This window comes from Streptomyces sp. WM6386, assembly GCF_000972385.1.
In the GTDB taxonomy this organism is placed as follows: Bacteria; Actinomycetota; Actinomycetes; order Streptomycetales; family Streptomycetaceae; genus Streptomyces.
In genome coordinates this window covers 55,767-113,359 of the sequence record NZ_JXTE01000022.1, presented here as the reverse complement: position 1 = coordinate 113,359, position 57,593 = coordinate 55,767, and the positions used below count along the sequence as shown (strand labels likewise).

At 69.5% G+C, this 57,593-nt stretch carries 47 protein-coding genes and 2 pseudogenes (1 of these 49 only partly in view); 23 read left to right on the top strand and 26 right to left on the bottom strand.

All coding sequences use genetic code 11. From position 1 onward, the window contains the following. The 5 genes and pseudogenes from TN53_RS16325 to TN53_RS16305 form a co-directional block, all read right to left on the bottom strand. Window positions 1-355, bottom strand: a pseudogene (locus TN53_RS16325) (condensation protein); the annotation flags it as partial. Then, the gene (locus TN53_RS16320) at window positions 352-4,554 is read right to left on the bottom strand and encodes an alpha-(1->3)-arabinofuranosyltransferase domain-containing protein (protein ID WP_046259204.1); all 4,203 of its coding nucleotides are present in this window, start codon (window positions 4,552-4,554) and stop codon (window positions 352-354) included. The gene TN53_RS16320 and the pseudogene TN53_RS16325, both read right to left, overlap by 4 nt. Beyond that, on the bottom strand, window positions 4,551-5,366 hold the full coding sequence (locus tag TN53_RS16315; RefSeq protein ID WP_095046519.1) for a class I SAM-dependent methyltransferase: 816 nt from the start codon (window positions 5,364-5,366) through the stop codon (window positions 4,551-4,553). Before TN53_RS16315 ends, TN53_RS16320 begins: the two co-directional genes overlap by 4 nt. Further along, window positions 5,363-6,550 carry a glycosyltransferase family 4 protein gene (locus TN53_RS16310; protein WP_046259203.1) on the bottom strand — a complete coding sequence of 396 codons (1,188 nt, stop codon included), beginning with the start codon at window positions 6,548-6,550 and terminating at the stop codon, window positions 5,363-5,365. Before TN53_RS16310 ends, TN53_RS16315 begins: the two co-directional genes overlap by 4 nt. Window positions 6,551-6,749: 199 nt before the next feature. Beyond that, window positions 6,750-7,727 carry a DUF3068 domain-containing protein gene (locus TN53_RS16305; RefSeq protein WP_046259202.1) on the bottom strand — a complete coding sequence of 326 codons (978 nt, stop codon included), beginning with the start codon at window positions 7,725-7,727 and terminating at the stop codon, window positions 6,750-6,752. A gap of 368 nt (window positions 7,728-8,095) precedes the next feature. On the opposite strand from TN53_RS16305, the gene TN53_RS47830 reads away from it, so the two are divergent. After that, window positions 8,096-8,248, top strand: coding sequence for a hypothetical protein (locus TN53_RS47830; RefSeq protein WP_199924585.1), 153 nt, complete (start codon window positions 8,096-8,098; stop codon window positions 8,246-8,248). Window positions 8,249-8,260: 12 nt separating this feature from the next. Continuing rightward, window positions 8,261-9,484: a helix-turn-helix domain-containing protein gene (locus tag TN53_RS16300; protein ID WP_199924587.1), complete on the top strand. Its 1,224-nt coding sequence runs from the start codon at window positions 8,261-8,263 to the stop codon at window positions 9,482-9,484. A gap of 7 nt (window positions 9,485-9,491) precedes the next feature. Here TN53_RS16300 and TN53_RS16295 read toward each other — a convergent pair whose 3' ends face one another. Continuing rightward, the gene (locus tag TN53_RS16295) at window positions 9,492-10,772 is read right to left on the bottom strand and encodes a TerD family protein (RefSeq protein WP_234441607.1); all 1,281 of its coding nucleotides are present in this window, start codon (window positions 10,770-10,772) and stop codon (window positions 9,492-9,494) included. Between the two features lie 82 nt (window positions 10,773-10,854). Continuing rightward, window positions 10,855-11,745 (bottom strand): annotated as a pseudogene (locus TN53_RS16290) (TerD family protein); the annotation flags it as partial. A gap of 279 nt (window positions 11,746-12,024) precedes the next feature. On the opposite strand from TN53_RS16290, the gene TN53_RS16285 reads away from it, so the two are divergent. Together TN53_RS16285 and TN53_RS16280 are read left to right on the top strand one after the other, a co-directional pair. Continuing rightward, on the top strand, window positions 12,025-12,798 hold the full coding sequence (locus TN53_RS16285; protein ID WP_046259200.1) for an IclR family transcriptional regulator: 774 nt from the start codon (window positions 12,025-12,027) through the stop codon (window positions 12,796-12,798). After that, window positions 12,795-13,652, top strand: coding sequence for an SMP-30/gluconolactonase/LRE family protein (locus tag TN53_RS16280; protein ID WP_046259199.1), 858 nt, complete (start codon window positions 12,795-12,797; stop codon window positions 13,650-13,652). Before TN53_RS16285 ends, TN53_RS16280 begins: the two co-directional genes overlap by 4 nt. Before the next feature lie 88 nt (window positions 13,653-13,740). On the opposite strand, the gene TN53_RS16275 is transcribed toward TN53_RS16280, so the two are convergent. The 3 genes from TN53_RS16275 to TN53_RS16265 are packed head-to-tail and all read right to left on the bottom strand — an operon-like array spanning window position 13,741 to window position 16,953. Further along, window positions 13,741-15,144 carry an NAD(P)/FAD-dependent oxidoreductase gene (locus tag TN53_RS16275; RefSeq protein WP_199924584.1) on the bottom strand — a complete coding sequence of 468 codons (1,404 nt, stop codon included), beginning with the start codon at window positions 15,142-15,144 and terminating at the stop codon, window positions 13,741-13,743. Beyond that, window positions 15,137-16,366 (bottom strand): MAB_1171c family putative transporter, encoded by a 1,230-nt coding sequence (locus tag TN53_RS16270; RefSeq protein ID WP_046259197.1) that lies wholly within the window; start codon window positions 16,364-16,366, stop codon window positions 15,137-15,139. Before TN53_RS16270 ends, TN53_RS16275 begins: the two co-directional genes overlap by 8 nt. Next, a complete protein-coding gene (locus TN53_RS16265) occupies window positions 16,363-16,953 on the bottom strand; it encodes a hypothetical protein (protein ID WP_063776251.1) in 591 nt (196 codons plus the stop codon). Before TN53_RS16265 ends, TN53_RS16270 begins: the two co-directional genes overlap by 4 nt. Before the next feature lie 235 nt (window positions 16,954-17,188). Between TN53_RS16265 and TN53_RS16260 the strand changes: the two genes are divergently transcribed. The 5 genes from TN53_RS16260 (at window position 17,189) to TN53_RS16240 (ending at window position 22,911) form a co-directional block, all read left to right on the top strand. Further along, window positions 17,189-18,547, top strand: coding sequence for an extracellular solute-binding protein (locus TN53_RS16260; RefSeq protein WP_046259196.1), 1,359 nt, complete (start codon window positions 17,189-17,191; stop codon window positions 18,545-18,547). Then, complete coding sequence (locus TN53_RS16255; RefSeq protein WP_046259195.1) at window positions 18,544-19,482, top strand: carbohydrate ABC transporter permease; 939 nt, start codon at window positions 18,544-18,546, stop codon at window positions 19,480-19,482. Before TN53_RS16260 ends, TN53_RS16255 begins: the two co-directional genes overlap by 4 nt. Then, on the top strand, window positions 19,479-20,336 hold the full coding sequence (locus tag TN53_RS16250; protein ID WP_046259194.1) for a carbohydrate ABC transporter permease: 858 nt from the start codon (window positions 19,479-19,481) through the stop codon (window positions 20,334-20,336). The genes TN53_RS16255 and TN53_RS16250 overlap by 4 nt, the downstream gene beginning before the upstream one ends. Further along, window positions 20,333-21,304: an arabinan endo-1,5-alpha-L-arabinosidase gene (locus tag TN53_RS16245; protein ID WP_046259193.1), complete on the top strand. Its 972-nt coding sequence runs from the start codon at window positions 20,333-20,335 to the stop codon at window positions 21,302-21,304. Before TN53_RS16250 ends, TN53_RS16245 begins: the two co-directional genes overlap by 4 nt. A gap of 92 nt (window positions 21,305-21,396) precedes the next feature. After that, window positions 21,397-22,911 (top strand): alpha-N-arabinofuranosidase, encoded by a 1,515-nt coding sequence (locus tag TN53_RS16240; RefSeq protein ID WP_046259192.1) that lies wholly within the window; start codon window positions 21,397-21,399, stop codon window positions 22,909-22,911. A gap of 4 nt (window positions 22,912-22,915) precedes the next feature. On the opposite strand, the gene TN53_RS16235 is transcribed toward TN53_RS16240, so the two are convergent. Both TN53_RS16235 and TN53_RS16230 read right to left on the bottom strand, forming a co-directional pair. Continuing rightward, window positions 22,916-24,043: a hypothetical protein gene (locus TN53_RS16235; protein WP_046259191.1), complete on the bottom strand. Its 1,128-nt coding sequence runs from the start codon at window positions 24,041-24,043 to the stop codon at window positions 22,916-22,918. Window positions 24,044-24,056: 13 nt separating this feature from the next. Continuing rightward, window positions 24,057-27,005 carry a glycoside hydrolase family 35 protein gene (locus TN53_RS16230; protein WP_046259190.1) on the bottom strand — a complete coding sequence of 983 codons (2,949 nt, stop codon included), beginning with the start codon at window positions 27,003-27,005 and terminating at the stop codon, window positions 24,057-24,059. 92 nt (window positions 27,006-27,097) lie between these two features. Here TN53_RS16230 and TN53_RS16225 point away from each other — a divergent pair, with 92 nt between their 5' ends. Then, window positions 27,098-27,556, top strand: coding sequence for an RrF2 family transcriptional regulator (locus TN53_RS16225; protein ID WP_046259189.1), 459 nt, complete (start codon window positions 27,098-27,100; stop codon window positions 27,554-27,556). 294 nt (window positions 27,557-27,850) lie between these two features. Continuing rightward, the gene (locus tag TN53_RS48345) at window positions 27,851-28,051 is read left to right on the top strand and encodes a hypothetical protein (protein ID WP_052745207.1); all 201 of its coding nucleotides are present in this window, start codon (window positions 27,851-27,853) and stop codon (window positions 28,049-28,051) included. 59 nt (window positions 28,052-28,110) lie between these two features. Here the strand turns inward: TN53_RS48345 and TN53_RS16215 are convergent, their stop codons facing one another. After that, window positions 28,111-28,983 (bottom strand): intradiol ring-cleavage dioxygenase, encoded by an 873-nt coding sequence (locus TN53_RS16215; protein ID WP_046259188.1) that lies wholly within the window; start codon window positions 28,981-28,983, stop codon window positions 28,111-28,113. Window positions 28,984-29,208: 225 nt separating this feature from the next. Between TN53_RS16215 and TN53_RS16210 the strand changes: the two genes are divergently transcribed. Beyond that, window positions 29,209-29,859, top strand: coding sequence for a DUF4360 domain-containing protein (locus tag TN53_RS16210; RefSeq protein WP_046259187.1), 651 nt, complete (start codon window positions 29,209-29,211; stop codon window positions 29,857-29,859). A gap of 52 nt (window positions 29,860-29,911) precedes the next feature. Here TN53_RS16210 and TN53_RS16205 read toward each other — a convergent pair whose 3' ends face one another. Next, window positions 29,912-30,679, bottom strand: coding sequence for an intradiol ring-cleavage dioxygenase (locus TN53_RS16205; protein WP_046259215.1), 768 nt, complete (start codon window positions 30,677-30,679; stop codon window positions 29,912-29,914). Between the two features lie 220 nt (window positions 30,680-30,899). Between TN53_RS16205 and TN53_RS16200 the strand changes: the two genes are divergently transcribed. Then, a complete protein-coding gene (locus TN53_RS16200) occupies window positions 30,900-31,640 on the top strand; it encodes a class I SAM-dependent methyltransferase (RefSeq protein ID WP_046259186.1) in 741 nt (246 codons plus the stop codon). Between the two features lie 196 nt (window positions 31,641-31,836). Here the strand turns inward: TN53_RS16200 and TN53_RS16195 are convergent, their stop codons facing one another. Further along, the gene (locus tag TN53_RS16195; RefSeq protein WP_046259185.1) at window positions 31,837-32,250 is read right to left on the bottom strand and encodes a hypothetical protein; all 414 of its coding nucleotides are present in this window, start codon (window positions 32,248-32,250) and stop codon (window positions 31,837-31,839) included. A 233-nt stretch (window positions 32,251-32,483) separates the two neighbouring features. On the opposite strand from TN53_RS16195, the gene TN53_RS16190 reads away from it, so the two are divergent. Then, on the top strand, window positions 32,484-33,455 hold the full coding sequence (locus TN53_RS16190; RefSeq protein WP_046259184.1) for an arabinan endo-1,5-alpha-L-arabinosidase: 972 nt from the start codon (window positions 32,484-32,486) through the stop codon (window positions 33,453-33,455). Further along, window positions 33,437-34,870: a family 43 glycosylhydrolase gene (locus TN53_RS16185; protein WP_046259183.1), complete on the top strand. Its 1,434-nt coding sequence runs from the start codon at window positions 33,437-33,439 to the stop codon at window positions 34,868-34,870. Before TN53_RS16190 ends, TN53_RS16185 begins: the two co-directional genes overlap by 19 nt. Window positions 34,871-34,998: 128 nt before the next feature. Here the strand turns inward: TN53_RS16185 and TN53_RS16180 are convergent, their stop codons facing one another. The 8 genes from TN53_RS16180 to TN53_RS16145 form a co-directional block, all read right to left on the bottom strand. Further along, on the bottom strand, window positions 34,999-36,567 hold the full coding sequence (locus tag TN53_RS16180; RefSeq protein ID WP_046259182.1) for a pyridoxal phosphate-dependent aminotransferase: 1,569 nt from the start codon (window positions 36,565-36,567) through the stop codon (window positions 34,999-35,001). Window positions 36,568-36,746: 179 nt separating this feature from the next. Beyond that, window positions 36,747-37,793: an aldose epimerase family protein gene (locus TN53_RS16175; RefSeq protein ID WP_046259181.1), complete on the bottom strand. Its 1,047-nt coding sequence runs from the start codon at window positions 37,791-37,793 to the stop codon at window positions 36,747-36,749. Between the two features lie 64 nt (window positions 37,794-37,857). Beyond that, window positions 37,858-39,102 carry a multiple monosaccharide ABC transporter permease gene (gene mmsB / locus TN53_RS16170; RefSeq protein WP_046259180.1) on the bottom strand — a complete coding sequence of 415 codons (1,245 nt, stop codon included), beginning with the start codon at window positions 39,100-39,102 and terminating at the stop codon, window positions 37,858-37,860. Continuing rightward, complete coding sequence (mmsA, locus tag TN53_RS16165; protein ID WP_046259179.1) at window positions 39,099-40,649, bottom strand: multiple monosaccharide ABC transporter ATP-binding protein; 1,551 nt, start codon at window positions 40,647-40,649, stop codon at window positions 39,099-39,101. The genes mmsB and mmsA overlap by 4 nt, the downstream gene beginning before the upstream one ends. Window positions 40,650-40,693: 44 nt before the next feature. Then, window positions 40,694-41,800: a multiple monosaccharide ABC transporter substrate-binding protein gene (gene chvE, locus TN53_RS16160; RefSeq protein ID WP_046259214.1), complete on the bottom strand. Its 1,107-nt coding sequence runs from the start codon at window positions 41,798-41,800 to the stop codon at window positions 40,694-40,696. Between the two features lie 141 nt (window positions 41,801-41,941). After that, entirely contained in the window at window positions 41,942-42,910 is a 969-nt protein-coding gene (locus TN53_RS16155; RefSeq protein WP_046259178.1) for a hypothetical protein, read from the bottom strand. Window positions 42,911-43,031: 121 nt separating this feature from the next. Beyond that, a complete protein-coding gene (locus TN53_RS16150; protein ID WP_046259177.1) occupies window positions 43,032-44,036 on the bottom strand; it encodes a zinc-dependent alcohol dehydrogenase in 1,005 nt (334 codons plus the stop codon). Beyond that, window positions 44,033-45,193: a mandelate racemase/muconate lactonizing enzyme family protein gene (locus TN53_RS16145; protein WP_046259176.1), complete on the bottom strand. Its 1,161-nt coding sequence runs from the start codon at window positions 45,191-45,193 to the stop codon at window positions 44,033-44,035. Before TN53_RS16145 ends, TN53_RS16150 begins: the two co-directional genes overlap by 4 nt. 283 nt (window positions 45,194-45,476) lie before the next feature. On the opposite strand from TN53_RS16145, the gene TN53_RS16140 reads away from it, so the two are divergent. From TN53_RS16140 to TN53_RS47825, 6 genes are all read left to right on the top strand, one after another. Next, the gene (locus TN53_RS16140) at window positions 45,477-46,496 is read left to right on the top strand and encodes a LacI family DNA-binding transcriptional regulator (RefSeq protein ID WP_046259175.1); all 1,020 of its coding nucleotides are present in this window, start codon (window positions 45,477-45,479) and stop codon (window positions 46,494-46,496) included. A gap of 143 nt (window positions 46,497-46,639) precedes the next feature. Beyond that, on the top strand, window positions 46,640-47,644 hold the full coding sequence (locus TN53_RS16135) for an ABC transporter substrate-binding protein (RefSeq protein ID WP_046259174.1): 1,005 nt from the start codon (window positions 46,640-46,642) through the stop codon (window positions 47,642-47,644). Between the two features lie 319 nt (window positions 47,645-47,963). Further along, the gene (locus TN53_RS16130) at window positions 47,964-49,502 is read left to right on the top strand and encodes a sugar ABC transporter ATP-binding protein (protein WP_046259173.1); all 1,539 of its coding nucleotides are present in this window, start codon (window positions 47,964-47,966) and stop codon (window positions 49,500-49,502) included. Beyond that, window positions 49,499-50,584: an ABC transporter permease gene (locus tag TN53_RS16125; protein WP_046259172.1), complete on the top strand. Its 1,086-nt coding sequence runs from the start codon at window positions 49,499-49,501 to the stop codon at window positions 50,582-50,584. Before TN53_RS16130 ends, TN53_RS16125 begins: the two co-directional genes overlap by 4 nt. Next, window positions 50,584-51,606, top strand: coding sequence for a galactofuranose ABC transporter, permease protein YjfF (gene yjfF, locus TN53_RS16120; RefSeq protein WP_046259171.1), 1,023 nt, complete (start codon window positions 50,584-50,586; stop codon window positions 51,604-51,606). The genes TN53_RS16125 and yjfF overlap by 1 nt, the downstream gene beginning before the upstream one ends. A 167-nt stretch (window positions 51,607-51,773) precedes the next feature. Continuing rightward, window positions 51,774-52,661 carry an SCO2400 family protein gene (locus tag TN53_RS47825; RefSeq protein WP_046259170.1) on the top strand — a complete coding sequence of 296 codons (888 nt, stop codon included), beginning with the start codon at window positions 51,774-51,776 and terminating at the stop codon, window positions 52,659-52,661. 222 nt (window positions 52,662-52,883) lie between these two features. Here TN53_RS47825 and TN53_RS16110 read toward each other — a convergent pair whose 3' ends face one another. Next, on the bottom strand, window positions 52,884-53,321 hold the full coding sequence (locus tag TN53_RS16110) for a MarR family winged helix-turn-helix transcriptional regulator (RefSeq protein ID WP_046259169.1): 438 nt from the start codon (window positions 53,319-53,321) through the stop codon (window positions 52,884-52,886). 89 nt (window positions 53,322-53,410) lie between these two features. On the opposite strand from TN53_RS16110, the gene TN53_RS16105 reads away from it, so the two are divergent. Both TN53_RS16105 and TN53_RS16100 read left to right on the top strand, forming a co-directional pair. Next, the gene (locus TN53_RS16105) at window positions 53,411-54,409 is read left to right on the top strand and encodes an NADP-dependent oxidoreductase (protein WP_046259168.1); all 999 of its coding nucleotides are present in this window, start codon (window positions 53,411-53,413) and stop codon (window positions 54,407-54,409) included. A gap of 95 nt (window positions 54,410-54,504) precedes the next feature. After that, window positions 54,505-54,924: an organic hydroperoxide resistance protein gene (locus TN53_RS16100; RefSeq protein ID WP_046259167.1), complete on the top strand. Its 420-nt coding sequence runs from the start codon at window positions 54,505-54,507 to the stop codon at window positions 54,922-54,924. 82 nt (window positions 54,925-55,006) lie between these two features. On the opposite strand, the gene TN53_RS16095 is transcribed toward TN53_RS16100, so the two are convergent. Together TN53_RS16095 and TN53_RS16090 are read right to left on the bottom strand one after the other, a co-directional pair. After that, window positions 55,007-56,164 (bottom strand): EstA family serine hydrolase, encoded by a 1,158-nt coding sequence (locus TN53_RS16095; protein ID WP_046259166.1) that lies wholly within the window; start codon window positions 56,162-56,164, stop codon window positions 55,007-55,009. A gap of 26 nt (window positions 56,165-56,190) precedes the next feature. Continuing rightward, window positions 56,191-57,593, bottom strand: the 3' portion of a protein-coding gene (locus tag TN53_RS16090; protein WP_046259165.1) for a M14 family zinc carboxypeptidase. Its footprint extends 1,141 nt past the window's final position; only the last 1,403 of its 2,544 coding nucleotides appear in the window; its start codon lies off the right edge, out of view; the stop codon is at window positions 56,191-56,193.

The window sequence follows — 57,593 nt, the reverse complement described above, 5'->3', positions numbered from 1 at the left end:
CCTCCAGCCTGATCGGCGGCGAGTCCGTCAGCGGCGGTGCCGTCGTCAGCGCCCGGGTCCGGGCGTCCCGCAACGCGTCCCTCCCCGGAGCGGGGAAGGTGACCACCTCCACGTCCGGGCGCTCGGTCAGCTCCCACTCGTACCGGCGCCGGTACCACGTCCCGCGCGCCTCCCTCATCAGGATCCGCGGATGCCGCAGCAGCGCCTCGTGGAACGCCTTGCGCAGCCCCGCCGGGTCGAGACGCCCGGGCAGATGGACCTCGATGTGGACCGTCTCCGGCTCCTCCTCCTGGAGGCAGTGCCGGGAGACCTCGTCCACGACCGGGAACGGGATGCGCGCGGGTGCGGTGGTCATGCGGGTTCGCCCCCTTCGACTTTGGGCAGCTGTCGCGTCGGCGCCTCCGACTCGGGTGGCGTGGCTTCCGCCGTGGGCTCCCGCACGCTCACCACCGCCGCGAACAGCCCGATCAGCGCCAGCAGTTGGGCCGTATGACCGAAAGCCCCGTGGCCTGCCGCGACCGGCTCGCCCGCCCCGGTCGCGGCCGCGATCCCCGCCCCGGCCAGCGCCACGAACGCGATCGGTACGAGCCACTCGTGCCGCCGGTGCGCCAGCATCGCGAGCGCCGGCACCAGCAGGGCGAACCATCCGGCGATCACCACCCCCACCACGGTGAGCGCGACCGTGCCCAGCCAGAGACCCGGCGGCGGGGGCGGCGGCTGAAGCTCGTCGGGGCTGGGTTCGTGCCGCCGCCACAGCACCAGGCCGACCAGGACCAGCACCGCCACACCGCTGCCGATCAGCGCGCCGTCGTAGGTCGTCGCCGGCTCGTACGACAGCTTGACCGTGCCGCCCGCCCCGGCCGGGATCCGCCAGGCCTGCTGCCAGCCGTCGAGCCGTACCGACGACAGTTCCCTGCCGCCCAGCGTGGCCTTCCAGCCGTCGTTGTAGTTCTCGTACGTCGTCAGATACATGGCCGCACCGGAGCCGACGTTCACCTCGCGGCGGTCGCCCAGCCAGTCCCGGATCCGAAGATCACGGCCGGTGGCGGTGGGTTCCGCGACCGTCCCGCGCGTCAGGGTGACGTCGGTCAGCGTCAGGGGCCCGGTGTCCCCCGCCTCGACCTGGTGCGTACCGGAGCCGAGGTCCAACTCGGCGTCGGCGCGCCCCTCTTGGCAGAGCGTCACCTCGACGGGGCGGCGCTGGGTGAGGTCTCCCACCGTCCCCTTCACGCTGGTCCGGTAGAGCTCGCGGTCCACCGACACCACCGGACCCTCGCCGCACGGCAGCGAGAACTCCCGGTCGCTGCCCGGCTGGGGCGTGCGAGAGGAGGCCTCGGGCGTCTCGAGCGAGGGGATGTAGGCCTCGGTCAGGCCCACCGGCAGTCGCAGGTCCTCGTCGACCATCGGGTTGTAGAGGGTCAGCGGTGCCGTCTGGGTGATCGTGATGTCGAGGCGGTCGGTGGTGATCGCGGGGAAGCGGACCCAGCCGTTCTCGTCGACGCCGGCGACGGTCGCGCCGTCCGGGGAGCTGATGTTCACCTCGGTCGGACGTGTGGACAGGCCGCCCGCGGGGGCCAGCACCAGTTCGCTGACGGGCTGTTTGCCGTCCCAGCGCAGATGGATCGTCGGCCGGTCGCCCGCGATCCACGCCGTCGTCAGGTCGCCGTCGGTGAGGTTGCGCGCGGACAGACCGACGCCGAGGGCCGCCGTGGAGTCGGCGGTGGCGATCACGCGCTGATCCTGGCCTTCGGGCGCGATCTCGTAGAGCAGCCGGTCGAGTTGCTCGCCCGGCACCGGGACCGCGTTCGCCCGGATCGAGTACGTCCCTCCGGTGGCCGTCGCGAAGCGCCGGTGCAGGCCTGCTTCCATACCCGTGGCGGACAGGCCCGTCGGGTTGGCCGTGCGGTGCAGGGAGATCAACTCGGCGCCGGCGTTCGTGTCCTCGGCGTCGGTCGGCAGCCTCAGCAGCCGGGTCACCTGGACGTCCGGCAGGGTGATCTCGGAGAAGCCGGCGCCCAGCAGGCCGGTGCGGCGTTCCACCGTGTCGAGGATCGTCAGCTTCATCCAACCGGTGGCCCCGGGCGGCGACTTGATGGTCTGGGTGCTGCCGTCGGAGCGCAGGATGGTGGTCTGGGACCCCTTCTCGGTCTCCACCCGCACCTTCGTCGCCGCCGGCCGCACGCTGTCCTGCGGCAGCGGTGTCACCTTGAACGAGGACGGCATGTCGTACGCGTCGTCCGAGAACGCGATCCGCAGCCACTGTCCGTCCGCCGAGCCCAGCGCACCCTCGGCCCAGGCGGTGTCCGGGTTGCCGTCGAAGGCGTTGACCGGGTCGTACTGCGGGAGATGGAACAGCCAGTTGCCGTAACTGGACGCCGACACCGAGCGCGCGCCCCGCAGTTGGGCCACCGTCTGATGGTCGAGGCCCTTCGTCGGCAGGATCTGGTGCGGTTTCTCGCCCGCGTCCTCCGCCGCCTCGGGGGCGTTGCGTTCGTTGCTGGTGTACGTGTACGAGGTGTTGGCGTTGACCAGTCCGAACCGGGTGTCCGCGCGGCGCAGTCCGTCGCCGACCACCTGGAGCGGCGGGGTCCCGACGCCGGGGTGGTTGTCGCCGGTCAGCACGGTCGGCCGGCCGCGCAGCTCGGTCGCGAGCGGCAGCAGGGACTCGGGGCCGCCGGAGACGACGGCGGTGTCGGCGACCGGCAGCAGCCCGGCATGCCCGGGGCGCGGTACTTCCTCGGCCGGAGCGTAGATCTCCACCGCCCGCTGCCTCGGGTAGAGGCCCTCGACCGCGAGGGGGGCGTCCTGGATGATCCGGCCGCCGGTCATGATCGGGCCGAGCCCCTTCATGCGCTGGTAGCCGGACTCCTCCAGGGTCCGCTTCACCGTGGTCGTCGGCACATAGCCGATCTGGTCCGGGTCGAGGTCGTTGCGGACGACGACGTAGTAGATGCCCGAGCGGCTCAAGTAGTCGGCCAGGCCCGGGACTTCGCCGCCGCTCATCAGGGCCTGCTCGACGGCGTCCATCGCGCGCCGGTTGCCGGCGGTGCCGAAGGGGACGTAGTCGCGCTGCGCCCAGCGGGACTCGGCGACCACGTCGAGCGGCTGGTCGATGGTCGAGCCCCAGGTGTAGATGCCGTGCGCGGTCGCCGGGACGACCAGGGCGCGGGAGTCGGGCGAGGCGTCCTTCAGCCAAGCGGCCGTCGCCTTCCAGTACTTGGGGATCTCCTGGAAGGAACCCGGGGTGAGGATCGAGCCGTTGAGGTAGGGCCACATCAGGCCGGGCAGGATGAGCACGGCCGCGATCAGTGGCGCGAACCGACGCCCCCGTACCGGTCGGGCGCCCCGCGTCTCGGCCGCGACCCCCGCCAGATGGGCGAGCCCCAGCACCAGCGCCAGGGCCAGCCCCGTCTGGAACTTGTAGATGTTCCGGAACGGGACGAGTCCGCCGTTCAGCCAGTCCTGCACCACCCCGTGGAAGGGCGCACCGAAGGCGCCGCCGTACCCGGCGAGCAGGAGCGGCGCGATGACGATCACCGTGAGCGTCAGCCAGCGCCGCTCCGGCATGTCCCGCCGGGCAAGCCCCGCGAGGCCGAGGCCGGCCGCGAGCGTCGAGCCGACGATGACGACCACCGAGGCCGCCACGGTCCAGCCGGCCGGCAGCCAGGCCTCGCCGAAGTGCAGATACGCGACCCAGTTCCCGGCGCCGCGCAGCGCCTCGGTCGCCGCCATGGTCTCGGTCGTGGTCTGTGAACTCTCCACGTACGGAAGGAAGTTCTCGCCGTAGAAGCCGAGCAGCAGCAGCGGGATCCACCACCAGGCCGTCGCCAGCACCAGGCCCGGCACCCACCAGGCGATCAGCTTGCGCTGTCGTGGCCCGGGCGGTCGGGACAGCAGATAGAGCCCGACCGGGAGGAGGGAGGCGAGGGTCGAAGCCGCGTTCACGCCGCCCATGAACGGGATGATCACCGCCGAGCGCAGGGCGGCGACCCGGGCGCTGTACCGCTCGTCGACCAGCGGCAGCAGCACCCACGGCAGGACGGCACCCGGCAGCGCGGCCGCCGACGTCGAGCCGATGACGATGGTGAACACCGGCCACAGCGCGTAGGCGACGGCGGCGAGCAGCCGTGAGGCGCCGCTGCCGATGCGCAGCCGCTCGGCCAGCCGCAGGGCGCCCCAGAAGGCGACCGAGACGATGAGCGACATCCACAGCCGTTCGGCCAGCCACACCGGCAGTTGTACGGCGTCGGCCAGCCAGTAGAACGGCAGCATCGGCCACAGATAGCCGGTGTACTGGTCGGAGATCCCGCCGAAACCGCCCTGGTCCTGCCACAGCTGGCCCAGGTCGGAGAAGAACCGGCCCGGGTCGACGGTGACACCGAGCTTGGTGTCGAAGGTCTGCCGCCCCGGGTGCACCGCCAGGAACAGCACGAACACCACGGCCCAGAACCCCAGCAGCCAGCGCCGCGACCGCGGGCCCTCCGGCGGGCCCGACATACGCGCGGTGGAGGGTACGGCCGCCGGGGGAGGGGCCTGGACCGTGGACGTCGTCATCGTGGACACCGCCGGAGGATGAGGAGGAGGTTCCAGGTGGCGACCTCGCGGATACCCGGCGCCTTGACGACGGTCTCCGCGAGGAACGGCCAGTAGCGGGAGCGCGCCGAGACCACCCGTACATCGTCGCGGGCGCGCACCTGCCGCAGGGTCGGGCCGATGTGCACGGCGAACAGGTTCTCGCCGAGGGTGTGCTTGGCGGCCTTTCCGGTACGGCGCCGGTAGCGGGCCCGCGCCCGCTCGGCGCCCAGGTAGTGCCAGGGCGCCCACTCATGGCCGCCCCACGGGGACAGCCAGTTGGTGAACGACAGATAGATCAGCCCACCGGGCCGCGTGACCCGTACGAGCTCACTGACGAAGGTCTGCGGATCGGCGACATGCTCCAGGACGTTGGAGGAGAAGGTGACGTCCGCGACCCCGTCGTACAGCGGCAGCAGGTATCCGTCGGCGATCACGGCCCCGTCGGTCGGCTTGGGACCGAGTTCCGCCATGTCGGGCTCGAAGAGGTACGCCTGGGCACCCCGTCTGCGGAACTCCTCGGTGAAGCACCCGCTGCCGCCCCCGACGTCGACGACCGTACGGCCGGCGACGGGACCGTCGTAGGCCTCGACCTGGTCGACGGAGTCGCGGGCGAGGAGTTCGTAGCAGGCGGAGGGGTCGTCCTGTTCGTGAAGGAAGGCTCGGAAAAGTGCGAGGGAACGTCGAAACGAGGGATCCTTGGACGCGCCCCGATAGGGGCGCGGGGCTGTGTCTGATGTGCGGCTGCCGCCGCGCGTGCGCGACCAGCCACGACGCACCCGCAGCCGCGTCATGGCGCCCAGCTCCTCACCGCCTCGGCGGCGACCGCACGGAACTGTCTCACCGTCCGATCCCAGCGATAACGCGCCGCATGATCTCGGGCCGTCTTGCCCATCAGTTCACGGCGATGACCCGACAGGGCCAACGTGCACCAGGCCGCCGCGAACGTGGACTCGCCGTGCGCCAGCACACCCGTCTCCCCGTCCACGACGGAATCCCGCAGACCGGGTACGTCGAAGGCGATCGTCGGCGTCTCACGGGCCGCGGCCTCCGTGACGACCAGACCCCAGCCCTCGACCGCCGACGGATGCAGCAGCAGCCACGCCGCACAGAGCAGCCGGTGCTTCTCCGCCTCGGACACATGGCCGGTGAACTCCACGCCAGGACCGGCGAGTTGCTCCAGACGCTCCCGTTCGGGACCGTCGCCGACGATCAGCAGCCGGCCGCCGGTCACGGGCCGTACCCGCTCCCACAGCCGCAGCAGCAGGTCGATGCGCTTGTACTCGACGAGCCGGCCGACCGCCACGAACAGCGGCTCGGGGGAGCGGTCCGCGCGCGGGCCCGGCTCCTCCACTCCGTTGTGCACGACACGGATACGGTCCCGCTCGACGCCGATCCCGCGCAGTGCGTGGGCCGTCGAGGGGGACACGGCCACCAGCAGACTCCGGTGCTGCGCACCGGTCAGCGCCCAGTGTTCGAGTCTTCGGCCGAGGCGCGCGGCGGGGGCCATCGGCCCGCCGAACCGCATCTTCCACAGATCGGTGTGCACATGGTTGACCAGGCACAGCGTGGGACCGCGGTGCCAGACGGGCGCGAAGTACGGCATCCCGTTGCAGACCTCGACCAGCAGATCGCAGTCGCCGACCTGGCGGGAGAAGGCCGAACGGGCACGGAGGAAGTGACCGAGTTCGCCGCCCGCGGAGACGACCCGGTAGTCGCGGTACGACGCGGGACCGCCGCACAGCAGGGTGACCTGGTGGCCGAGCCCGGTGAGGCCGTCGGCGAGCCGGTCGACCAGGAGCTCGGAGCCCCCGGCGGCCGGGTTGCCCAGATCACGATGGGCAAGGAAAACGATTCGGCGCGGGGGTGGGGGGAGCACCGAGGGGTGCTGCGACGCCCGGGGCGAGGCGGCGTGATGGGGGTCCCCCCGCTCGAGCGAAGTCGAGATTGGGGGAGAGGGTGGTACGTGCTGGGGCATGTGCGCTCCAACTCGTCTCAGGGTGCGGAACTTTGAGCGTGGGGGAGAGCTTTACGTTCCTGTGGGGGGTTTGAGTGCTTACTGCGAGGGTCATGTGGGTGGACTGTGCTCGGGTGGGGGTGGACAGTTTTCGCCCACCCGTTCGCCGTGGCTACTCACCGAGGTGACAATTTCCGGCGTTATTAGAGCTGACGTCCAGTCACATCGTGAGCGGGGAATCGGGCGTATCGGATGAACCAGGATGGCGCCTCCCGCGTACCACCAAAACGGAACCGGCCACCACCAGGACGAACCCCAGCACAGCCGCACCGATCGGCACCGTCTCGCCGATCGCCTTCAGCTGACCGCTGTCCTGCTCGGCCTTCTTCACCGCGTCCTGCTGCGTCGCGGTCGTGAAGGCGATCTTCTCGCTGTCCAGCAGCACCACCGCGTCCTTCTTGGCGCCCGGCGCCCGCAGGGTCCGCTTCGGCCCGGTCTGCGCGTAGATCACGCGGCCGGTGCGCTGGTCGACGACCAGCTCGAAACCGTGGTTGGAGTACCACTCCTCGGCCAGCACCTGCGGGCTGTCCGGCCGGCCGACTAGGCTGCCCGGCACCATCCGGGTGCCGACCTTCGTCGGGGCGACCGTGCCGGTGAACCGGTAACCCGTGTACCCCTGGACCTTCCTGGTATCCCGGTAGCTCAGCACGATGGTGTTGCCGAGGGTGTTGTCCCACCACTGGTAGGCGCGTTTTTGCACGTCGAAGGGGAACTTCAGATACGCCTCGCCCTCGATGTACGGCTTCTCGCCGCAGCAGTGGACGGGCTTGGTGGTTCTGCGGTCCATGACCCAGCGGTGCGGTACGAAGTCCAGCGCGTCGTGCGGATCCGCGGCCGGCAGGGTCTTGTCGGTGTCGACCGTGGTCGTCACGTCCCAGACCGCGTCACCGCTGCGCTCGCTGTCCTCGACGTTGCCGCGCACCCGCTGGGTGACGGTGATCGTCTGGCCGTCCACGGTCTCGACCTTGTCGGTGTCGAAGACGCTGCCGGTGCCCTTGTAGACGGCGGTCTGGTCGATGTCGATCGGGTTCACCGCGGCCCGTGGGGTCACGTACCACGCCAGCATGGGCGCCAGGACCAGCAGAAACGTGCCAAGTCCCAGCAGAATCAGAGAGAAAGGAGAGGCTGTACGGCGCATCCGGCTACTCCTGGGGCGTGAGGGTACGGAGTTCGGGCCGCTCTATGGGCCGGGAACCGTAGGCCGCCCTTGACGGAGTGTCAATGTCTTGTCGACACTGGGGCGGACAGACAGGGTGGACTGCCGGGGTGGGGACAACCGCCGGAACGTGGGTCCTGTCGTCGGATTCCCGCCTGCCTCGCGGCGTCTGGCACGCACGCTCGCCGCGTTGCCGAACCGCCCACGTGGCTCCGCCACGCGGACGCTCCGGCGCCTTGCGATCTGGGGGTGCCCCCTCTGGGGGAGCACCAGACGCCGCGAGGCCCGCCCTTCGGGCGGACGACGGGAATCCGACGACAGGACCCCGCCACTGAAAGGCTGACCCTGCGATGTCCAGACTGCTCGCCGCCGCACTCACCGTCGTGGCCGCCGCCGCGCTCGCCGTGGGGGCCGCGTTCGGCATTGTCGCGCTGCTCGAAGCGACGCCCGACCAGCCGAACACGCCCTTGATCACGTACGAGCAAGCAGGTCAGGGGAGTTGAGCCGTGACGGCGGTGACTTCCCGGTCGGCCTGGCTCGACGTACCCCGGCTTCAGGTGCGCCGGTTCGCGGAGATCGCGATGGCGGAGGCACCGGCGCTCGCCGAGGAGATCCTGCGCGAGATCCGCCGCGAGTACCCCCATCTGCCCGTCGTCCTCGACGAGTCGGGCGAGCCGATGGCCCTCGTCGGCATCCGCCGCGCCATCGAGGTCTTCGTCCAGCACCTGGAGACCGCGGAGGGCCGCCCCTCGGTCCCCCCGGGTGTCTTCCAGGAGTTCGGCCGGGGCGAGGGACTGAACGGCCGCAGCCTGGACTCCCTCCAGGCCATCTACCGCATGGGCGTACGCCTGGCCTGGCGCCGTTTCGCCGAGATCGGCCAGCGCGTCGAGATCCCGCCGCCGGCGATGTACGAACTCGTCGACGCGGGCTACGAGTACCTCGACGGCCTCGTCGACCAGTCGGTCCGCGGCTACGCCGAGGCGGCGGCCCGCCAGGCGGGCGAACGGCTCCGGCTCCAACGCCGCCTGATGGAACTCCTGTTGGTCGAACGCCACCGGCACGGCGACCCCGCCGAGGCCCTCACGGAACGCGCCGCCCGCATCGGCTGGCCGCTCCCCGAGAGAGTCGCCGTCGGCGTCCTGCTGCGCCCGGCACGGGAGGCGGTACCGCCCGCGGTCGGCCAGGAAGTGCTCCTGGACATGGAGTACGAACTGCCACGCATGGTCGTCCCCGAACCGGACGCGGCGGGTCGCCCCGAACTCCTCCACCGCGCCCTGACCGGCTGGTCCGGCGCGATAGGACCCCCCGTCCCGCTGGCCGACGCGGCGAAGTCGCTGCGCTGGGCCGAGGCCGCCGTACGCCTGATGGAACGCCGTCTGCTGCCGTCGGGTGAGGTGCTGCACTGCACGGAGCACACGGAGGCGCTGGTCCTCCTGCAGCCGGAGGAACTGATCGACGACCTCGCCCTGCGCTGCCTGGCCCCCCTGGCCCACTGCGGCCCCACGCACGGCCGCCGCCTCGCCGAGACGTTACTGGCCTGGCTGGAGACCCGTGGTGGTGCCCCGGAGGTGGCCGCCCGGCTGGGCGTCCACCCTCAGACGGTCCGCTACCGCCTCCGTCAGATCCGTGAGCTCTGGGGCGCGGAGATCGACGACCCGGACCGGCGCTTCGAGCTGGAACTGGTGCTCAGGGCGCAGCGGTTGAGGGGGGTGCTGGGGGAGTCGCCGGGTAAGCCCTAGGAGCGCCTCAGGAGTCCGACCGGCGCTTGAACTCCACCGGCCCCGCGTTCATCTGGATCGTGCCGTCCAGGTGCAGGAACGGACGGCGTTCGGTCATGCGGCTGCTGTACGCCTCGACGTGGTGGATCGCCGCACCGTCGGGAGCGGTGAAGTCGACGAGGGCGATGGCCACCCAGAAACGGGTCGAGGTGTTCTCGTAGAGCGGCACGGTGACGTTGGATCCGCGGCCGTCGTCCACGACGACCTTGGCGCCGAAGCTCTTGAAGGAACCGAAGCCGTTGCTGACGGCGGAGTAGGCGCACAGCAGGACATAGCCCTGCTCGTCGGGCCGGACGATGCGGACCGTCTCGCGGCCGGGGGTGCGGGAGTCACCGTCGAGCTGCACGTAGGGCGGCTCCTTCAGGGAGCCGAGGTTCTTGTAGTAGACGACGTCCGGGTCCTTGGTGATGGGACCCTTCTTGACGAAGGTGCCCGGATCCCGCGGTCCGCGCCGGACCTTCGAGGCGGGCACGAACAGGGCGTACAGGTCCAGGTCGGCGCCCTGGCGGCGCCGCTTGTCGCTGCCGCCGTCCCACTCCAGGGCCACGGTGACGACCAGCTCGCGGTCCGACTTGTCCAGACTGATCGAAACCTGGCCGCCCTTGTCCAGGCTGACCTTGCCGAGCGGGGGCTTGACGAGACTGGTCGGTGCCGGTGCCGGTGCCGGTGCGGGCGCCGGTGCCTGCGACAGCGACTGCGCCTGTGCCTGTGCGGGAGGCGTCTCGGCCTCCGGCTCGGACACATCGATCCCGAAGTCCGTGGCCAGCCCCGCCAGCCCCTCGGCGTACCCCTGCCCGATGGCCCGCAGCTTCCACCCGTCGCCCCGCCGGTACAGCTCCACGAGCAGCACCGCACGCTCACCGTCGGTCAGCGGGGGCGCACGGAAGACCACGGGATCACCGTTGGCCTGATGGGCCCGGACGGTGACCTCATCGACCTCACGGAAGGTGCGGGCGGCGTTGTCGGGATCACAGCTGCCGACCAGCACGACCCGGTCCACGTCCGCGGGCAGCCCGGCCGGATCCACGACCACCCGCTCGGGCCCGGAACCATCGGCACCGACATGCCGCACGGCCCCGTCCTCACCCGAGGGCTGGTTGTAGAACACGAGATCCCCATCGGACCGCACCCGTCCGTCCGCCCCCACCAGCAGCGCACTCAGATCCACCGGATCACCCACGGTGTGCAGCTCGGCGGTCAGCGGCCCGGAGCCCACCACGGTGTTCCCGCCCTTGAGAAGCTCAGGCACAGCGACTCCCCCCACCCATCGACGTGACGTCACCCTGTCACATCGGATCGGGAAGGGAAGAGGGGGCGCCGGGGCTTCTCGGTCAGGCGGGTTCCTTCTGCGGGGCACGTCGGGGGACCGGCTGGTCCAGGTGGACCACCACGGTCGTGTAGAAGCGGTGCACGGCGTCGTCGACGCTGCGGATGAAGCCGGACTCGGCGTTGCCCCGGGTGCTGCCCATGCCCTTGAGAAGGGACAGCCGGAATCCGGTGATCTGCGTGCCGTTCTTCGGAAGGAGGTCCGCGGGTTCCGGTCGGAGCCGTTCCAGGGTGCCGCGCGGGCCGACGGCGTCGCCCTCGACCAGGGTCTCCACGTGCAGGTCGGCCGGGGCCTCGCCGAGGCGGCGCATCAGTCGCTTGGCCCGGGTCAGGGGATAGCCCTGGTCCGGCGCGGGGACCTCGACGGAGGTGCGCAGCCTGCCGGTGCGCAGATCGGCGCCGATGGTGAGCAGTCCGGGGGCCTGTTCGACGCGGAGCTCCGCATGGAGCCGGCCTTCCAGGCACAGCCGGTCGGCCAGCTGGCTCCGCCGGGTCCCGTGGTCGGTGCCGCGTCTGACGCGCTGGGCGGGCAGCACCTTCTGCCCGAGTTCGCCGCCGAGCCTGAGGCACACCTGGCGGATGAGCCGCTCCCAGCTCTCGACCACTTCGAGGGCCCGCGGATCGCCCTGGCAGAGGGTTTCGTCGTTGATGCCGTTGCGTACCGGCACCCAGGCGGAGCCCATGTTCTGGAAGCCGTGACAGCCGGAGTTCTCGTGCTGGAGGTAGTGCAGCAGCTCCTGGAGCAGCCAGGTGCGCGCCGCGTTGCCGACCCCCTCGTGCCGGATCAGCAGCTGTGCCTGATGGGCCACCTCGGCCCAGGACAGATGCCAGAGCGCCACCTGGTGCTTGCGCCGCCGGTCGATCCTGACGTCGACCAGGGGGCTGCCCTCCAGCGCCGCCAGGGCAGCGTTCGACCCCTTGGTCATTTCGTGCACGAGATCCCCCCAGGAACCGCATCCCCCAAGACACGCCACGCAGTGTGACGTGTCACACACGAACACAGTAGTACCGGCACCTCGCACCCGTACGCTTCCCGCCGAAACGGGACGGTTGCTGTGCGCGTAATCGTCAGGCCCATTGCCCGGGGAAACGCGGTATGGCTAGCCTGTGTTCGTTATGCCGATCGTCTGTTGAAATTTCGAACAGACGCCTAAGACGCAAAGGGGGGGCTGGACGTGGGACGTCTTGTACCTGCCGTGACCCGGGCTCTCGACATTCTCGAGCTCTTCCTCGACGGGGACGGCACGCTCTCCGCCCCCGACATAGTGCGCAAGCTGCAGCTGCCGCGCACCACCGTGCACGAGCTGGTGACCACGCTCGCCGCGCGGTCCTACATTGTCGCCGTGCCGGGTCAGCCGGGACGTTACCGGCTCGGGGTGCGGCCCTACCAGCTCGGCAGCCGGTACGCCGAGCAGCTCGACCTCGCCGCCGAGGGGCAGCAGGTCGCCCGGACCGTCGCCGAGACCTGTGACGAGACGGTGCACGTGGCGATCCTGGAGGGCACCGACGTCATCTACATCGCCAAGGTGGACTCCACGCATGCGGTGCGGATGGTGTCCGCCGCCGGGCGCAGGCTCCCTGCCCATTGCACCTCCGTCGGCAAGATGCTGCTCGCCTCGCTTCCCGAGCCGGAGCTGAGCTCCCGCATCCCGGACTCCGCCGAGCTGATCCGGATGACTCCGAACAGCATCACCGAACCCGGCGCGCTGCGCGAGGCCCTCGCCCACATCCGCGAGCGCGGCCTCGCGGTGGAGAGCCGTGAGTCCAACCCGGACGTCTCCTGCGTGGCCGCCCCGGTCCGCGACCGCACCGGCCGGGTGGTGGCCGCGCTGTCCATCTCCGTGCCCATGATCCGCTGGAGCGACGAGCGCCAGGGCGAGCTGGAGCAGCTCGCCGCGAAGGGTGCCGCCGAGCTGTCCGAGCGCCTGGGCTACCGGAGCGTGGGATGACCTCGACGACGTACGACTACGAGGTGGCCGTCCGCGCCGAGGCGACCCTCGGCGAGGGCCCCACCTGGGACCCGGCGCGGAACCACCTCATCTGGCTCGACATCCTCGGCGCCCGGATCAACACCTACGACCCCGTCTCCGGCCACCGCACGGTCCGCGTCACCGACCAGCACATCGGCGCCGCCAAGCCGCGCACCGGCGGAGGGCTCGTCCTCAACCTGCGGGACGGCGTCGCCCTCCTCGACGCGGACGACTCCTTCCGCTGGCTGCACCACGAGCCGGTTCCCGGCCGCCGCGCCAACGACGCCGCCGTGGCCCCCGACGGTTCGCTGTGGGCGGGCACCATGCGCTACGACGAGGCGCCGGGCGGCGGCACCCTGTCCCGTCTCACCGGCGACGGCTCCTTCGAGACCGTCCTCGACGACGTCGCGGTCAGCAACGGCACCGGCTGGAGCCCCGACGGCCGGCGGATGTACTACATCGACTCACCGACCCGCCGCCTCGACGTCTTCGACTTCGAGGCCGGGCGCCCCGTGAACCGCCGTCCCCTCGTCGAGATCGAGGAGGACGCCGGCTTCCCCGACGGCCTCACCGTCGACGCCGACGGCTGTGTGTGGGTGGCCCTGTGGGACGGGGGAGCGGTACGCCGTTATACGCCGGAGGGTGCGCTGGACCGGGTGATCACCCTTCCCACGCCGAGGGTGACGGCTTGTGCGTTTGGGGGCGCGGACTTGACGGACCTGTACATCACGACGGCGCGGGTGGGCCTGGAGTCCCCTCATCCGGTGGCGGGCTCGCTGCTGGTGGTGCCTGGCGCGGGAAAGGGTATGGAGCAACCGGTTTTCGCCGGGTAGGTGGACCCACCCAGGGGCGCGGGGCCGTATCGATGTGCGGCTCCGCCGCGTGGGCGCGACAAGCCCCCACCGGCCCGCGCCCGACCAACTACTGAAGCCCCACTCTCTTCAACTCCTCCGCAGTCAAAGGCGGCGCCACCAAGGGGGCCTTCAACGGCCCCACCGCCGCCGCCAGCAACACCGACGGACTCAGCAACACCTCCGCCCGCCGCTCCAACGACGTCACATCCGTCACGCGGCGGGCGATCCGCCCGTTCCCCGTGGCCGTGAGCATCAGCCGGTCCACATACCCGGCCAGCAGCCGATCCCGCAGCGTCGGCCCGTTCTCCGTCGCCCCCGGGTAGAACACGTCCTGCCCCGTCGCCAGATCCCACGCCGCCCCCACCGGACGGGCCACCGCCTTCTGGATCCGCCGGGACAGCCCGGGCGCACCCCAGCCATGACGTGCGGTCAGCTTCCGCAGGAGCAGCGCGCTCTGGGCGCCGACCGCCAGACCGTGGCCGTACACCGGGTTGTACGCGGCCAACGCGTCGCCCAGCACCGTGAAGTTGTCGGGCCAGGCCGGCATCCGCTCGTAGAAGTACCGGCGGTTGACCGTGGTGCGGGTGACCGCCACCTCCGACAGCGGCTCGGCCTGCCGCAGCAGGTCGCCGATGAGCGGGTGCCGCAGCTCCTCGCGGGCGAAACGGACGAAGTCGTCGGCGGCGCCGGAGGGTTCGCCGCCCCGCGTGCCGTTCACCGTGACGATCCAGCGGCCGTTCTCGATGGGCAGCAGAAAGCCCGCCCGGCCCGGGACGCCGGCGTGCGGGTCGGGCTGCACATGGATGACGGGGAAGCCGCCGCGGGCCTGCTCGGGCGCGAGGTAGAGCCGACTGGCGTACGCGAGGCCGGAGTCGACCCTGCGCTCCCGCGGCGCGGGCAGTCCGAGTTCCGTCAGCCAGCGGGGCGCTCCGGAGCCCCGGCCGGTGGCGTCGACCACCATGCCCGCCCCGATGGTCCGTTCACGGCCGTCGTGCTCGCGCACCCGGACCCCGGTGACCGCCTCCGGCGTACCCGTGAGGCCCAGCACCTCGGTGCCCCCGAGCACTTCCACCCGCCCGCCGGCCAGGACCTGTGCGCGGACCGTCGCGTCCAGCAGGTCCCGCCCGGCCAGGATCACATGGTGGGACTCGGGCCAGCGCCGGAACCAGCCCTGCGCCGAGTAGCCGACGATGTCCGTGGTGACCGGCGCCCGCCGTGCCCCCGCCTCCCGGAGCACCTCGGAGATGCCCGGCAGCAGCTCCTCCATGGCCCGCACACCGCCCGACCACAGCATGTGGGCGTGCCGGGCCTGTGGCAGACCCTTGCGTGGCCCGGGGCCCTCGGGCAGCACGTCCCGCTCGACGACCAGGACGCGGTCGGCGAAGGCGGCGAGCGCCCGCGCCGCGAGCATGCCGGTATGGGATCCCCCCAGGACCACGGCGGTTCTGGCGGGGGAGGGACTCTCACTCATGCGCGGACATGCTCTCTGCCGGGACGGCCGCACGGGTGCGTACCGCCTTGATCTCGTCGGGGCTGCGCAGGGCCTCGGACACGGCCTGGATCTCCTGCAGCAGGTAGGTGGTGTCGGGGACGCCCGCGTCATCGGCCTCCGGGGAGCCCGGCTCGCGCTCCATGGCGTCCAGGATCGTCACGGCCGCCGCCAGCGCCTGGGCCCGGCCGCGTTCGAGACCGAGGGCCAGGGCGGCGTCGTGGGCGCGGTCGCGCAGCTCGTCGTCGAGGCGACGGGAGAGGTGCAGGAGGGCGTCGCGGATGAGCGTCTCGCGGCGGATCAGCCGCATCTCGAGGGTCGCCCGCAGCGCGAAGGGCTCACGGCTGCCCGCGACGCCCCGCATCAGCCGGGCCAGGGGTGCGAGGCCGCGATGCCGGCGGCGCAGCCGCCACCGCTCCTGGAGGTACTGGCCGGCGTGCGGCACGATGAAGCCGATCGCGACCAGGGTCGCCGCGACACACGCGGCCGACGGCGCGATGTTGGTGTTCAGCCAGTCCAGGTCGTGGCCGGTCCAGCGGGCGACGACGGCCGTGAGCTTGGCGACGCTGAAGAGCAGGTTCGTCGCGAAGCCGACTCCCAGGAACCTCAGCCCCCAGCGCAGCCAGCCGTCGAGACCCTCGATGCGGATCCAGTTCCAGACGAGCCGGGACGTGACCAGGCTGGCCACCATGTGAGCGAACAGGTAGAGGAGGATCGCCTCGCGCATGAACGGCGTGGAGGCGTAGTAGGTGTCCAGGTTCCGGATCTGTTCCACGGGTACGTCGGCGAGGGCGAACAGCACCCACAGGGCGACCACGACACCCGCGTAGACGGCGACCACCCACCGGGTCGCGCGGCGGGTGTGGGCGTGGCGCTCGATGCGTCCGTTGCGCCAGTGGACGACCAGCAGCAGCCATGACGCGCAGAGCGCGGTGATCAGCGAGTACACCCAGGGTGCCGCGATGTTCGGCACACCGGTGACCCGGTTGGTCCAGGAGATGGTGCTGGGGGCGGCGAAGACGAACACCGCGCAGGCGAACAGCAGCAGTCCGCCGACGGCCCGCAGCAGCGGGTCCCGCCAGAGCTTCAGGATGCTGGGCAGTTTGATCACCAGGGCCGCGGTCAGCACCACGGTGGGGAGCCAGAAGGAGACATACACCCCGCTGAGGAGGTTGCCCTGCGCGAGCGGACCGGTGTGCGTCACCGCTCTGTGCCTCTGCGCCCGCGGTACCCCATGGACCGCTCCATCCCGGTGAGGGACGCCCTGCCGCCGCGGCCCGACAGATAGGGCCGGAACGCCGCCGCCAGCCGGTGCCCGAAGTCGTCCGCCTCCGCCTCGTCGGTCTGCCGGGAGCCGTCGCGTGCGGCGACGGCCAGGGCGTCCTTCCAGTCGGGACCGCCGGCCAGCGCGCGGGCGGCGGCCTGGCCCACCCCGTGCCGGTGCCCGGCGTTGAGATGCCACAACTCATGGCCGAGGATGACCAGTTGCTGCACCGCTTCGGCCCGCTCCTCGACGATGACCAGGTCGAAGTCTCGGAACTCCACGCACAGGCCGGTCACCTCGATCTCGTCGGGGAACCGTTCGAAGCGCAGCTCGACGGGCCGCCCGTCGCGGCGCGCGCTCATCTCCTCGCACAGCGCCAGGCACACCTCGTGCACGCCGGCCGGGGGAGTGGGCCTGGACCGCAGCGCGGTGTCGAGTTCGACGGCGAGCCGGCGCATCGCGGACCCGGTTCTCGCGCGCCGCAGCGCCGCGGCGACCCGCCCCGCCCTCGTGCGCGCGATGTCCATCGATCCCCCTTCTCACCGCTGTACGGCAGCCCGTCCGAGCGTACGCGGCCCGAACTGTCCACGTCATGCGATCCGGTGACCGTTCGTACAAGTAAGAACCAGCGCTCGCGGTTCTGAAAATCTTGTCCGGACCATTGACGAGAAAGCGCTTCCTATCTACGGTCCGTTCGAAGTTACGAGCACCTAACGAAATATCGAACCGACTGACTCTCTCCTCCGACTGTAAGGGCAGGCAATGGCACGACCTGACCTGAACCGCAGGCAACTGCTCGCCGCCGCAGGCGGGTTGGCCGTGGCCGGCAGCTTCGGCTTCGCCGCACTCGGCACCGGCGCCGACGCGCTGGCCTCCGACGCGGACACCCGGGTGCGCTACTGGAACCTCTTCAGCGGCGGCGACGGCGCCAACATGATCGCGATGCTGGACTCCTTCCGGAAGGAACACCCCGACATCGCGGTCAAGGACTCCACCCTCCAGTGGGGCAACCCCTTCTACACCAAGCTCGCCATGGCCGCCGCGGGCAACCGCGCCCCCGAACTCGGCGTCATGCACGTGGGCCGGGTCGCGGGCTTCTCGCCGGGACGGCTCCTGGACCCGTGGGACGAGGCACTCCTCGCCCGGTACGGCGTGCGCAAGGCCGACTACAACCCGGCGCTGTGGAACCGCGGTGTCATCGACGGCAAGCTCTACGCCCTCCCCCTCGACATCCACGTCCAACTCTGCTTCTACCGCAAGGACGTCCTGAAGAAGGCGGACCTGCTCGGCGACGACGGCCGGATGATCCCGGTCTCCTCCACCGCCGAGTGGTTCGACATCCTGAAGAAGGCCAAGGCGGTCCAGAAGAAGGGGCTCCAGACCATCGGTCTGTGGACCAACGACCAGAACTTCCAGTGGTGGTTCTTCGTCGCCTTCTACACCCAGCTCGGCGGCCGCTGGTTCGACGAGGGCACCCCCGCCAATACGGAAGTCCTCTTCGACGCCGACAAGGCCACCCAGGTCCTGGAGTTCCTCCGGCAACACGTCACCGACGGCTACGTCATCCCCGGCGCACCCACCGGCGAGCAGTTCATCAACGGCGCCCCCTTCACCTGGGAGGGCAACTGGTCGGTGCCGGTCTTCTCCGGCGCGAAACTGGACTACGGCGCGACCCCGCTGCCGCCCGTCTTCGGCAAGCCCGCCACCCACGCCGAGTCGCACGCGTTCGTCCTGCCCCACCAGTCGGGCCGCGGCGGCGCCACCAACGAGGCCGCGCACGAACTCGCCGCGTACGTCGTCACCCACGCCCAGCAGTGGGCGGCCGGCGGCCACATCCCCGCGTACACGCCGACGCTGTCCACGGCCGCGTACCAGAAGCTCGAACCGCAGAACGAGTACGTGAGCGCCATGGACCACCAGGCCACCGAGCCCAAGGTGTGGTTCGCGGGCTCCACCGGCGTCCTCGCCCAGGACCTCGGCCCCGTCGTCGTCTCCTCGACCATGGGCTCCGCCAAGCCGGCCGCCGTGGCACAGCGGATGAAGTCCCGGCTCACCAAGCTCCTCGCCTCGAAGAACCCGATGGACGGCAGGACCGCCGCGCAGGGAGGTACGGCCGCATGACGACCAGCGCTCAGACCGTCGTCGCACCGGCGCGGGCGAAAACCGCCACCGCCACCGCCACCGTCCGCCGCAACCAGGGCTTCCAGCACGGGGGCTGGTTCATCGCCCCGTTCCTGGTGCTGTTCGCGCTCTTCGTGGTCTGGCCGCTGCTGCGCGGCCTCTACCTCAGCTTCACGGACGCCAACATCTCCGGCGAGGGCGCGAGCTTCGTCGGCCTCGACAACTACCGTGAGGCCCTCAACGACCAGGCGATGTGGGACGCGCTCGGCCACAGCGCCTGGTTCACCCTCCTCGTCGTCCCGTGCATCACGATCCTGGCGTTCCTGCTCGCGATGCTCGCCCACCACATCGAGCGCGGCAAATGGCTGTGGCGGCTGTGCTTCTTCGTCCCCTTCCTGCTGCCCTCGACAGTCGCCGCCAACATGTGGCAGTGGCTCTTCACCCAGGGCATCGGCCTGTTCAACGAGACCTTCGGCCTCGACACACCCTGGCTGACCGACAAGTCGTACGCGATGCTCGCCATCGTCATCCAGACCCTGTGGTGGACGGTCGGCTTCAGCTTCCTGCTGTACCTGGCCGCGCTCCAGGGCATCCCCGACCACCTCTACGAGGCCGCCAAGCTGGACGGCGCCAACGCCTGGCACCGCATGGTCCACATCACCCTGCCGATGCTGCGCCACATCACCGGTCTGGTGATCGCGCTCCAGATCCTCGCCTCGCTCCAGCTCTTCGACCAGGCCGTCGTGATGATGGACTTCAGTCCCGGACCCGAGCTCAGCACCCGCTCCTTCGTCCAGTACACCCTCGAACAGGGCTTCACCAGCTACCGCGTGGGCTACGCCTCCGCGATGTCCATCATCTTCTTCGTGATCATCGCGGCCGTCGCCCTGGGACGAATGGCACTGCTGCGCAACCGTGAGGAGGGAACCCGATGAGCACCACCCGGATACGGCTCAAGTCCCGCAAGCCCTGGACGCCCAGCCAGATCGTCCTCACGGTGGTCGGCGCCGCCGTCTCCGCCGTCTTCGTGGCCCCGATCGCCGCCGCCCTGTTCACCTCGCTCAAGTCCGAGGCGGAAGCGGCCGAGATCCCGCCGCACTGGCTGCCGAAGGTGTGGACGGTCCAGGCCTGGAAGTCCCTCTGGGAGACCGGCAACGTCGGCAACTGGTTCATCAACTCGCTGGTCGTCTCGGTGTGTGTGACGACCATCGTGCTGGCGGTGAGCGCGCTGGCCGGATACGGCTTCGCCCGCACCGAGTTCCGCGGCAAGAACGTCCTGATGGGCGTGGTGATGGCGGGCCTGATGGTCTCCCCGGCGGTCCTCGGCGTACCGCTGTTCACCACGGTCCAGCAGATGGGGATGGTCGACACCTACTGGGGCATGATCCTGCCGCAGTGCGCGCCCGCCGCGATGGTCTACATCCTCTACAAGTTCTTCCAGGGCATCCCGCGCGAACTGGAGGAGGCCGCGTTCATCGACGGCGCCGGCCGCTGGCGTGTCTTCTTCACGATCGTCGTCCCGCTCGCGCGACCCTCCCTGGCGGCGGTGGGCATCTTCACCTTCATCGCCTCGTGGAACAACTTCCTGTGGCCGTACATGGTCACCAACAACCCCGACCTGATGACCATGCCGAACGGCATCGCGACCGTCATGAACTCCTACGGCATCCAGTGGGCCCAGCTCATGGCCGGCGGTCTGATGGCGGGCCTGCCCCTGATCGTCGTCTTCGTCTTCTTCCAGCGGCAGATCGTGGCGGGCGTCGCCCACACAGGATTGGCGGGACAGTGAGAGCACCCAGAGCGTTGACGGCCCTGATCGCGGCGCTGTTCCTGGCACTCCTGCCCAACACGGCCTACGCACAGCCGAGTTACCCGGACCCGCAGCCCGTCACCGGCCAGCAGATCATCCACGACCCCACCGTCATCCGCCTCAAGTCCGGCGGCTACGTGGCCTATTCGACGGGCGGAATCATCGGCGCCCGCCTGTCCAAGGACCGCAAGCACTGGGACGACTCCGGCAACGCCTTCGCCGAGCCGCCGAGTTGGTGGTACGAGTACAACGACACCGGCGACCCATGGGCCCCGGACATCTCCTACCGGGCGGGCAAGTACTGGCTGTACTACGCCGTCTCCTCCTGGGGCACCAACCACTCCGCGATAGGCGTGGCCACCTCGACGTCCGGTCTCCCCGGCACCTGGACCGACCAGGGCAAGGTCTTCTCCTCCGAGCGCACGGACACCTGGAACGCCATCGACCCCGCCCTGATCAAGGCCGACGGCAAGCTGTGGATGTCCTTCGGCTCGTACTGGACCGGCATCCGCATGGTCGAGCTGAACCCGGTCACGGGCAAGGCGATCGAGGGCACCACGGTCCACCACCTGGCGACCCGCCCGGACGCGCCGTACGCGGTCGAGGGCCCCTACATCGTCAAACACGGCCGCTACTACTACCTCTTCGCGTCCTACGACGCGTGCTGCGCGGGCGTGAACTCGACGTACAAGATCAAGGTAGGCAGGTCTACGACGATCACGGGCCCGTACGTCGACAGCACAGGCCTGCCCATGCTGGAAGGCGGCGGCGACCTAGTGCTGGAGGGCCACGGCAGATACATCGGCACGGGCGGCGAGTCGGTCTTCCGGGACCATGGTCAGGACTGGCTCGCGTACCACTACTACGACGCAGAGGACGAGGGCACGCCCAAGCTGGGGCTCAACAGGCTCAGCTGGACAAGGAACGGCTGGCCGAAGGTCTTTTAGGGGCGCGGGGCCCTGTCCGATATGCGGCTCCGCCGCGCGGGCGCGACCAGCCCCCACAACCCGCAGACGAAACTGAACCGCGAAAGGAAAGCATGAGCACCGCCCGCTTCACTCTGGACCCCGCCTTCACCATCGGCGAAGTAAACCCCCGTGTCTTCGGATCCTTCGTCGAGCACCTCGGCCGCTGCGTCTACACCGGCATCTACGAACCCGGCCACCCCACCGCCGACGCCGAAGGCCTCCGCACCGACGTCCTGGAACTGGTCCGCGAACTCGGCGCCACCGCCATCCGCTACCCCGGCGGCAACTTCGTATCGGGCTACAAGTGGGAAGACTCGGTCGGCCCCGCCGAGGACCGTCCCCGCCGCCTCGACCTCGCCTGGCACTCCACGGAGACGAACCGCTTCGGCCTCTCGGAGTACATCTCCTTCCTCCGCAAGGTAGGCCCCCAGGCCGAGCCCATGATGGCCGTCAACCTCGGCACAAGGGGCGTGGCCGAGGCCCTGGAGCTCCAGGAGTACTCCAACCACGCCGAGGGCACCGCACTCGCCGACCAGCGCATCGCCCACGGCGACAAGGACCCCTTCGGCATCCGCCTGTGGTGCCTCGGCAACGAGATGGACGGCCCCTGGCAGACCGGCCACAAGACGGCCGAGGAGTATGGCCGGATCGCCGCCGAGACGGCCCGCGCGATGCGCCAGCAGGACCCGAAGGTCGAACTCGTGGCCTGCGGCTCCTCCAGCCAGTCCATGCCGACCTTCGCCGAGTGGGAGGCGACGGTCCTCAAGGAGACGTACGACCTCGTCGACTACATCTCGCTGCACGCCTACTACTGGCCGGAGGACGGTGACATCGACTCCTTCCTCGCCTCCGCCGTCGACATGGAGTCGTTCATCGAGAACGTCGTCGCCACCGCCGACCACGTGGGCGCCCGGCTGAAGTCGAAGAAGAAGATCAACCTCTCCTTCGACGAGTGGAACGTCTGGTACCTGCCCGAGTGGGAGGCGAAGGCGAAGACCTTCGCGCAGGACGACTGGCCCGAGGCCCCCCGCCTCCTGGAGGACAACTACAGCGTCACCGACGCCGTCGTCTTCGGCTCCCTCCTCATCGCCCTGCTCCGGCACGCCGACCGCGTCACCGTGGCCTGCCTCGCCCAACTGGTCAACGTCATCGCGCCGATCATGACCGAGCCGGGCGGTCCGGCCTGGCGGCAGACGACGTTCTTCCCGTTCGCCCAGGCCGCCCGGTACGGCCGCGGCGAGGTCCTGGACGTACGGGTCGACTCACCGACGTACGAGACGAAGAAGTACGGCGAGGCCGACCTGCTGCACGCCACCGCCGTGCGCGGCGAGGACGGCTCGGTCACCGTCTTCGCGGTCAACCGCAGCCGGACCGAGGCGCTGCCGCTCGAAGTCGCCCTCGGCGCGCTGGACCTGTCGTCCGTCGTCGAGCACAGCGTCCTCGCCGACGCCGACCCGGACGCCAGGAACACCCTCGCCGAGCCCGAGCGGGTCGCCCCGCACACGGTCGAGGGCACCGCGCTGACCGACGGCACCCTGACCGCCGTACTCGAACCGCTGTCGTGGAACGTGATCCGGCTGGCCTAGCAGCTCATCGCTCGACATACACCTGCGCGGGCGGGTACGGCGAGGCGGAGTTCGTGCCGACGGACCAGTACCCGCCCGCACCGGGCACGGACGCAAGTCCGCCGATCAGTACGGGGGTCGAGGACAGCGGGCCCCGCTCGCCGACCCATGCCCCGTTCTCCCACCGGAGGTAGTGCGCGCGGGTCTGGTCCCAGAAGTCCCAGCCCGCGATGCGGTCGGGGCGTCCCTGGGCGTCGGCGACGATCGCGGTGAGCATGCCGACGGTGAACGGGGTGCCGGCGTAGGTCCACGCGCTGCCGTCCCAGTGGCGCAGGGTGACGGACGGCGGTTTGCCGGGCGGGCCGCCGACTCCGTAGTCGTAGCCGGTGAGCCAGACGTCGTCGGCGGTGACCGGGAGCAGACCGCTGACGTAGGGGCGCAGCCCGGCAGGGGCGGGCAGTTCGGTCCAGGTCTCGCCGTCCCAGCGGGCGACGAGTGCGGCGTCGTACACCCAGACATCGCCGTCGGGTGCCACGCGGACGCCGGCCGGGGCGCTGGTGGGCGGGGTCGGGGGCGGTGTCACCCAGGTCCAGGCGTCGTCCCCGCCGTCGCCGCGCAGCAGTACGCAGCCGTCGCTGTTGCGGCCGGAGAGCCAGACGCGGTCCTTCGCGTCCAGCGTCACCCCGGTCAGGCTCGTCCCGTACGCCAGTCGCCCGGCGAAGAGGGACTCCTGCCAGGTCGCCCCGTCCCAGCGCAGCAGGCGAGCGACGCCGCCCCTGTCGGTGCCGACGGCCCAGGCGGCGCCCGCCGAAGCGGCGACCGAGCTCAGATACCCGCCGGTGAGCCCGAGATGGGTGAGATCGAGGCGGGTCCACGCGCTGCCGTCCCAGACCAGGGCGAGCGGCACTCCGCGGGTGCCGCCGTTGCGGCCCTCCTCGCCCACGGCCCACGCGAGGTCCGGTCCCGCGGCCGCCACGCCGAGCAGCTGGGCGGCCGGGGTGCACACGGGGGCCGGGACGGTCTGCCAGTCGTGTGGGCCCACGGCCCGGGGCGCCGCGGCCCCGGTGGCTCCAGTGGCCCCGCTGCTCTCCGGGGCGAGGGACATCGCCGCCCCGGTGCCGAGTAACCCGCCGATGAATCGCCGTCTTCGCACGAGGTTCTCCTCCTCAGACGTTCTCCACTGTCACCCCGCCCGCCGTCGCACCCAGCAGTGTCAGCCGTACGTCCTTGGGGCCCGCCTGCGTCGTACCGTCCGAGATGACCGCCAGGGCAAGGGTGTTGCTGCCCCTGGTACGCAGGACGCCGTTCGGCAGGACGAAGGTGTGCTGGGGGCCGACGTCGTTGATGTACTGGCCCATGTTCCAGCCGTTGAGGAAGATTTGCACCCGGTAGGCACGCCTCCGGTCGTCGTCGAGGGTGAGGGCGATCGAGGCGTCGACGCCGGGGTCGACGGACAGCCGGAAGGACGTGCGGTACCAGGTGACGCCCTGCCGCCGTTCCTCGCGCGGCAGCCGCACCGACTCCCAGTCGCCGTCGTCATGGCCGGGCAGATGCCAGCCCTCCCGCTCCCCGTACAGACCGCCGTTGTTCAGCGGCCCGCGCACCGGATCGGCCGCGGCCGCGCCCTGGAGCCGCCAACTCGCCTTCGGCGAGGCGCCCTTGAACCGTACGGCCGTCAGCCCCCGGGCCGCCTTGTGCGTGTCGAGCGACTCGCCGTCCATGTCGTGCTGCATCCGCCGTACGAGGACCGACAGCACATGCTCGCCCCGCTCCCTCAGCTTCTCCGGCACCTCGAAGTCCGCCGTGTCCGTCCAAGTGCCCTTCCGGGCCGTCTTCCTGTCCGGTACCGGCATCCGGTGGGTGCCCAGCGGTTCCCCGTCCAGCCAGGCCATCAGGAGGCCCTGGGTGCCGGTGCTGTAGGCGAGGGAGACCGACTCCGTGTCCTCGGCGTCGGTGAGGCGGCCGCGGTACCAGACGTCGCCGTAGTGGAAGCCGTAGTCGTCCGCGAAGAGCACCGGCTGCCCCTCGGGGACCGGGGTGGTGCTGAACGAGCTCTTCCTGTCGGCCCGTTGCCACGCCGAGTCGTCGAAGTCCGGTGCGGACTCGGGGTTCTCGGTGCGGCGCCGCCAGCCCTTGTCGAGGGCGGGCAGGGACACGGCGCCCACACCGGGCAGGGGCTTGAGGGCGATGAGGCTGTTGGTGGCGCTGACCCGGGTCGGTACCGGCTGTCCGTTCCAGGTGACCTGGCCGATACCGCGCGGCCCCCACACCTCCAGGCCGGTCACCACGGTCGTGTCACCGGTGAGGTGCACGGTGGAGCCCTCCAGGGTGACGGACCGCACCAGCGACGGCCCGTACACCAGCACCGTCCCGGACGGGGTCTCGTACGGCCACAGCCGCAGCGCGGTCTCGTCGTCGGCGAAGAAGAGCAGCAGCGGGCGCCCGGAGCCGCCGTTCTCCACCTTCACGCGGGCCAGCAGGCCCACGCCGAGCGGGGCGGTCACCCGCAGCAGACCGCGGTCGTAGATCCACGCCGGTTCCGCGTCGAGGCGGGTCGCCGTCGGCTCGTCCGGGCACTCCAGGACGACCTGGGCCATGTCGCCGTGCCGGCCGGAGAAGACGGCGATGTCCTGCCGCCCGGCGGCGACGAACATCGCGAGCTGGGCGGTGGCGTACCTCAACGTCCGCCGCCCGAGCTTCAGGTCGGTGGTGATCAGCCGGGCGTCATGGGCCGGGACGGTCATCGGCACCTCGATGCCGGCGTCCGGCAGGGGTACGGAGACGTCCTCGGCGGAGTCGTTGCGCACGACGTAGACATGGGAGCCCGTGTCGCGGTTGGTCAGGTGGTACACCTTCAGCCGGTCGTCGGGGGACGGCACGCCCCTGGCCCGGTCCAGTTTCGCGAAGTCCGGGACCTGCCGCAGCAGATGACCGAGCTGATGCATCGGGGCGAGCTTCGCCGTCTGCCGGCGCCCCTCGTCGAGGACCGCCCCGTAGTCGTACGACGTGTAGACCTGCGGCGCGGGCAGCCAGCCCCACGAGGTGCCGCCGAACGTCATGTAGACGTTGTGCAGTGTGATCCCGTTGGCGAGGTTGGTGAGATGGAAGCGCCGCTCGTACGCCGCGTCCCGGGTCCGCCGTGACTCCTCGTACCCCTTGCCGTCGAACGCCGTCCCGCCCCACGGATCGGGCCGGCCGCCGCCGAACTCCGGGAGGAAACCCGGGGTCTTCGGGCTGGCCTTCGCGGCCCGCGCCGGCTGTGTGCCGAAGCGACCCCAGTCCTGCGGGATCTCGTCAGGCTCCGGATACCCGTCGAAGCCGTACAGCCAACTCCCCTTCTTGCCACCGGTGTCGAACGACCCGGGCGCCCAACGTCCCTCGCGGGTCTTGTCGTTGTGGAAGAGGGGTACGTCGATCCCGTCCGCCCGCACCTTCTTGTACAGGTGGGACATGTACGCGCGGCCGTCCGCGCCGGTGACGTCGTACGCGTTCTCGATCTGGTAGAGCAGGACCGAGCCCTTGCCCCTGGTGTAGAGATGCCGGGCGGCGATCGCGTTCACCCGCGTCAACCACTCGTCGGCGTACGACAGATAGGTGGGGTCGGTGGTCCTGGCTCTGCCCTCGGTCGCCGTCAGCCAGCCAGGGAAGCCGCCCGCGTCGACCTCGGCGTTGATGTACGGGCCCGGGCGCAGGATCACGTACAGGCCGGTCTCGGCGGCCGTGCGCAGGAACAGGTCCAGGTCGCGGACGCCCGTGAAGTCGTACTCACCGGGCGCGGGGGAGTGGAGGTTCCAGGCCACGTAGACGCTCACCGCGTTGTAGCCGTGCGCGCGCATCTTCTGCAGCACGTCCCGCCACAGCGACGGGCTCGGCAGCCGGAACGGATGCATCTCGCCCGACCACAGGACCAGCCGGCGGCCGTCGACCAGCAGCGAATACCGGTCGAAGCCGACGTTGTGCGCGCTGCCGTCGGCGCTGGGCGGGCTCGGTGGAGGGCCCGTGGGCGTGAGTCCGGGCGCGGCGGAGGACGGCAGCGCACCGCCACTGCCGGTCAGCGCCAGGCCGAGCGCGGTCGTGCCGGCCAGTGCGCTGAAGGTTCGTCTGCTGAGCTCCACGCGAGCGTCGCCTCCTGTTGTGCCTGCGTTTCCCGGGACGCGAGGGAGGGACCATTCTCCACGCCCGGCGCGGCACGCCTCACAATGGGCCCATGAGGATCTCGGCACGGGCGGACTACGCGGTACGAGCGGTACTGGAGCTCGCCGTACGACAGGGCGACGGCCCGGTGAAGGCGGAGGCCATCGCCGCCACCCAGGACATTCCGCACAAGTTCCTGGAGGGCATCCTCGGTGACCTGCGGCGCGGTGGTGTCGTCGACAGCCGGCGCGGCGGCAACGGCGGTTACCGGCTGGCCCGTGACGCGGCGAAGATCACGGTCGCCGATGTGATCCGGACCGTGGACGGCCCCATCGTCTCCGTACGAGGTGAACGCCCCACCGAGCTCTCCTACACCGGCTCCGCCCAGCCGCTGCTGCCCCTGTGGATCGCGCTGCGGGCCAATGTGCGCCGCATCCTGGAGGTCGTCACCATCGCCGACATCGCCGCGGACGCCCTGCCGGGGCCGGTACAGGCGCTGGCGGCGGAGCCGGCGGCATGGGAGAACCCGTAGGGCCCCTGTCTGTGAGTGCGCTCATCCGGGTCTAATGCTGTCCTCAGTTTGACGCCCTACCGTCGCGTCCCGTTCGGCTGCGGGAGCGGTTCCTGTCCCCGCTCGGCCTGGTCGCCGGGTTCCTCGACGCGACCGGTGGCGGCGGCTGGGGGCCGGTCGGTACGCCCGCGCTGCTGGCCGGCGGGCGGATGGAGCCGCGCGAGGTGATCGGCTCGATCGACACCAGCGAGTTCCTGGTCGCCGGTCGCCGCCTGGCTCGTCCGGCTGGTCCCGCCGCGGGTCCTGGGCTCCGCGGTGGGTGGCGTCATCATCGTCACCAACGTCCGTACGCTGCTGAAGAGCGACTGGATCGGCGCGAGCGGTTCGGTGAGTGCCGTGGTGTACGTCGTCCTCTACGCGGTGTGGGCCGCCGCTCTGACGTACTCGATCCGTGCCTACCGTCAGGAGAAGGCAGCACAGACCGACCACGCCGAGCGGCAGCCCGTCGGCGCCTGAGGGTCGGCTTCCGGCCGTCAGCGCTCGACTCTCAGCTCTGGACCGTCAGCGCGTGACCGTCAGTCGCTGTTGACGCCCACGGTGAGGGTCGCCTTGTAGCCGTCGGAGACGCTGGAGCCCAGGGCGGTCAGGGTCAGCAGGCCGGAGGAGGCGCCGCCGTCGTCGTAGATGGTGTCGTTCTCCAGCAGGGTCTCCTGGGTGGTGTTCGCGGAGTACGGCGAGGTCGCCTGGATCTCGGTGTTGATGTCCTGGTCGAAGAAGAGCTGACCGGTGTGGATGATCTCGCCGCCGGTGTACGAGTCGTCGGTGAGCGTGACGTCCGTGTGCACCCGCATATGGACGTGCACGGCGCGCGAGACGTAGTGCCCGGGCCAGATCGAGGTGATGTCGCACTCGCCGTTCTCGTCGGTCAGCCGACCGCCGCGCAGGAACGTGCCGTTGTCCTCCTCGTCGTGGCCGTTGCCGCCCACGAAGCCGGAGTACTCGCCGAGGTGGTCGCAGTGCCAGATCTCGACCAGGGCGTCGGCGAGCGGGGCGCAGTCGTTGGCCAGGTCGACGACCGTGAAGGTGTACTGGACCTCGAAGCCTTCCTTGTCCTCGCGGATGTCCTCGCGGACGAGGGCCCCTTCGAGGGAGTACGGACCCTCGGTGACCTCGGCGTTCAGCACGCACACGCTGCTGGTCGCCGAAGTGGAGGCCTCGGTGGAGGCGGAGGCGGCGCCGGTGGCGGCTCCCTTCGTCGGTTTGTTGCCCTTGCCCGGGTCGGCCGAGGCGAGACCGGCGGCCGCGAGGCCCCCCGCCACCGCCACGGTGCCGCCGCCGATCAGGACACGGCGGCGCTGGAGGCCCTTGTCCCTACGGTGCCGGCCGGGCTGCTGCTCGTCGTGGTGCTCGGTGCCTTGCTCGCTGTGGTGCTCGTTGTTTCCCGTCATGCCGAGAGAAGTTAGGGGGCCAGCTGAAGAAATCCTTAATGTGCGGCTGTGAATAGGCTGGGGACGGATTCGTCAACGGCCCCTTATTTCCGCAGAGTTCAGACACTGTGAAGAGAATGTGAAAAGCGCACCTGTGAATGGCTTGAGTTCGACCTGCCCGTGAGGTGTGTCTCTCCCTACGGTCCGGGGTGCAACCAACCACCCCCCACCCTTCAGGGAGAGACCATGGCTGGTGGACTCCTGCTGGGCGGCGCCCTCGCCGCTCTGCTCACCACCGCACTGCCCGCACAGGGCCCGTCCGACGGGTTCGAGGACCCGCCGCCGGACAAGATCGTCATCAAGGTCGCCACGGTGAACGGCTCCGGCTGCCCGGCCGGTACGACCGCGGTCGCCGTCTCCGAGGACAACACGGCGTTCACGGTGACGTACAGCGACTACCTCGCTCAGGCGGGCGGCAACTCGGACCCGACGGCCTTCCGCAAGAACTGCCAGCTCAACCTGATCGTCCATGTCCCGCAGGGCTTCACATACGCCATCGCCAGCGCCGACTACCGCGGCTTCGCCGCACTCCAGTCGGGGGCGAGCGCCACGCAGAGAGCGTCGTACTACTTCCAGGGCTCACCGAGCACGGCGTTCCGGTCGCACCCCTTCAGCGGCCCGTACAACGACAACTGGCAGGCGACCGACTCCACCGACTGGGCCCAACTGGTGTGGGCACCCTGCGGAGTTCAGCGCAACTTCAACATCAACACGGAGCTCCGGGTCAACGCGGGGACAAGCTCCGCGAGCAAGGTCAGCTTCATGACGATGGACTCGACGGACGGGGACATCAGCACGGTGTACCACATGGCGTGGAAGGAGTGTCCGGAGTCGTAGAGCGGCTCTCCCCGGGTCCCGCCGCCGGCGGCGGGACCCGGGGAGGCAGGAATCAGCGCTCGATGCCGAGGGTCAGGGTCCCGGTATAGCCGGCCGAGGGTGAGGAGCCCAGTGCGGTGAGGGTGAGGAGGCCGGAGGCGGCTCCTCCTTCGTCGTAGATGGAGTCCTGGGCGAGGGTGGTGCGGGTGACCGTGTTCGCCGAGTACGGCGAGAGCGCGCCGACTCTCGCGGTGATCGTCTCGTTGAAGAAGAGCTGTCCGGTGTGGAGTTCGGCGCCCCCGGTGAAGGAGCCGTCGGAGGTGAGTGTGACGCCGGTGTGCACCTTGATGTGGATGTGGACGCAGCGGCCGCGGTACCAACCGGGGTAGACGGTGGTGATGTTGGCGACGCCGCTGGAGTCGGTGAGGACGCCGCCGCGCAGGAAGGTGCCGTTGTCGGGCTCGTTGTGGCCGTTGTTGCCGACGTAGCCGGAGTACTCGCCGAGGACGTCGGAGTGCCAGATCTCCACGAGGGCGCCTGGGATCACGGCGCAGGTGTCGTCGTCGACGACGGTGAGGGCGAGGTTGAGCCGGAAGCCGGTCTTGTCCTCGCGGATGTCGGCGCGGACGAGCGCGCCGTCCAGGTAGTAGGGGCCTTCGGTCATCTCCTTCGTGAGGGTGCAGACGGCCGCGGCGGCGACGGGGGCGGTGTCGGCCGCGTCGGCTGTGGGGGCTTCGGGCGCGGCGGCGGTCACGGCGAGGGCGGCTGCCGTGGCTCCGGTGGCGATCAGTACGGTGCGGCGCCCGATCGGGGTGGGGGTTGCTTCCGAAGTGTCTGTCATGAACACGGCACCATAGGAAGGGATGCTGTTGGTGAGCTGTCAGTTGGGCAAAGTGACGGAGCGTCAAGTTCCTTGTCGGTCAGGGTTTTCGAGGTTCGTTTGTACGGGAGGCCGGGGTGCGGTCCGGATCTTTGTGGGTTCTGCCAGTAAGGCCGTCCGTCGTGGCTCGTAGAGACTGCCGAGGCCGAGGACATCACGAGGCTTACGGGAGGACATCGCGATGAGCGTGCAGCAGTACGACGAGATCGGTGAGGCGTTCGAGGGGTTCAAGTCCCTGCCGCTGGCGAGGTACGGGGAGGTGCCGAGCTTCCTGGGGCTGGTCGGGGACGTGCGCGGCAAGTCGGTCCTCGACCTGGCCTCCGGGACCGGGTTCTACAGCCGGGAGTTCAAGCGGCGTGGGGCGGCGGAGGTGCTCGGCATCGACATCTCCGGTGAGATGGTCGCCGCGGCACGGAGGTTCGAGGAGCGCGAGCCGCTGGGGGTGCGGTACGAGGTGGGCGATGTGGCCGAACTCCGGCCTCTTGAACGGCGCTTCGACATCGCCACCGGGGTCCAGCTGCTCAACTACGCCCAGGACATCGCCGCCCTGGAGCGGATGTGCCGCAATGTGCACCGGAGCCTGAAGCCCGGCGCCGAGTTCTTCGTGCTCGCCCAGAACCCGGACTACGGCATGGACGACCCGGCCCTGTCCAAGTACGGCTTCCGCTGCGAGTCCACCGGCGAGGAGGCCGAGACCGGACCGCGCGTACGGATCACGGCACTGCTGGACCCACCGATCTCGTTCGTCGCCACCTGTCCGCGCCGCGAGGTCTACGAGTCCTGTCTGCGGGCGGCCGGCTTCGACGCACCGACCTGGCTCCCGCTGGAGATCTCCGAGGCGGGCCTGCGTGAGTTCGGTACGGACTTCTGGACGGACCTTCTCGCCGCCCCGCCGCTGGAGATGTTGCGCTGCCGGGCCTGACGAGGGTGGGGGCTGGTCCGGTTGTGGAGCCAGTGATTGGCAGATGTGTCTCATCCCGGGCGCCGGCCACCTGCGCTTTCCCGGCCGTGGCGGGGACGGATCTGCCAATCGTCGGCGCCGCCGGGCGGGGTGGCACCGGGGACTCGCGGGCATGTGCGCCCCCGCTCCGACTTCGGACCGGGGGCGCGACGGTGGGTCAGTTCGCGGCGCAGGCCAGGTGCCAGCTGCCGTAGGAGCCGCTGACGTAGGCGCCGTCGTCCACGTGGCCGACGCGGAAGTAGAAGCAGGCGTTCTCGTTCATGTCGGTGTCGTAGACGTAGGCGTTGTTCAGGTCCCACCCGGTGTAGCCGCCGGTGTAGTCCACGCTGATCTTCGTGTTGCTGGTGGACGGACTGCCCGTGGTGGGATTCGTGTACTGAAGGCGCACGCCCTTGCCGTCCGTACAGACGTCGATGATCTTGAAGGTGTCGCCCACGTCGTAGAAGTACGCGGCCCCACAGGAGTTGCTGGACGCGCCCGTGTAGGTCGAGGCGTAGGACGAACCCGCCGTCCCGATCACGAGAGCCGCCGCGGCGAGGGCGGGTATGGCGAGGCGTCTGAGCTTGGGCATGCCGAGGTCTCCTTGCAGGGCAAAGGGGGGAGCATGGGGGTGCTCACGCGATCTTCACGTTATGCACGGACTATGCCCAATATTTGATCTCTGTACAAGATCTGTTCGGTTGCGAACTCCTGTGAATGTCAGGGCCATTGACGCGCAAGTGATTCGACTCTACGGTCCGTCCGAATTGACGATCGCCGACCGAAATCTCGAACACCTTCCCCTCTTCCGTCAAGGAGGCCCGTGTGAGCCGCACCTCGCGCGTCCGAACCACCCTCCTCGCCCTCCCCGCAGCCCTCCTGCTCGCCCTGATCCCCAGCAGCGCCTCCGCGTACCCCAACCCCGGGACGGTCACCGGCGCCACCGTCGTCCACGACCCGACGATGATCCGCACGTCCGCGGGTCGCTACCTGCTCTACGGCACCGGCGGCGGACTCGGCTACAAGACCTCCACCGACCGGATCGCCTTCTCGGCCGGGAGCGACGCCTTCACCACCAAGCCGAGCTGGTGGTCGTCGTACGCCACGGAGGCGTGGGCGCCCGACATCTCGTACCAGGGCGGCAAGTACCTGATGTACTACGCCGTCTCGACCTTCGGGTCCAACAAGTCGGCGATCGGGCTGGCGACTTCATCGACCGGCCTCCCCGGCTCCTGGACCGACTACGGCACGGTCTACACCTCCACCACCTCCAGCGACTACAACGCCATCGACCCGAACCTCTTCGTCGACGGCGACGGCAAGTGGTGGCTGTCGTTCGGCAGTTGGTGGACCGGGCTGAAGATGATCCAGATCGACCCCGGCACCGGGAAGCAGCTCTCCTCCAACACCACCCGGTACTCCATCGCGTCCCGCCCCACCGGGACCAAGGCCGTCGAGGCGCCGTACATCGTCAAGCGCAACGGCTACTACTACCTCTTCGCCTCGTACGACACCTGCTGCGCCGGCACCAGTTCCACGTACAAGGTCAAGGTCGGCCGCGCCACCAGCGTCACCGGGCCGTACTACGACAAGAACGGCGTCTCGATGATGAACAACGGCGGGACGCCCGTCCTGGAGTCGCACGGGCGGTACATCGGCCCCGGCGGGCAGTCGATCATGAGCGACTCCGACGGTGACCTGATCGTCTACCACTACTACGACGGCAACGACAACGGCACCCCCAAACTCGGCATCAACCTTCTGAACTGGAGCAGCGGATGGCCCGTCGCCTACTGACCCTGCTGGCCGCACTGGTCCTCGCCCTCTCCCTCGGGCAGTCCTCGGCGAGCGCGGCCTCCTTCGCCAACCCCATCAAGGTGCAGAAGGGCGCCGACCCCTGGATCTCGTACTACAACGGCAACTACTACCTGGTGACGACGAGTTGGACCAACGTCATCACCATGAGGAAGTCCGCCACGCTCGCCGGCCTCGCCACCGCCCCCAACATCCAGGTATGGACCGGTGACAACGCCTCGCGCTGCTGCAACATCTGGGCGCCCGAGCTGCACTTCCTCAACGGCAAGTGGTACCTGTACTACGTCGCCGGGCAGAACATCACCGACTACAACGCCACCCAGCGCACCCATGTCCTGGAGAGCGCGGGCACGGACCCCACGGGCCCGTACACCTACAAGAACCAGCTCAACTCCGCCTGGATGCTGGACCCGACGGTCGCGACCATCAACGGTCAGCTCTACCTCTTCGGTAGCGCGAGCGGCGGCACCCAGAACCTCGTCGCGGCCCGCATGTCCAACCCGTACACCCTGGCCACCGGCTTCTCGACGATCTCCACGCCGACGTACTCCTGGGAGACGTCCGGCGGCACGGTCAACGAAGGCCCCGAGATCCTCCAACGGAACGGCCGGACCTTCCTGATCTACTCGGGCAGCGGCTGCTGGACACCGGACTACAAGCTCGGCCAGCTCACCCTGACCGGCTCCGATCCGCTGACCTCCTCCTCCTGGACCAAGAAGTCGACGCCCGTCTTCCAGCGCAACGACTCCGCCGGCGTCTACGGCCCCGGCCACAACGGCTTCTTCACGTCCCCCGACGGCACCGAGAACTGGATCGTCTACCACGCCAACGACTCGGCCTCCGACGGCTGCGACAACGGCCGTACCACCCGCGCCCAGAAGTTCACCTGGAACTCCGACGGCACCCCCAACTTCGGCACCCCGGTGGCCCTGGGTTCGAGCATGACCGGCCCGTCCGGAGAACCGTCGACCACCTCCACGACGTACACCATCTCCAACCGCAACAGCGGCAAGTGCCTTGACGTCGCCGGTAGTTCGACGGCCGACGGCGCCAACGTCCAGCAGTACACCTGCAACGGCGGCAACAACCAGAAGTGGCGCGTCGAGGACCAGGGCGACGACACCAGCCGCCTCGTCAACGTCGCCACGGGCAAGGTCCTGGACACCGCCGACTGCTCCAGCGCCGACGGCGCCGACCTGCGCCAGTGGAGCTGGCTGAACAACACCTGCCAGAAGTTCAGGTTCGTGGCGACCGACAACAGCTGGGTGAGGATCGTCAATCAAGCCACGGGGAAGGTGGCGGACGTCTCGAACTGCTCCACGGCGGACGCGGCGGACGTCAGGCAGTGGACCTGGCTGAACAACAACTGCCAACAGTGGAAACTGAACCCGGCGTAACCAAGACGCGCCCCGAAGGGGCGCGGGGCTGTATCGATTTGCGGCTCCGCCGCGTGGCGCGACCAGCCACATCGGACCCGCAGTCGCCCCGCGTCACCAGCCCCTACGGTGAATGGGCGAACGTAACGTCACGCCCCCGCAGCGTTGGGCCAGCTCCCGGAGTTCGGCCACCCCGTAGCCGGCGCGGGCGCCAGCCCGTTCGTCCCCCGAACCTGCGCCGCCGTGAGCCCACCCCGAGCCGGCACCCCGGGCGGGGTGGGCCCGGAAGGCGCGGCGAAGGGCGACGGAGCGGCCGCGGCCGGAGCCATCGGCTGAGGCATCTGCGGAACCTGCGGCATTTGCGGCATCTGCGGAACCTGCGGAGCAACCGGCATCGGCTGCGGCATCTGCGCGGCGGCCGGCATGGGCATGGGCATCGGCATCGGCATACCCACGCCCCCCGTCGAACCGCCGGAGGCCATCGCCTGGGCGGCGAGCCCCGGCATCCCCGCCCCGTTGGACGCGCCGACCAGCCGGTCCACGGCCGCCGTACCCGAGCTGTAACTGGTCCCGTTGGCCAGCTCGGGCACGGCGGCTCCCCTCCTGGTCCCGTAGAGCACCTGTTCCAGGCCGGACACCAGGCGACGGACGTCCACCTGGGGGCGCACCACGAGTCTCAGGAAGCGGCTGGACGAGCCGATCTTGTTGCCGCACTCGCGGACCAGGATCCGGTGCTCGGTGAGCAGTCGGTCCCGGACCACGGTGCCTTCGGCGCCCACGGGGAGGCGCACGAACAGGAAGTTGCCCTGGGAGGGGTAGACGGTGAGGCCGGGCAGCGAGGCGAGCTGGCTCGACATGTCCAGCCGGTCCCGGTAGACCTGCTGAAGGCTCTGCGCGTACTCGGCGCCGTGCTCCTTGAGCATGAACACCACGTACTCGGCGAAGGCGTTGAGGTTCCACTTCGGCAGCATCGAGCGGACCCGGCCGGCGAGCGCCGGGTTGGCGACCATGTAGCCGAAGCGGATGCCGTGCAGACCGAAGTTCTTGCCGAGCGAGCGCAGGACGATGACGTTCGGGCGCAGCATGGCCTCCTGCACCACCGACGGCTCCGCCTCCGCGTCGGCGAACTCCAGGAAGCTCTCGTCGATGACGATCAGGTCCAGATCCGCCATCGCGTCCATGAACTGCACGATCGCGTGCTTGTGCAGGAAGCCGCCGTCGGGGTTGTTCGGGTTGCAGATGACGGCCGCCCGGGTCCCCCTGGCCCGGATGAACTCGGCGTACTGCGCGAGGTCCAGGGCGAAGCCGCTGGATTCCTGGAGCGGGAACATGTCGACGCGCTTGCCGGTCTCCATCGGCTGGTCGGTCCAGCGGCCGAAGGTGGGGACGGGGATGGCGAGGGACTCACGGACCAGCAGGTGGTCTATCCAGGTGATGAGTTCGGTCGAGCCGTTGCCCATCGCCACGGCCTGCGGCGGGAGTTGGAGGAGGTTGCAGAGCTCGGACGTGATGGTGTCGGCGCTGCTGGGGTAGTACGTGATGATGTCGCGGAGGCGGCTGGACATCTCGTCCCACATCCCCGGTGTGGGGAAGTACGGATTGACCGGAATACAGAAGTCGATCGGGCCCGCCCCGTCGCCGGCCGCCCGCGTCAGCGCCGCCATCGACGGGCTGTGTGCCGCGGTGGCTCGGAACAGCGAGGTGACGTTCTCGGCCATGGAACCTCCGTATGGGGCGGACCCGGTGGGGACGACCGGGACCGTCGTCTTTAGGTGGCCCGCGCGGGGGAGCACGGGCCGCCCATACATACGAAGGCTGCGGAGGCGCTGTTCAACCGCTGAGAAATCGGTAAGAAGTTGTGTGCCACCTGTGAAGAAGTTTCACAGGTGGCGCGGCGTCACGCGTGGAACGTGTGAATCGTCGTCGTGCGGTACGTCTCGCCCGGCCGCAGCACGGTCGACGGGAACGACGGGTGGTTCGGGGAGTCAGGATAGTGCTGTGTCTCCAGGCACAGCGCATCGCCCTGCCGGTAGGTGCGCCCGCTCGGGCCGACCAGGGTGCCGTCCAGGAAGTTGCCCGAGTAGAACTGCACGCCGGGCTCGTTGGTGGCGATCTCCAGGGTGCGGCCGGAGGACGGGTCGTGGAGGGTCGCGATGGGCTTGGGGGCGGCCGTGATCCCTTTGTCCAGCACCCAGTTGTGGTCGTAGCCCTTGGCGGCGAGCAGCTGGGGGTGTCCGGTGCGCAGGTCCCGGCCGATCGGCTTGGACTCGCGGAAGTCGAAGGGGGTGCCGTCGACGGGCGCCAGTTCACCGGTCGGGATCAGGCCCGGGTCGGTGGGGGTGAAGTGGGAGGCGGTGAGCCGGAGTTCGTGGTCCTCGATGGTGCCGCTGCCCTCGCCGGCGAGGTTCCAGTAGACGTGGCTGGTGAGGTTGACGACCGTGGTCCGGTCGGTGGTGGCCTCGTAGTCGATGCGCCAGTCGCCCTGGTCGGTGAGGGTGTACGTCACCTTCGCGGTGAGCGTGCCGGGGTAGCCCATCTCGCCGTCGGCGGAGGTGTACGAGAGGTGGAGGCCGACGTCGGTGCCCCGGGTGAAGGGCGTCACGTTCCAGACCGCGGTGTCGAAGCCCCGGAGGCCGCCGTGCAGGCTGTTCTCGCCGTCGTCAACGGAAAGTTGGTGTGTCTCGCCGTCCAGGGTGAACCGGCCCTTGCCGATGCGGTTGCCGTACCGGCCGATCAGCGCGCCGAAGTACGGGCTGGAGTCGACGTAGTCCTCGATACGGTCGAAGCCCAGGGTGATGTTCGCGTACCGGCCGTGCCGGTCGGGGACCTCCAGGGACTGCACGATCCCGCCGTACGACAGGACCTTCATGCGGGTGCCGCCGTTATCCAGCGACCAGCGGTGGATCTCCGTCCCGTCGGCGAGCTTGCCGAAGAGGGTCTTCACCGGTGCCTCCTATGGGAAGGGCCCCGCCGCGTGGCGGGGCCCGATCCGATCCGGTCGATCAGTTCTACGAGCCGGACTTGCGCTTGTTCCAGACGTCGAACCCGACCGCGGCCAGCAGGGCGAGGCCCTTGATGACCTGCTGCCAGTCGGAGCCGACGCTGAGGAGGTTCATGCCGTTGTTCAGGACGCCGAGGACGACACCGCCGATGATCGCGCCGAGGACGGTGCCGACACCGCCGCTCATGGACGCGCCACCGATGAACGCCGAGGCGATGGCCTCGAGTTCGTAGTTGAGACCCGCCTTCGGGGAGGCCGCGTTCAGTCGGGCCGCGATCGCCAGACCCGCCAGGGCGGCGAGCGCGCCCATGTTCAGGAAGACGAGGAAGACGACCTTCTTGTCCTTGACGCCGGACAGCTTCGCGGCCGGCAGGTTGCCGCCGATCGCGTAGATGTGACGGCCGAAGACGGCGTTGCGCATGACGTAGCCGTAGCCGACGACCAGCGCACCCAGGATCAGCAGGATGATCGGCGCGCCCTTGTAGCTGGCGAGCAGCATCGTGACGACGAGGACCGCGGCGACGATCGAGACGAGCTTCAGCAGGAAGATGTTCCGCGGCAGCACGTCGAGGGAGAACTCCTGCTGGCGCTTGCGGTCGCGGACCTCCTGGAGGACCACGAAGACCATCAGCGCGAGGCCGAGCAGCAGCGTGATGTTGTGGTAGTTGGTGTCGGGGCCGGTCTCCGGCAGGAAGCCGTTGCCGATCTTCTGGAGGCTGTCCGGGAACGGGCCGAGGGTCTGGCCCTCCAGCAGGATCTCGGTGAAGCCGCGGAAGACGAGCATGCCGGCGAGCGTGACGATGAACGACGGTATGCCCAGATACGCGATGAGGAAGCCCTGGATGGAGCCCGCTATCGCGCCGACTATCAGGCACAGCACCACGGCGACGGGCCACGCCACGTCGTGCTGCACGGTCAGTACGGCCGCGAACGCGCCCACGAACGCGGTCAGCGAGCCGACCGACAGGTCGATGTGGCCCGCGATGATGACCAGCATCATGCCGATCGCGAGGATCAGGACGTAGCTGTTCTGGAGGACCAGGTTGGAGACGTTGCGCGGCTGGAGCAGCACGCCGTCGGTCCAGACCGCGAAGAGGGCGACGATCAGACCGAGGGCGATCAGCATGCCGTACTGGCGCATGTTGCGGCGCAGGCCGTCCAGCATCAGCTGCAGCAACCCGCTGTCGGAGGACGCTCCTGCGGACTTCCCGGGCGGTGCCGCCGCCGGGGTCTTGGTCACGTCGGTGCTCATCGGGTTACCTCTTTGTCCTTGGTCATCTGGCGCATCAGCGATTCCTGCGAGGCCTCTTCCCGAGAGAACTCGCCGGTCAGCCGTCCCGCGGCCATCGTGTAGATGCGGTCGCACATACCGAGCAGCTCCGGCAGCTCGGAGGAGATGAAGACGACCGCCTTGCCCTGGGCGGCCAGCTGGTCGATGACGGTGTAGATCTCGAACTTGGCACCCACGTCGATGCCTCGGGTCGGCTCGTCCAGGATCAGCACATCGGGACCCGTGAAGATCCACTTGCTGAGGACGACCTTCTGCTGGTTGCCGCCGGACAGCTTGCCCACCGGCTCGAAGACGGTCGGTGCCTTGATGTTCATGGACTTGCGGAAGCCCTCGGCGACCTGCCGCTCCTGGTGCTCGTCGACGATGCCCCGCTTGGACACCTTGCCCAGCGCGCTGAGCGAGATGTTGCGGTTGATGGTGTCGATGAGGTTGAGGCCATAGTGCTTGCGGTCCTCGGTGACGTAGGCGATGCCGTGTCCGACCGCCTCGGAGACGCTCTTGGTGCGGATCTCCTTGCCGTCCTTGAGGACCGTGCCGCCCGCGTGCCGGCCGTAGGTGCGGCCGAAGACGCTCATGGCGAGTTCGGTACGTCCCGCACCCATCAGGCCCGCGATGCCGACGATCTCCCCGCGCTTGACGTTGATCGACACGTCGTCGACCACCTTGCGCGCCTGGTCGATCGGGTGGTGCACGGTCCAGTCGCGGATCTCCAGGGCCGGAGCCTCCTCCGACTCGCCCTTGTACGCGGTGCGTTCGGGGAAGCGGTGGTCGAGGTCGCGACCGACCATGCCGGAGATGATCCGGTCCTCGCTGGTCTCCTTGGCCTTCACGTCGAGCGTCTCGATCGTCTGCCCGTCGCGCAGGATGGTCACCGAGTCGGCGACCTTGCGGATCTCGTTGAGCTTGTGGGAGATGATGATCGAGGTGATGCCCTGGTTCTTCAACTCCAGGATGAGATCCAGGAGTTTGCCGCTGTCCTCGTCGTTGAGAGCCGCGGTCGGCTCGTCGAGGATGAGCAGCTTCACCTTCTTCGAGAGCGCCTTGGCGATCTCCACGAGCTGCTGCTTGCCCACGCCGATGTCGGCGACGCGGGTCTCCGGGTGGTCGCTCAGACCGACCCGGCGCAGCAGCTCACTGGCGTGGCGCAGGGTCTCGCGCCAGTCGATCAGCCCGCCCTTGGCGTGCTCGTTGCCGAGGAAGATGTTCTCCGCGAGGGAGAGGTAGGGCACCAGCGCGAGCTCCTGGTGGATGATCACGATGCCGCGATCCTCGCTCGCGCGGATGTCCTTGAACTCGCAGCGATCCCCCTCGAAGAGGATCTCGCCCTCGTACGTGCCGTGCGGATGGACGCCGGAGAGCACCTTCATCAAGGTGGACTTACCGGCGCCGTTCTCACCGCAGATGGCGTGGACCTCGCCCTGCCGGACGGTCAGTGTGACGTCCGAGAGCGCTTTGACACCGGGAAAGGTCTTGACGATCGAGCGCATTTCCAGGACGGGTCCCGCCATGGTCGTGCCTTCCAATCTCTGTTCTGTCTACAGGCGGTGAAGGACTACTTGAGGTCGCCCTCGGTGTAGTAGCCGCCGTCGATCAGGACCTGCTTGTAGTTGGTCTTGTCGACGCTCACCGGCTTCAGCAGGTAGGCGGGGACGACCTTGGCACCGTTGTCGTAGGTCTTGGTGTCGTTGGTCTCCGGCTTCTTGCCGTTGAGGACCGCGTCCACCATGCTGCCGGCGACCTTGGCGAGCTCACGGGTGTCCTTGTAGACGGTCTGCGTCTGCTGGCCCGCGATGATCGACTTCACCGAGGCGAGCTCGGCGTCCTGGCCGGTGAGGACCGGCAGCGGCTTGCTCTTGGTGCCGTAGCCGTCGGACTTCAGCGCCGACAGGATGCCGATCGAGATGCCGTCGTAGGGCGAGAGGACCGCGTCGACCTTCTTGCTGGAGTACGACTTGGTCAGGATGTCGTCCATGCGCTTCTGCGCCGTGGCGCCGTCCCAGCGCAGCGTGGTGACCTGGGTGAGGCCCTTCTGGCCGGACTGGATGACCAGCTTCTTGCTGTCGATGTACGGCTGCAGGACGCTCATCGCGCCGCCGAAGAAGTACTTGGTGTTGTTGTCGTCGTTGGAGCCGGCGAAGAGTTCGAGGTTGAAGGGGCCCTTGCCCTCCTTCAGACCGAGCTTCTCGACGATGTAGTTGGCCTGGAGCTCGCCGACCTTGGTGTTGTCGAACGACGCGTAGTAGTCGACGTTCGCCGAGCCGAGGATGAGACGGTCGTAGGCGATGACCGGGATGTTCGCGTCCTTGGCCTGCTGGAGCACGCCGCCCAGGGACTTGTTGTCGATCGCCGCGACGATGATCGCCTTGACGCCCTTGGTGATCAGGTTCTCGATCTGCGAGACCTGGTTCTCCGGGTCGTCCTCGCCGTAGACCAGGCTGGTCTTGTAGCCCTTGGCCTCCAGGTCCGCGACGACGTTCTTGCCGTCGGCGATCCAGCGCTCGGAGGACTTGGTCGGCATCGAGATGCCGATGGTGCCGCCCTTGGCGCTGCCGGTCTCCTCCGCGCTGCCGCCCTCGCTGTCCTGGCCGCAGGCCGAGAGGGTGAGGGTGAGCACGGCCGAGGTGGCTATGGCGGAGAGTGCGGCTCTACGGTTCAGCATGATCATCTTCCTTGATGTTCTAGGGGCCATGGGCGATCCGGCGGTGCGGGTGCCTGTCGGTGGAGCTGGGTCGACCGAGAGAAGTTGTGTCGGAGTCTGTGCGACTCCGTCGGCTTCTGTGAAGGGGCGTTGTCCGTAACGTTATGCAGGCGTTTCGAATCGCTTCAGCGCGCCGGGCAGTCGCGAGCCGAGCGGCGCCATGTCGCCGTCCGCTCCATGCCGTGCGAGCAGGTCCAGGGCGAGCCGTCCGCGCCGCACTCTCTCCTTGGCGGTGGACAGCGTGAGCTCGCGCATGTGATGCCCGTACGGGTAGATCCCGGGGGCCTTCGACAGGCCGAACTTCAGATAGAGCGGTGCGCCGCGCCGGATCAGCTCGGCGACCTCGTACATCCGGATGTAGCCGCCGAGGTCGTCGGGGGCCTCGATGTACATGTCCATGGGAGCGCCCGACACCCGGCGGATCTCGGTGAGGTGATCCAGTGTCAGATCGCTGGGCACGTTGATCGAGTCGCCGCCGAGGTTCTCGTAGACGGCGTACGCGGCCGGGTTCACCGGCCCGATCAGCGCCGACACCTTCAGCGTCGTGTCGGCCGGAATGATCCCGGCGACCCGCGCCCGGTGCAGCGCCCACAACACGCCCTCGTCGGCGACGAGCAGGCACTTCACACCCAGCTCGGTGGCGCGTACGGCGTCCTCGACGCACCCGGCGACCGCGTCGTACCCACGGGCGCGCAGCCCGCCGCCCTTGGAGTCGGTCCGGGTCGAGCCGCCGATGTCCCAGGTGCCGCGGGGGCCGGTGAACAGGCAGAGCTCGATGTCACGCTCGGCGGTCGCCTCCACCATCTCGGTGATCTCGGCGTCGGTGAGCATCCAGATGCCGGACCCCTGGCTGATCCGATGGATCGGCACATCGAGCCGCGAGGACTCCTTGAGGACCACGGCGAGGGCCTCGGGACCCTCGACGGAGGGCACTTCGGTGCGCCAGCGTCCGCCACCGGGGAAGGTGTGCGGGGACGCGTCGGACGGGTCGAGGGCCGGCGCGTTCAGGCCGAGCGCGGCGAGCGCCTGCTCACCGGGTCGTCGGGCCGCACTGGCGGTGGTCTCGGTCACAAGCTGTCCTTCAGGTTCGATATTTCGGACGAGGGTCGCGGCTCTGGATGGAGAAGGCCTTGGATGTACGCCGGTACGAAGTCGTCAGGTACCCCGTACCGGCGTACGGCTCAGAGATGTGTCACGGCCGGAGGAGGACCTTTCCGACCTTCGGGTCGCCGGACCCCACCAAGTCGATGGCCTGCGCAAACTCATCCAGCGGCAGCTCGTGCGTGACGAGCGGCAGCGGATCGAGCAGCCCGGCCCCGAAGACCCGCACGGTGTGCGCCCAGGCATCCGGCGGCGCCCCGAACACGGTGTGCACCTCCAGCTGGCGTACGACGAGATCGGTGGGGTCGAGGCCGTCGGCACCCGGCGCCGGGATACCGGTGAGGACGAGCCGGCCACCGCGTCTGAGCAGCGAGGCCGCGGTGTTCGCGGCCGACGCCGACCCGGCGGTCTCGATGACGACGTCGAAGTCGTCGGGCAGCTCCTGGTCCCGGGTGCGGAAGTCGGTGGCGCCGAACTTCTTCGACAGCTCCGCACGGTCCGGGCGGGTGCCGACCACCAGCAGCTCCGAGGGCGAGCCCGCCTTCAGGAACTGCACGGCGAACATCCCGAGCGTCCCCGTGCCCACCACCGCGACCCGCTCACCGGGCCGCGCGTTCGCCTTGAGCGCGGCGGCCGCGATGCACGCGGCGGGCTCCAGGAGCGCCGCCGCCGTCAGGTCGGCGTCGTCCGGGAGGGCGTGCAGCAGCCGGGCGGGCAGGGTGAGCGTGGTGGCCATGGCACCGGGCTGGGTGAACCCGGTCTCCTCGTAGCCGGCCGTGCACAGCGTGGTTTCGCCCTCGTGGCAGCGGTCGCAGACCTGGCAGTTGCGGAAACCCTCGCCCACCACCTTGCGGCCCACCAGCGAGGCCGGAACCCCGGAGCCCACCGCCACGACCGTGCCGGACCACTCGTGGCCCGGGGTGAGCGGGTAACGGACGTACCCCTCGGGCCGGTTGCCCTGGTACACCTCGCGGTCGCTGCCGCAGATGCCGACCGCGTGGACGCGGACCAGGGCCTCCCCGGCGGCGGGCTCACGAGGGGTGTGCTCGACGAGCTCGTGCTCGCCGGGCGCCCCGATGACGACGGCCGTGCTCACTGCTCGGCGCCCTTGGGCTTGCGCTGCTCCCAGCCGTCGGCCCACAGGTCGAAGCGGGCCTGCTGCTGCGGGAACTCGGCGGCGGCGTCGACGTCCAGCTCGACGCCGAGGCCAGGGGCGTCGGAGAGGTGGAAGTAGCCGTCCACGACCTGCGGGGCGCCCTTGACGACCTTCTTGATGTCCGCGTCGGCGAAGTCGTTGAAGTGCTCGAGGATCTTGAAGTTCGGCGCGGTGAAGCCGACCTGGAGCGAGGCGGCGGTCAGGACCGGCCCGCCCACGTTGTGGGGCGCGACCAGCATGTAGTGGGTCTCGGCGGTCGCGGCCAGCTTCCGGGTCTCCCAGATGCCGCCGATGTGGCCGACGTCGGGCTGGATGATGTCCACGGCCTGGCTCTCGAAGAGCTCGCGGAACTCGATGCGGTCGTGGATCCGCTCACCGGTGGCGACCGGCATGTCGACCTTGGCGGCGACCTTCTCCAGCGCCTTCAGGTTCTCCGGCGGCACCGGCTCCTCCAGCCAGGCGGGCTTGAAGGGGGCGAGGTCCTTGGCGAGCCGCACGGCGGTGGCGGGGGAGAACCGGCCGTGCATCTCCAGCATCAGCTCGGCGTCGGGGCCGATGGCGTCCCGGACGGCCTCGATGAGGGAGACGGCGTACATGCTCTGCTCGTGGTCGAGCTCGAAGTGCCCGGTGCCGAAGGGGTCGATCTTGAGCGCCTTGTACCCGCGCTCCATGACCCCCTGGGCGGCCTTGTGATAGGCCTCCGGGGTCCGCTCGGTGGTGTACCAGCCGTTGGCGTACGCCTTGACCTTGTCGGTGACCTTGCCGCCCAGCAGCTGCCAGACCGGGACGCCCAGGGCCTTGCCCTTGATGTCCCAGCAGGCCATCTCGATCACGGCGATACCGGACATCACGATCTCGCCGGCCCGGCCGTAGTCGCCGTACTTCATCCGCTTGACGAGATCCTCGACAGCGAACGGGTCCGACCCGAGAATGTGGTTGGTCTGCGCCTCGTGCAGATAGCCGAGCAGGGCGTCGGTGTGGCCCAGCATGCGGGTCTCGCCGACTCCGGTGAGCCCCTCGTCGGTGTGCACCTGGACGTAGGTCAGGTTCCGCCATGGCGTCCCGACCACGTGCGTGCTGATTCCCGTGATGCGCACGTCAGCTACTCCTCTAGACTTTCCGGCTTGTTCGAAATTTCGGCTCACGTTCGAAATGCTGGCCTGACGGTAAGGATGTCTCGGCCGGGGTGTCAATGGGTCGGATGGTCGAACGGCGTAACGGTCTTGGTGACGTACACAACCGTCCGGTATTTCAACTCCCGCAGCCTGCGGCGTTATTCAACCGTGACGCCTTCCCTGCTGCAGCCCTCTTGACCGCCATGAATTGTTAGCGCTCACAATGTGCACCGCATCCGATCACCGACCGCCAGGAGGTGCGACCGTGAACCACTTACAGCTCCGGCCGCCCACCATGGCCGATGTGGCACGCCTTGCCGGGGTGTCCCATCAGACCGTGTCCCGCGTTCTGGGGGATCATCCCAACGTGCGGGACGAGACCCGGGCCAGAGTGCTGCGTGCGATCGAGGAGATGGGCTACCGCCGCAACTCCTCCGCCCGGGCCCTGGTCACCCGGCGCACCCGGACCCTGGGTGTGGTCGCCTCCAACACCACGCTCTACGGACCGGCCAGCACCCTGTTCGCGCTGGAGGACGCGGCGCGCGCCGCCGGGTACACCGTCTCGACGGTCAGTCTGCGCAGGCTGGCGGTGGAGACGCTCTCCGAGGCCCTGGACCATCTCAGCGAGGGCGGGGTGGAGGGGGTGATCGCCCTCGCTCCCCAGCGCTCCGCGGTCGAGGCCCTCGCCGAACTCCGCCATCCCTTCCCGGTGGTGGCCGTGGGGACCGGGTCCGGCGCGGAGATCCCCAGCGTCAACGTGGACCAGCAACTGGGCGCACGCCTGGCCACCGGCCATCTGCTGGCCGCCGGCCACCGGACGGTCTGGCATCTCGCCGGGCCCGAGGACTGGCAGGAGGCGGCCGACCGGGAGACCGGCTGGCGGGCGACCCTCGAAGCGGCGGGCATCGAGCCGCCGACGTCGCTGCGGGGGGACTGGAGCCCGCTTTCGGGCTACCGTGCGGGCCAGGAACTGGCCGGCTGGGTGGGCCGTGGACTCACCGCCGTCTTCGTCGCCAACGACCAGATGGCGCTGGGGGTGTTGCGGGCGCTGCGTGAGGCGGGCGTGCGCACTCCCCAGGACGTCGCGGTGGTCGGCTTCGACGACATCCCGGAATCGGAGTTCTTCGCGCCACCGCTCACCACCGTCCGGCAGGACTTCGCGACGGTGGGCAAGCACAGCATCGCCCTGCTGCTGGACCTCATCGAGGGGCGGGCCCCCTCCGGGGCGCCCGGAGTCGCCATCGAACCCCATCTCGTGGTCCGGGCCAGCACCGCTCCCGACTGACACGGCACCACGGCACCAAACGGTCACAATTCGTACACCAGTGTGACCGATATTTCGAATAACGATCGACAGGCTGGACGCAGTGAGTCGGTCCTCGCGAGTAACTGCGGTCCTCCCCGGACCGGCTCTTCAAAGGAGAAGACATGCTCAACAGAAGGAACTTCCTCACCGCGGCGATCGGCGTTGCGGCGGCGGGCACCCTGGCCGCCTGTGCCAAGGAGGACGACAGCTCCAGCGACTCCGCAGGCGGCGGCAGCAAGACGATCACCCTCGGCTTCTCCCAGGTCGGCTCCGAGAGCGGCTGGCGCACGGCCAACAGCGACTCGGTGAAGTCCGCGGCCAAGGAGGCGGGCTACAAGCTGCAGTTCTCCGACGCCCAGCAGAAGCAGGAGAACCAGATCTCCGCCATCCGCAGCTACATCTCGCAGAAGGTCGACGTCATCGCCTTCTCCCCGGTGGTCGTCACCGGCTGGGACGCGGTGCTCAAGGAGGCCAAGGCCGCGAAGATCCCGGTGGTCCTCACCGACCGCTCGGTCGAGACCTCCGACGAGTCCCTCTACGTCACCCTGGTCGGCTCCGACTTCACCGACGAGGGCCGCCGCGCCGCCAAGATCCTCGAGAAGGTCATCGAGAAGGCCGGCCTCAAGGGCGACGTGAAGATCGCCCAGCTGGAGGGCACCACCGGTGCCGCCCCCGCCATCGAGCGCGCCAAGGGCTTCAAGGAGGTCATGGACGCCGACCACGCCGACGACTGGAAGATCGTCGTCAGCCAGACCGGTGACTTCACCCGCGCCGGCGGCAAGCAGGTCATGGCGGCCTTCCTGCAGTCCAACCCGGACATCAACGTCCTCTACGCCCACAACGACGACATGGGCATCGGCGCCATCCAGGCCATCGAGGCGGCCGGCAAGAAGCCCGGCAAGGACATCCTCATCGTCACGGTCGACGGCGTGAAGGACGGCTTCGTCGCGATGTCCGAGGGCAAGATCAACGCCATCGTCGAGTGCAACCCGCTGCTCGGCCCCCAGCTGATGGAGGTCGTCAAGACGGTCCACGAGGGCGGCTCGGTCGAGCGCTGGATCAAGACCAAGGAGAGCGACTTCATGCAGGACCAGGCCAAGGCCGCGCTCCCCGACCGCAAGTACTGACCGACTGGCGACGCCGCCGACTGGGGGTGCCGACCGACCGGGGGCGCTGACCGAGCGGGGGTGCCTGCCGACTGGGGGGTGCCTGCCGACCGGCGGTGCCGACCGACTGGGGGTGCCTGGCGACCGGCGCCGGCCGGCCGGTCGTACTGACTGGGCGCGGCGCCGACCGATTGCCGTGAAGACCGGCCGCGGTATTGGCCGATCGCGGTGATGACCGACCGCACGACGCAGGGAGCCTCCCGTCGGCCGAGCATGTCTCGGCTTACGGAGGCTCCCCGCGGGCCTTAACCGATTGCACGAGTTCAAGAGGAGCGCTGCCATGGCAGAGCCGCAGCCCGTCCTGGAGATGACGGGCATAGTCAAGGAGTTTCCGGGGGTAAGGGCTCTGTCGGGCGTCGACTTCCGGCTCTTCCCCGGCGAGATCCACGCCCTGATGGGCGAGAACGGGGCCGGGAAGTCCACCCTGATCAAGGTGCTGACGGGGGTTCACTCCCTGGACGGCGGCACCATCACCCTCGACGGCAAGACCGTGCGGATCGGCAGCCCGCTGCAGGCGCAGCACGCCGGGATCAGCACCGTCTACCAGGAGGTCAACCTCTGCCCCAACCTGTCGGTGGCGGAGAACATCTTCATCGGCCGTGAACCCACCCGCGCCGGCCGCATCCAGTGGAAGCGCATGCGCAAGGAGGCCGCGGAGCTCGTCGACCGGCTCGGCCTCGACATCGACGTCACCGCGCCCCTGTCCTCGTACCCCCTCGCGGTGCAGCAACTGGTCGCGATCGTACGATCGGTGGGCACCGGCGACAGCGACGGCTCGGGCTCCGGTACCAAGGTGCTGGTCCTGGACGAACCGACCTCCAGCCTCGACCGCGACGAGGTCCTCGAACTGTTCCGTCTGATGCGGCAGTTGCGGGACGAGGGCGTCGCGATCCTCTTCGTCTCGCACTTCCTCGACCAGATCTACGAGATCTGCGACCGCATGACCGTCCTGCGCAACGGCACCCTGGTCGGCGAGCACCTGGTGCGCGACCTCGACCAGGTCGGGCTGATCGAGCTGATGATCGGCAAGGCCCTGGACCAGTTGGAGGAGCTCCATGACCACCAACTCCACGCGGACGTGGGCGAGTCGCTGCTGAAGGCGGAAGGCCTCGGCAGGAACGGCGGTATCGCCCCCTTCGACCTGGACATCAAGAAGGGCGAGGTCGTGGGCCTCGCGGGCCTGCTGGGCTCCGGCCGCACCGAACTGGCCCGGCTGCTCTTCGGCGCCGACCAGCCCGACAGCGGCAAGGTCACCATCGGCGGCAAGCAGGTGGCGATGAGCGCCCCGAACGACGCCATCGGCGCCGGCGTCGCGTTCTGCTCGGAGAACCGCAAGGCCGAGGGCCTGGTCCCCGATCTGACGGTCCGCGAGAACATCATCCTCGCCCTCCAGGCGTCCCGCGGCTGGACCCGCCCCATCCCCACCGCCCAGCGCGACGAACTGGTCGCCAAGTACATCAAGGCGTTGGACATCCGTCCCGCCAACCCGGAGGCCCGGGTGGGCCAGTTGAGCGGCGGCAACCAGCAGAAGGTGCTTCTCGCCCGCTGGTTGATCACCCAGCCGAAGCTGCTGATCCTCGACGAGCCGACACGCGGCATCGACATCGGCGCCAAGACGGAGATCCAGAAGCTGGTGGTCTCCCTCTCCGAGGACGGCATGTCCGTGCTCTACATCGCGGCCGAGCTGGAGGAGGTCCTCCGCCTCAGCCACACCATCGGCGTCCTGCGCGACCGCAAGCTGGTCGCGCAGCTCACCAACGGGCCCGAGATCACCACCAGCAAGATCCTCGAGACCATCGCGAGCGGAGAACAGCAGTGACCACCACCTCCCGCTGGCGAGCACTGACGCGCCACAACCTCTTCTGGCCGATCGTGGTCCTGGTGGCGCTGCTGCTCGTCAACGTCCCCTTCACACCCGACTTCTTCGCCATCCGCATGACGGACGGCCACCTCTACGGCAGCCTCGTCTCGATCGTGCTGTTCGGCTCGCCCCTCATCCTGGTGGCGGTCGGCATGACCCTGGTCATCGCGACCGGCGGCATCGACCTCTCGGTCGGCGCGGTCGTCGCCATCACGGGCGCGCTGACATGCTCGTACATCAGCGACCAATCGGATCAGGACGCCCTGGCCGGAGTGCTGCTGGCGATGGGCGTGGGCCTGATAGCGGCGGTCGTCTGCGGCCTCTGGAACGGCTTCCTGGTCGCCCGCATGGGCATCCAGCCGATCATCGCGACGCTGATCATCATGGTCGCCGGCCGCGGCGTGGCCCAGCTGATCACCGACGGCCAGATCATCACCATCAACAGCGAGCCGTACAAGCTGATCGGCGGCGGCTACTGGCTGACCCTGCCCTTCTCCATCTTCGTGGTGGCCGCGGTGGTGGCCATCACGGTGGCGCTGACCCGCCGCACGGCCCTCGGCCTGCTGGTCGAGTCCGTCGGCGGCAACGCCGAGGCCAGCCGCCTGGTCGGCATCCGTTCCCGCCGTATCAAGATCATGGTGTACGTCTTCTGCGCCCTGTGCGCGGGCATCGCGGGCCTGATGATCAGCTCCAACACCTCGGCCGCGGACGGCAACAACGCCGGCCTGTGGATCGAACTCGACGCGATCCTCGCCGTGGTGATCGGCGGCACCTCGCTGCTGGGCGGCCGGTTCTCGATCGGCGGCACAGTGGTCGGAGCCCTGGTCATCCAGACCCTGACGACGACGATCTACACGATCGGCGTCCCGACCCAGACCAACCTGGTCTTCAAGGCCGCCGTCGTCATCGTCGTCTGCCTCCTGCAGTCCCCGAAGTTCCGCGCCAAGGTCTTCGGCGCCCGCGCGAAGGCCGCGGCCCCGGCGGCGCCCGCCGTGGTCGCCGAGCCCGCCGACTCCGCTCCCAAGATGGAGGTGTCGTGATGAGTACGACCACCAAGGCCCCCACGACGCCGCAGACCCGTACGCCGTCCAAGGCCGCGCGCCTGCTCGGTGACCGGCGACTGCCCGTCCTGGTCACGGCGGCGTTGTTCCTCGCGATGTACATCGGCGGACTGAGCCGCTATGTGAACTACGGCTTCGGCGACTCGCAGGTGTTCCTCAACCTGTTCATCGACAACAGCTATCTGCTGGTCGCCGCCGTCGGAGCCACCTTCGTCATCATGTCCGGCGGCATCGACCTGTCCGTGGGCTCGGTGATCGGCTTCACGACGATGCTCACGGCGTGGCTGGTGCAGGACGTGGGCCTGCCGCTGCTGGTCGTCATCCCCATATCCCTGGGCGTGGGAGCGTTCGGCGGCTTCCTCATGGGCTATGTGATCCACAACTTCGAGATCCAGCCGTTCATCGTGACGCTGGCGGGCCTCTTCCTCTTCCGGGGCCTGTGCCTGGTCATCAGCAAGGAGTCGATCGCCATCACCGACTCGGCCGTGAGCAGTCTGGCCGAGACGCGGGTGTCGCTGGGGGTGGGGGAGCTGTCGATCGGTGCCATCGTGGCCCTGCTCGTCCTGGCCGGGGCGTTCTACCTCCTCCACTACACCCGCTTCGGACGCCGGATCTACGCCATCGGCGGCAACGAGCAGTCGGCCCTGCTGATGGGCCTGCCGCTGGGCGGCACGAAGATCGCGGTCTACACGATGAGCGGCTTCTGCTCGGCTCTGGCGGGCCTGCTCTTCATGCTCTACATCCAGTCCGGCGACCCGCTGCACGCCGTGGGCATGGAGCTCGACGCGATCGCCGCGGTGGTCATCGGCGGCACGCTGCTGACGGGTGGTTCGGGTTATGTCGTGGGCACCCTGTTCGGCGTCCTGGTCCTCGGCCTGATCAAGAGCATCATCCAGTTCGAGGGCACGCTCAGCTCCTGGTGGACGAAGATCGCCACGGGTGTGCTGCTGTGTGCGTTCATCCTGATCCAGCGCGTCATGACGACCCGTAAGGAAACGTGAGCGGAGGGGGAACCGGCCCGCTGCGGTCCGATGTCGCTTTCGATGCGATGAGGTGTGATGAGGGCAGAACATCCTCAACTCGCCGCGCCGGAACGGCCGGTTCCCCACACAACCTTCACAGCTGCCTCTAGGAACGCCGCCGGTTCGGAACTTAACCTTCCCGCGTCATGGACTACTGCCTCCCGTGCCGCAGGCACCTCAACGGAGCCCTCGCCTGCCCGGGCTGCGGCACCCCAGCTCAACAACTCCACGCGTACGCGGCCCAGCCGCAGCAGGCGGGTGCAGGCGGCGACGCCTATCAGGCGTACGGGGCCGACGGTGGGTACGCGGGTGCGGCGTACGGCGACGGGTCCGAGGGCGGCGGTGCCGCGGAGAGCGCCGAGAGTGCGCAGAGCCTCGACCGGACCGAGGTCGTGGGAGTGCCCGCGGGTGGTGGTCGGGCGGCGCGAAGACGTGCGCGGGGCCGGGGACGGGGCGGCAGGCCTGCCGAAGTCGATGAGGAGCCCGAGGGCTACGACGACTCCGACGAGTTCGAGGACGACGACGATGAAGGTGGAGCCGGCGGGGCCGGTGGCGCGAGTCGCCGTGACCGCAAAGCGGCGGCGCATCGGCGTCGGCGCCGGCGGACCCTGCTGATCGCGGCGGGCTTCATACTCGCCGCCGGTGGTCTGAGCCTGGCGGAGCTCGGCATGGACGCTCCCGGCTCGTCGTCGACGCCTGCCGCGGCGGGGGGTGAATCGGCGGAGGGCGCGGCCGAGGCGGAGGCGAGCAAGACGGCCGAGCCGCTGACCGACGAGAACGGAACCGTCCCTTCGGCCTCCGGATCCCCGGACGCCTCGACCTCCCCGTCGGCCTCGGAGTCCAAGGACGACAAAGACCCCGACAAGGACGCCCAGTCCACCTCGGCCTCACCCCCGAGCCTCACCACATCCGCCCCGGCGGCAACGACCCCGACGTCCTCCGCGACTCCCACATCGGACCCGACAACATCGCAACCCACAGCGGCCCCGTCACCGACGGAAACCTGCGATCGCTTCCTGTGGTGGTGCACCTAGGTTCAGCCCGCCCGGCGTCCGACGACAAGGGCCTGCCGTCCCCAGGTATTTCAGCCCGTCCGGGGGTACCCCCTCTGGGGGCGTTTGAGGACGAGGCCCTTCGGGCCGACGGGGGTCCAGGGGGCGGAGCCCCCTGGAGGCGGGGTCGAAGGGGCGGCAGCCCCTGGAGGATGGGACGGGTAGGGGCGGCGGGGGCGAGAAAAGCCCGCCGCGCACCCCGCCTCAAACCCCCAGCATCCGCCGCAGCAGATCCCGGAAAACCGTCCGCTCCGCATCGGACAGCCCCGCCAACGGCTCCCGAGCGAACCGCAACGACTCCCGAAGGCTACGAGCCACCGCCCGCCCTTCGTCCGTCACCGCCGCCAGCTTCACCCGCCGATCCGCAGGATCCGGCCGCCGCTCCACCAGCCCCCGCGACTCCAGCCGATCCACGATCCCGGTGACATTGGACGGCTCGCACCGCAACTTGTGCGCCAGCTTCCGCATGGGCAGCGGCTCAAGGGACAGCAGACTCAACAGCCGAGCCTGCGCCCCGGTCAGCGCGTACTCCGCCGCCGCATCCTCGAAATCCGCGTGGAAACGGGCCACGACGTCCCCGATCAGCTCGATGACCTCAAGGGTCAGTACATCGGGACGAGCGGTCTTCTGTGGTGTGGCCATGGCACAAGCGTACCCCCATTACTTGACAACATGAAATATTCAGGGGCATGGTTGTTTCAGGTACTGAAGTAAATCTGAAAGGTTCCGTCATGATCAACCGCGAGTGGCACCTCCTCTCCCGCCCCGTCGGCTGGCCCAAGCCCGAGGACTTCGCCCTGGTCGAGACGGAGATCCGGCAGCCCACCGAGGGACAGGTCCTCGTACGGAACAAGTACCTGTCCGTCGACCCGTACATGCGCGGCCGCATGAGCGACGCGAAGTCCTACACCGCCCCCTTCGAGCTCGGCAAGGCGATGCAGGGCGGCGCGGTCGGCGAGGTCATCGCGTCCGAGGCGGAGGGCGTGGCCGTCGGCGACCACGTCCTGCACTTCGGCGGCTGGCGCGAGTACGCCACGTTCGACGCCGCGCAGGCCGTGAAGGTCGACCCCGAGGCCGCGCCCCTGTCGGCGTACCTCGGCGTCCTCGGCATGACCGGCCTCACCGCCTACGCCGGCCTCCTGCGCACCGCCGTCTTCAAGGAGGGCGACAGCGTCTTCGTGTCCGGCGCGGCCGGTGCCGTCGGCAGCCAGGTGGGTCAGATCGCCAAGCTCAAGGGCGCCTCGCGGGTCATCGGCTCGGCCGGCTCCGACGACAAGGTCAAGCTCCTCGTCGAGGAGTACGGCTTCGACGCCGCCTTCAACTACAAGAACGGCTCGGTCAGCGAGCAGCTGCGCGCCGCCGCCCCCGACGGCGTCGACGTCTACTTCGACAACGTCGGCGGTGACCACCTGGAGGCCGCCATCGGCTCCCTCAACCAGGGCGGTCGCATCGCCGTCTGCGGCATGATCTCCATCTACAACAGCACCGAGCCCGCCCCCGGCCCGAAGAACCTCGCCCGCCTCATCGCCACCCGCGGCCGCATCGAGGGCTTCCTGGTCAGCGACCACTACGACCTCCAGCCCCAGTTCGTCCAGGAGGTCGGCCCCTGGGTCGCCGCGGGCGCGCTGAAGTACCGCGAGACCGTCGTCGAGGGCATCGAGAACAACCTGGAGGCCTTCCTCGGCGTCCTGCGCGGCGACAACACCGGGAAGATGATCGTCAAGGTCTGACATCTTCTGCCGGTTTCCGGCATGCGGTAACTTCTTTCCGAAACCCGTCGTCGATCGTGGGCGCGAGCGCGGCGGACCTAGGAGGAAGACACCGCATGACCATCCAGCAGACCGACGTCCTCTACACCGCCGTCGCCACCGCCGAGAACGGTCGCGACGGCCGGGTGGCCACCGAGGACGGCAGGCTCGACGTCGTCGTGAACCCGCCCAAGGAGATGGGCGGCAGCGGCGAGGGCACCAACCCGGAGCAGCTGTTCGCCGCCGGTTACAGCGCCTGCTTCCAGGGCGCCCTCGGCGTCGTCGCCCGTCTGGAGAAGGCCGACATCTCCGGCTCGACGGTCACCGCGAAGGTCGGCATCGGCAGGAACGACGACGGCTTCGGGATCATCGTCGAGATCTCGGCCCGGATCCCGAACGTCGACGCCGAGACCGCCAGGGACCTCCTCGAGAAGGCCCACCAGGTCTGCCCGTACTCGAAGGCGACCCGCGGCAACATCAGCGTGACGCTGGTCTGACCCGTTCGTTGCCTACGACGGAGGCCGCACCCCTGGACGTGGGGTGCGGCCTTCGCCTGTGTCCTGTCGGTCTCCGCCCGCCTCACACGGCCGAGGCCAGCGCCGCGCCGTGCACCGCCTTCACCAGCCGGTCGTTCTCCGGTGCCGCCCCGCCCGGGAAGGCGAGCCGGCGCCGGGTGTAGCCGTAGGCGAGGCCGCTCCACGGGTCGGCGAAGGTCTGGGAGCCGCCCGCGCCGCTGTGCCCGAAGGTGCCGGCGCCCAGGAACGGGTGACGGCTGTCGGCGATCGCCTGGAAGCCCAGACCGTAGGAGCGGTGCTCACGGGCCACCAGGTCATAGCCGCTGGAGTGGATCTGGCCGACCTCGGCGATCGTGTCCGGCTTCAGCAGCGGCGGCCGGTCGCCCATCTCGCTGATCGCTGCCGCGTACATCCCGGCGAGCCCGCGCGCGGCCGCCACCCCGCCCGCCGACGCCGGGCCCTTGGCGCGCACGGTACGGGAGTTGATGTGCCCCACCAGGTCGCCCGGGTCCGGCACATGCATGTTGAACGCGATCGACGCCAGGGTGTGCGGACCGGAGGGCGCGGTGTCGATCAGGGCCTGCTGGGTGGGGGTGGGGATCATCGGCTGCGCGGAGCGGTACCGCGGTTCCAGGGCCGCGGGCAGGCCCAGGTGGAAGTCCAGGCCGTACGGAGCCCGGATCCGCTCCTCCCACAGTTCCTGGATCGTACGGCCCGTCGCCCGGCGTACGACCTCGCCGGTGAGCGCGCCGATCACCAGGGCGTGGTAGCCGAAGGCCGTGCCCGGGCGCCAGAACGGCCGTTGGTCGGCGAGGCGTTCGGCGATCGCCCGGTCGTCGGCCAGCTCGTCCCGGGTGAACCCGGCGTCGAGACCGACCAGCCCGGCCCGGTGCGTGATCAGCTCGCGCAGGGTCAGCGCGCCCTTGCCCTCGGCCGCGAACTCCGGCCAGTAGTACGTCACCTTGCGGTCCAGTTCGAGCGTGCCGTCCTGGACGAGGAGAGCGGCCACGAGATGCGCGGCACCCTTCGTCGACGAGAACACGGCGTGGAGGGAGTCGGCGTCGTTGTCGTCGCCCGTCCACAGGTCCACGACCCTGCGGCCGTGGACGTACGCGCACAACTGGCCCTCGTAGTCGGGGCGTTCACCGGAAACGAACGCGGCGAACTCCTCGCGCACCGCCTCGAAGCCGTCGGCGACGGTGCCGTGTATCTCCTGTGTCATCCGCTCTCCTTGACTGATCTACACCGCTAGCCGGCGCTGGCCATGCTGAACAACGCCCCTGCGACCTGCGGGAATTCCCCCTTCGGATGATCCCGGAAGAGGGGTTCGGTGCCGAAGAGGACCGACTGCGGACCGCTGACGACCGAGGGCTGTCCGGCTGCGGCCAGGGGTCCGCCGCTGCCGTCCGCCGACGGGCGCCAGTGCCCGGAGACAAGGGGGTTTCCGGTGGCGTACGACTGCTCCACGCGGACCTGCGGGCCGAGGTCCGTGAACCAGACGGGCGCGTACACGAAACCGTGTCCGGGAGCGCCGGCGGTCACCGGCCCCGAGTTCACCACCCGCACCACACCGTTGGCGTCCCCGTTGCCCTCGACCGGCTTCGCGGCCAGCAGGCCGGTGGCGGTGGCGAGTCCGGCTCCGATGACCCCGCGCCCGACGAGACCGTGACCGGCGTCGAGGAAGGCGTCCAGGGCCGTGCGGGCGGACGTCGTGAGAGCGCCGTACTCCAGCCCCGTGGACACGAACAGGACGTCCGCCGACGACCAGTCGAAGCCCGCGTTGGCGACGGCCGTCGAGACCGGGGTGACCTCGAAGTTCATCTCGCGCAGCGCGAAGAGCTCGCCGGGGGTCACGGCGGCGGCGACCCGGGTGCGGCGCAGTGCCTGGGTGCCGGTGAGGGTGGTCGCGTCGAAGGCCACGTCGTACGTCCGGGCCAGTTCGGCCGCCTTCTGCCGCGCCGACGCCGGGACGATCGCGCTGGTGCCGTCGGCTGTCCGCCGTACCGGAATGCCTTGCTGGAGAAGGGAGTTGACGGCGGAGATCGCCTGCGGGTCGTCCAGGCGCAGCCGCAGGGCGCCGCGCGGGGCGACGTGCCCGACGGCCGTGGCCTCGCCGATCGACCGCAGCGGCAGGCCCTTGAGGGTTCCGGCCGGCACCGGCTCCACCGTGGCGCCCCACAGCCGGCCCAGGCTCCAGCCCGAGATGTCGTACATCACCGACACCTTGTCGCTGATGTCCCGTCCGTCGGCGAGCAGCACATTGGCGAGACCCCGCTTGGGCTGGTGCATGTCGACGACGTACGAGCCCTTCGCATACGCCTTTCCGCCGAGCCGGAAGGCGTGGCTCGCGCGGGTGACGCGGACGTCGTTGGCGAGGAGGTGGTCGACCAGGCGGGCGGTGGCGGTGGCCTTCGGGCCGCCGGGCAGGACGTAGGCGCGCGGGAAGACGGTCGTGTAGACGTCCTCGGGGCCGATGCCGGGGACCCCGGGGACCGTCTCCAAGGAGACGGGGATCTGCGCGGCGCCCGTCGCTCCGCGGCGGAAGACCTCGATCTGGTCGTTCACCAGCGCGGTGCGGTTGGCCCGGACGAAGTCGAGCGTGGCGCGGATGGCGGCACCGGCGACGTCCACGTTGACGGCCGACCGGCGCC

Excerpts from the sequence above, each read along its gene's own strand:
- TN53_RS16180 (WP_046259182.1), bottom strand. The coding sequence starts at position 36,567 with ATGGCCGAGAACGTCACCTCGCTGTTCCGAGCCACCGCGGCACACAGC.
- TN53_RS16200 (WP_046259186.1), top strand. The coding sequence starts at position 30,900 with ATGAGCGTGCAGCAGTACGACGAGATCGGTGAGGCGTTCGAGGGGTTC.
- TN53_RS16215 (WP_046259188.1), bottom strand. The coding sequence starts at position 28,983 with ATGACGGGAAACAACGAGCACCACAGCGAGCAAGGCACCGAGCACCAC.
- TN53_RS16250 (WP_046259194.1), top strand. The coding sequence starts at position 19,479 with ATGAGCACCACCCGGATACGGCTCAAGTCCCGCAAGCCCTGGACGCCC.
- mmsA (WP_046259179.1), bottom strand. The coding sequence starts at position 40,649 with ATGGCGGGACCCGTCCTGGAAATGCGCTCGATCGTCAAGACCTTTCCC.
- TN53_RS16280 (WP_046259199.1), top strand. The coding sequence starts at position 12,795 with ATGACCTCGACGACGTACGACTACGAGGTGGCCGTCCGCGCCGAGGCG.
- chvE (WP_046259214.1), bottom strand. The coding sequence starts at position 41,800 with ATGCTGAACCGTAGAGCCGCACTCTCCGCCATAGCCACCTCGGCCGTG.
- TN53_RS16210 (WP_046259187.1), top strand. The coding sequence starts at position 29,209 with ATGGCTGGTGGACTCCTGCTGGGCGGCGCCCTCGCCGCTCTGCTCACC.
- TN53_RS16130 (WP_046259173.1), top strand. The coding sequence starts at position 47,964 with ATGGCAGAGCCGCAGCCCGTCCTGGAGATGACGGGCATAGTCAAGGAG.
- yjfF (WP_046259171.1), top strand. The coding sequence starts at position 50,584 with ATGAGTACGACCACCAAGGCCCCCACGACGCCGCAGACCCGTACGCCG.
- TN53_RS16240 (WP_046259192.1), top strand. The coding sequence starts at position 21,397 with ATGAGCACCGCCCGCTTCACTCTGGACCCCGCCTTCACCATCGGCGAA.
- TN53_RS16135 (WP_046259174.1), top strand. The coding sequence starts at position 46,640 with ATGCTCAACAGAAGGAACTTCCTCACCGCGGCGATCGGCGTTGCGGCG.
- TN53_RS16100 (WP_046259167.1), top strand. The coding sequence starts at position 54,505 with ATGACCATCCAGCAGACCGACGTCCTCTACACCGCCGTCGCCACCGCC.
- TN53_RS16105 (WP_046259168.1), top strand. The coding sequence starts at position 53,411 with ATGATCAACCGCGAGTGGCACCTCCTCTCCCGCCCCGTCGGCTGGCCC.
- TN53_RS16320 (WP_046259204.1), bottom strand. The coding sequence starts at position 4,554 with ATGACGACGTCCACGGTCCAGGCCCCTCCCCCGGCGGCCGTACCCTCC.
- TN53_RS16265 (WP_063776251.1), bottom strand. The coding sequence starts at position 16,953 with ATGGACATCGCGCGCACGAGGGCGGGGCGGGTCGCCGCGGCGCTGCGG.
- TN53_RS16305 (WP_046259202.1), bottom strand. The coding sequence starts at position 7,727 with ATGCGCCGTACAGCCTCTCCTTTCTCTCTGATTCTGCTGGGACTTGGC.
- TN53_RS47825 (WP_046259170.1), top strand. The coding sequence starts at position 51,774 with ATGGACTACTGCCTCCCGTGCCGCAGGCACCTCAACGGAGCCCTCGCC.
- mmsB (WP_046259180.1), bottom strand. The coding sequence starts at position 39,102 with ATGAGCACCGACGTGACCAAGACCCCGGCGGCGGCACCGCCCGGGAAG.
- TN53_RS16275 (WP_199924584.1), bottom strand. The coding sequence starts at position 15,144 with ATGAGTGAGAGTCCCTCCCCCGCCAGAACCGCCGTGGTCCTGGGGGGA.
- TN53_RS16095 (WP_046259166.1), bottom strand. The coding sequence starts at position 56,164 with ATGACACAGGAGATACACGGCACCGTCGCCGACGGCTTCGAGGCGGTG.
- TN53_RS16260 (WP_046259196.1), top strand. The coding sequence starts at position 17,189 with ATGGCACGACCTGACCTGAACCGCAGGCAACTGCTCGCCGCCGCAGGC.
- TN53_RS16110 (WP_046259169.1), bottom strand. The coding sequence starts at position 53,321 with ATGGCCACACCACAGAAGACCGCTCGTCCCGATGTACTGACCCTTGAG.
- TN53_RS16225 (WP_046259189.1), top strand. The coding sequence starts at position 27,098 with ATGAGGATCTCGGCACGGGCGGACTACGCGGTACGAGCGGTACTGGAG.
- TN53_RS16205 (WP_046259215.1), bottom strand. The coding sequence starts at position 30,679 with ATGACAGACACTTCGGAAGCAACCCCCACCCCGATCGGGCGCCGCACC.
- TN53_RS47830 (WP_199924585.1), top strand. The coding sequence starts at position 8,096 with ATGTCCAGACTGCTCGCCGCCGCACTCACCGTCGTGGCCGCCGCCGCG.
- TN53_RS16185 (WP_046259183.1), top strand. The coding sequence starts at position 33,437 with ATGGCCCGTCGCCTACTGACCCTGCTGGCCGCACTGGTCCTCGCCCTC.
- TN53_RS16255 (WP_046259195.1), top strand. The coding sequence starts at position 18,544 with ATGACGACCAGCGCTCAGACCGTCGTCGCACCGGCGCGGGCGAAAACC.
- TN53_RS16195 (WP_046259185.1), bottom strand. The coding sequence starts at position 32,250 with ATGCCCAAGCTCAGACGCCTCGCCATACCCGCCCTCGCCGCGGCGGCT.
- TN53_RS16310 (WP_046259203.1), bottom strand. The coding sequence starts at position 6,550 with ATGCCCCAGCACGTACCACCCTCTCCCCCAATCTCGACTTCGCTCGAG.
- TN53_RS16315 (WP_095046519.1), bottom strand. The coding sequence starts at position 5,366 with ATGACGCGGCTGCGGGTGCGTCGTGGCTGGTCGCGCACGCGCGGCGGC.